Origin of the sequence: Methylobacterium haplocladii (genome assembly GCF_007992175.1) — a bacterium.
GTDB lineage: Bacteria > Pseudomonadota > Alphaproteobacteria > Rhizobiales > Beijerinckiaceae > Methylobacterium > Methylobacterium haplocladii.
Genome location: NZ_BJZT01000039.1, coordinates 1 through 54,977, shown reverse-complemented (window position 1 = coordinate 54,977; position 54,977 = coordinate 1). Strand labels below are relative to the sequence as shown.

The following is a 54,977-nucleotide window of genomic DNA, read 5'->3' as shown; positions in this document are numbered from 1 at the left end:
TGCTCGGCGGGTTCCTCCCGTCGTCCGAGATCGTCACGAACCCGGCCGCCCTCTACATCGCCATCGGCATCATCGGCGCCACCGTGATGCCGCACAACCTCTACCTCCACTCCTCGATCGTGCAGACCCGCGCCTATCCGCGCACCGTCGAGGGCAAGCGCGAGGCCGTGCGCTTCGCGGTGGCCGACTCCACCATCGCGCTGATGCTCGCGCTCTTCGTCAACGCCTCGATCCTGATCATGGCGGCCTCCGTGTTCCATGCCGGCGGGCGCACCGAGGTGCAGGAGATCGAGCAGGCCTACGAGCTGCTCTCGCCCTTGCTCGGCGTCGGCATCGCCTCGACGCTGTTCGCCGCGGCGCTCCTCGCCTCGGGGCTGAACTCCACGGTGACCGCGACCCTCGCCGGCCAGATCGTGATGGAGGGCTTTCTCCACCTCAAGATCCCGGATTGGGCGCGCCGGCTGATCACCCGCGCCATCGCCATCGTGCCGGTGGTGATCGTCACGGCGCTCTACGGCGACCGGGGCACGGCGAAGCTCCTGGTGCTGAGCCAGGTCGTGCTCTCGATGCAGCTGCCCTTTGCGGTGATCCCGCTGGTGCAGTTCGTGTCGGATCGCTCCAAGATGGGCGCGCTGGTGATCCCGGGCTGGCTCAAGCTGTTGGCCTGGGGGATCGCGGCGGTGATCGTGGCGCTGAACGTGAAGCTGTTGTTCGAGACGATTTTCGGCTGAGAGAAGCCACAACAGCCGGCGCCCACCGATCTGGCACCCCCAACGCCCCTCACCTGAGGTGCTCGCGATGCGAACCTCGAAGGCCCCCGGACCGGTTCTCCCGGCACCCGCGCGGCGAACGGGATCAGCGGGGTCGGGTGCTTCGAGGCCTCCGCTCCGCTACGGCGCCTCAGCATGAGGGGCGGGGAGGGTGCCGGCGCGCTCGGCACTCGCTCAGCTCGGCAGTTCGCGCAAATGGGCCACGAAGTCCTGCGCGAACGGCGCCAGCGCATCGAGATCGCGAACCACGAGGGCGAGGTCGCGCGCCGCCCACGCATCCTGCAATTCCACCACGGCGATGCCGAGGCCACGGGCGGCGCGGCGGGCGGTGGTCTCCGGCACGATGCCGAGGCCGATGCCCGATTCGACGAGGCGGCAGACCGCGTCGAAGCTGCGGAGCTGGACCCGCAGCCGCATCGGCTTGCCGATCGGCGCGGCCTTGCCCGAGAGGAAGCGGGTGAGGGCGCTCGAGCGGTCGAGGCCGACGAGGTCGTGGTCGAGCACCTCGGCGAAGGCGAGGTCTTTTCGCGCACTGAGGGCATGGTTCGACGCCACCACCGCCACGAAGCGGTCGTGCCGGAACGGAAAGGTCTGCAGCGTGCCGGTGTCGACGGTGCCGGCGACGATGCCGAGATCGGCCGTGCCTTCCGCCACCAGCCCGACGATCTCGTCCGAGGTGCGCTCCTCGATGTCGACGCTGACGCCCGTGTGGAGCGCGAGATAGGCCGAGAGGGCTTCCGGCAGGAATTCGGTGAGCGCATTGGTGTTCGACAGCACCCGGATCTGCCCGACGGCGCCGCCGGCAAACACGGACAGGTCGCCCTGTAGGCGGTCGATCTCGGCGAGCAGCGTGCGGGCATGGGCGAGCAGCGTGCGCCCGGCCGGCGTCGGCACCACGCCTTGGCGGCCGCGCACCAGCAGCGCCGCCCCGAGCGACACCTCCATCGCCTTGATCCGGGCCGAGGCCGCAGCCAGCGCCAGATGCGCCCGCTCCGCCCCATGCGTGATCGAGCCGGCCTCCACGACGTGGCGGAACAGGCCGAGATCGACGATATCGAAGCGCATCATGATGAGAACCGCGGGCTGCGCGCATCCCCTCGCCCCGCAGGCTGGGAGGGGGGGATGCGCGGTGACGTTGCGACAGATCTCATCGCCCGCTCGCTCTTCGTTGATCGCGAACCCGAGCATAGCGCATTCGACACATCCTAGGCGAGCAGTCGCCGATATCCTTCGCCATTCGCGAAGGATACCACCCGAAAATCCGAATTGCGAACCGTTCCAATTTGCGGTTTGACGCGCGGTGATGAGCGCGGCGCTAACAGGGATGTGGGAGACGCACGACACGGTCGTCCTGACCGGCGGTCTGCTCGTGCTGTGCATGGGGCTGTGGGCGACCGGGCTCGTCGCCGAGATCGTCACGGCGCTGCTGTTCTTCGCCCTGGCGATGCTGCTGAAGCTCGCGCCGGCCACCACGGTGTTCTCCGGGTTCAGCTCCTCGGCGTTCTGGCTGGTGACGAGCGGCATGGTGGTGGGGCTGGCGATGAACCGGACCGGACTCGGCGCCCGGCTCGCCCGCGCGCTCAGCGACCGGCTGCCGGATTCCTATCCGGGCTTCATCGCCGGGCTGGTGGCGTTTTCGTTCCTGCTCGCCTTCGTGATGCCGTCGAATCTCGGGCGGATCGCGCTGATGATCCCGGTGGTGATGGCGATCTGCGACGCCTACGGGCTGGCGCCGGGCCGCCCGGGCCGGACCGGCGCGCTGCTCGCCTTCGGCATCGCGACGCCGATGCTCTCTGCAGCGATCCTGCCGGCGAACGTGCCGAACCTCGTCATGGCCGGCACCGCCGAGACGCTGTTCGGTATCCATCTCGCCTACCTGCCGTATCTCTGGCTGCACGCGCCGGTGCTGGCCGTGGTCAAGGGCGCGATCCTCACCCTCTGCACCGTGCTGATCTTTCCCGACCGGATCCCGGGTGGACACGCGGTGCCCGAGCCGTTGCCGCCGCTCTCGGGCCCGGAACGCCGGCTCGGCGTGATCCTGTTCGGCATGCTGGCTTTGTGGATGTCGGACGGGCTGCACCACATCCCGCCGGCCTGGATCGGGCTCGCGGCGGCGGTGATCGTGATGCTGCCGCGGGTCGGCGTCCTGCCGGCCGACGCATTCGGGCAGGTGCCGTTGAAGACCTGCTTCTACGTGGCGGCCCTGTTCGGGCTGACGGCGGTGGTCAACGAGACCGGGCTCGGCCGCGACATCGGCCACGCGCTCCTCGCCGTCGCGCCCCTGGAGCCGGGCCATCTCGCAAAGAACCTCGCGACGCTGACCGGCATCGCCGTCGGCTTCCTGTTCGCGGCCACCGCCAACGGCGCGCCGGCGCTCTACACGGCGCTCGCCGGCGAACTCGCGCAGGCGAGCGGGCTCGACCTGATGACCGTGGTGATGGCGCAGGTGGTGGGCTACTCGACGATCCTGCTGCCCTATCAGGCACCGCCGATCATCATGTCGATGGAGCTCGGCCGCGTCTCCCTCGCCGACGCCACGCGGCTGACGCTGGCCAGCGGCTTCGTCTCCCTCGTGATCGCCGCGCCGCTCGCCTTCCTGTGGTGGCGGCTGATCGGGAGGTTGCCGTGATCGGCCAAAGGTACGGAGCCGCAGGGCGGGGCGTCGTCTTGCCGCTTGCCGCGCCGCACACTACGCCCTCTCTTTAGACACACTCCAGATCCGCGCATCTCGAGGACCCAACATGGCGCCCCCCGCCCGCCCGATCGTCGCCCCGCCGCTCTCGCCCCATCTCCAGATCTACCGCTGGACCTGGACCATGGCGATGTCGGTGTTCCACCGCATCACCGGCACCGCGCTCTACGGCGGCACGGCGCTCGTCGCGATCTGGCTGGTGGCGCTCGCCTCCGGTCCGCGCGCCTACGACGCGGTGGCGTGGTTCTTCGGCTCGTGGATCGGGCTCGCGATCCTGTTCGCCTATACCTGGGTGCTGCTGCACCACATGCTCGGGGGGCTCCGCCACTTCGTCTGGGACACGGGCTACGGCTACGACAAGAGCCAGCGCCTGGGGCTCGCCCGCCTGACGCTGATCGGCTCGGTGGCGCTCACCATCGTCGTCTGGGCGCTCGCCCTCCTGCTGCACTGAGGCGCGCCATGGCCGACCTGAAGCAAACCTCGATCCGCACGCCGCGCGCCAAGGTCAAAGGCCTCGGTGCCTCGGGGCACGGTGCCGAACATTTCTGGATGCAGCGCCTCACCGGTGCGGCCAACGCCGTACTGTTGATCGCCTTCGTGGTGATCATCGCGAAGATGTGGGGCCGGCCCTATCCGGAGGCCGTCGCGCTGGTGGCGAACCCGATCGTCGCGATCGTCCTGCTCCTCGCCGTGGTGTCCGTCGCGATCCACATGCGGCTCGGCATGCAGACCGTGATCGAGGACTACGTCCACGACACCGGGCTCAAGTTCGCGGCGCTCACCGCCAACACCTTCTACGCGGTCGTGGTGGCCGCCGCCTGCCTCTACGCGATTCTTCGCGTGGGGCTCGGCGGCCTCGCCGCCTGACGTCTGACATCACGGGGATTCCGATGGCTGCCAACGGATCGAACGGGAGCGCCGCTCCCGCCTACACCATCATCGACCACAGCTTCGATGTGGTGATCGTCGGCGCCGGCGGCGCGGGCCTGCGCGCCACGGTGGGCTGTAGCCAGGCGGGCCTGCGCACGGCCTGCATCTCCAAGGTGTTTCCGACGCGTTCGCACACGGTGGCGGCGCAGGGCGGTATCTCGGCCTCGCTCGGCAACATGGGGCCGGACGACTGGCGCTGGCACATGTACGACACCGTGAAGGGATCGGACTGGCTCGGCGACCAGGACGCCATCGAATACCTCGTCCGCAATGCCCCCGCCGCCGTCTACGAGCTCGAGCACTGGGGCGTACCCTTCTCCCGAACGGAAGAAGGCAAGATCTACCAGCGGCCGTTCGGCGGCATGACCACCGATTACGGCAAGGGCACCGCGCAACGCACCTGCGCCGCCGCCGACCGCACCGGCCACGCCATGCTCCACACGCTCTACGGGCAGGCGGTGAAGAACCAGACCGAGTTCTTCATCGAGTACTTCGCCCTCGACCTGATCATGGACGAGGACGGCCGCTGCCGCGGCGTCATCGCGCTGGATCAGGCCACCGGCGAGATCCACCGCTTCCGCGCCTCGATGGTGATCCTCGCCACCGGCGGCTACGGCCGCGCCTATTTCTCGGCGACCTCCGCCCACACCTGCACCGGCGACGGCAACGCCATGGTGCTGCGCGCCGGCCTGCCGCTGCAGGACATGGAGTTCGTGCAGTTCCATCCCACCGGCATCTACGGCGCCGGCTGCCTCATCACCGAGGGCTCACGCGGCGAGGGCGGCTATCTCACCAATTCCGAGGGCGAACGCTTCATGGAGCGCTATGCGCCCTCCGCGAAGGACCTCGCCTCGCGCGACGTGGTCTCGCGCTCGATGACGCTGGAGATCCGCGAGGGCCGAGGCGTCGGCCGGGAGAAGGACCACATCTTCCTCCACCTCGACCATCTCGACCCGAAGATCCTGCACGAGCGTCTGCCCGGCATCTCCGAGAGCGCGCGGATCTTCGCCGGCGTCGACGTCACCCGGGAGCCGATCCCGGTGCTGCCGACGGTGCATTACAACATGGGCGGCATCCCCACGAACTACCACGGCGAGGTGCTGACCCTGAAGAACGGCAACCCGGACACGGTGGTGCCGGGCCTGATGGCGCTCGGCGAAGCGGCCTGCGTCTCGGTGCACGGTGCCAACCGGCTCGGCTCCAACTCGCTGATCGACCTCGTGGTGTTCGGCCGTGCCGCCGGCCTGCGCTGCGCCGAGATTGTCGAGAAGGGCGCGCGTCAGCCGGAACTGCCGAAGGGCTCCGCCGACAAGGCGCTCGCCCGGCTCGACCGCTTCCGCCACGCCGATGGCGGCACGCCGACGGCGAAGCTCCGCGACGAGATGCAGCGTACGATGCAGAACAATTGCGCCGTGTTCCGCACCGGCGAGGTGCTGGAGGAGGGCCGGGGCCTGATCGGCAAGGTCTTCAAGAACGTCGCCGACATCGGCATCACCGACCGCTCGCTGATCTGGAACACCGACCTCTTGGAGACGCTCGAATTCGACAACCTGATCGGGCAGGCCGTCGTCACCATGGAATCGGCGGCCAACCGCACCGAATCCCGTGGTGCCCATGCCCGCGAGGATTATGCCGACCGCAACGACAAGGATTGGATGAAGCACACCCTGTCGTGGCTCGACGAAACCTCGGGCAAGGTCTCGATCGACTACCGGCCGGTGCATGCCTACACGATGTCGAACGAGATTCAGTATATCGAGCCGAAAGCTCGGGTGTATTGATCGAATTTTTGCAATGAATTCCTTTATACTTCATCCATACCGTCGAATGAGAGCCGTCTGAGTCATGGCCCAATTCACTCTTCCCAAGAACTCGCAGATCAGCGAAGGCAAGACCTGGCCCGCGCCGCAGGGCGCAAAAAATCTCCAGGTCTTCCGGATCTATCGCTGGAATCCCGACGACGGGCAGAACCCGCGCATCGACACCTATCATGTCGACCGCGACGATTGCGGGCCGATGGTCCTCGACGCGCTGTTGTGGATCAAGAACAAGGTCGACGCGACGCTGGTCTTCCGCCGCTCCTGCCGCGAGGGCATCTGCGGCTCCTGCGCCATGAACATCGAGGGTCAGAACGCGCTCGCCTGCACCATCGGCATCGACGAGTGCCGCAAGCCGGACAACGCCCTGCCGCTGCTCACCCGCAAGGACAAGGACGGCGCGGTGCGGATCTACCCGCTGCCGCACATGCCGGTGATCAAGGACCTCGTGCCGGACCTCACCAACTTCTACGCGCAGCACGCCTCGATCGAGCCCTGGCTCCAGACCGAGACGCTCGCCCCCGAGAAGGAGTGGCGGCAGACCCCGGAGGACCGGACCAAGCTCGACGGGCTCTACGAGTGCATCCTGTGTGCCTGCTGCACCACGTCCTGCCCCAGCTACTGGTGGAACGGTGACAAGTTCCTGGGACCGGCAGCCCTGCTCCAGGCCTATCGCTGGCTGATCGACAGCCGCGACGAGAACACCGGCGAGCGCCTCGACGGCCTGCACGACCCGTTCCGGCTCTACCGCTGCCACACGATCATGAACTGCGCCAACACCTGCCCGAAGAACCTCAACCCGGCCAAGGCCATCGCCGAGATCAAGAAGATGATGGTCGAGCGCGCGGTTTGAGTGTGTGGCCCTCGACGCTGATGCGCCGAGGGCCGTCCGCCGCATGAGCGGCGGCGCGCAGTCGCGCTTGCCGACGGCCGGTGGCCGTCGGTTGGGCGGGCCGGGTCGTAATGCGGCAGCCGCGCCACACCGAGGGGAAAAGGCCGGGGCTCCCGGCTATTCACAGGTGCGCCTGAGCGGTCTGCCTTGCGGCAAGCGCAATTGGCGGCGACGCAACGGTCCAACCTCGGCCGTATGGGAATCGTGTATCGATGCCGCGTCAGCTCCTGTCGACTGCCGCACTTCTCGCGCTCGCCTTGGGACTTGGAGCCTGCGGCTCGGGGCGCTTCGACGGGCCGTCCGCCCGCACGCCCCGGCTCCAGCCTTCACCCGAGCCCTATGCGGCTGCGCCCTCCGGCGCCGTGACGAGCGCGCCGCTGGCGCCGCCGCCCGGCGCCACGGCCGAGCCGCTCGGTGCCGGCATCGTCGCGTCGGCCGCGCCGCCCGTCGTCTCGGAGCCCGTATTGCCGCCGACGCCTCCGCCCGTCGTCGCCACCGGCCGCTCCTCCGTGGTCGGCGGCTGGAACGCCACCGACGCGAACGGCAGCTGCCGGGTCTCGCTGTCGAGCACGCCGGCCCTCGACCTCTACCGGGCCACCACCTCGGGCTGCGCCAACAAGGACCTCGCCAAGGTCTCGGCCTGGGATTTTCGCGATGGCGAAGTCTATCTCTACCAGCCCGGCGGCACCGTCGCCGCCCGCCTGAAGCAGGCTTCGGGCTCGCTGGACGGCGCTCTCTCGAAGTCGGGCGCGGCGCTGACATTGGCGCGCTGAAGGGGAGGCCCTCGCTCATGAGCGAGGGCACCCTCACGGGTTGATGCGCATCCCGAGCAGGAAAATGTTGTCGTTGAAGCTCGAGCTGGCCACGCTGCTGGTGATCTGCTGGTAGACGTAGCTGCCGCGGAGCGTCAGCCAGCGGTTGAAGCGATAGTCGACCCGGGCGAGGGCCGAGAAACCGCGCTCCCTGATCGAGACGCCCTGATAGTTGCTGCTGAGATAGGCCCCCCCAACGGTGATCGCGAGGTTGCGCAGCAGGTCGTGCTGCACTTCCAGCGTCGCGGCATCGGTGAAGACGCCGCTGGAGCCGGGTACCGAGGTCTCGATCACGCCGGTCTGCTGGCTGAAGCGCACGGTTGTCAGCGGGCTGGCCTGCCAGATGAGCGCTGCGTTGAGGATCGGCGCCGTGATCGAGCGCAGGGCCCGGTCGACGTAGTCGCGGCGCTGCAGGCCGGCCGAGACCTCGGCCGAGACGAAGCGCGTCAGGTTGATCGCGGCACCGGCGCTGAAGCCGGCGCCGTCCGAATCCCGGCGGTAGCCGGATTGGTCGACCGGCGTGTCGTAGATGCGCGTGTCGAGCAGCACCTCGACGAAAGGCGTGATCACCGGCGAGATCTCGTAGCCGGCGCGCAGGCGCACGCCGTATTGGTTGGCGTTGCGGTCGCTCTGGATCAGCGTGGTGCCGTTCTGGAGCTGCGCGTCGTCGAAGACCTGGCGGTCGATCGAGCCGCGCAGCGTCAGCTGGAGGCGGTTGAAGGATTCCGTGACGCCGGCGGAGGCGCCATAGGTGGCGAAGATCGGGCGGCTCGTGGCCGCCGCGCCGACATCGGGGCTGCCGGTGCGCTGCGTGTCGACGAGGAAGCGGGTTTCCAGGTCGATGCGGGTGTCGCGGCTGACGTCGACGCGCATCCGCGTGATGCCGGAGGCGTTCGGCCGGCTCGCCATGTCGTTGTCGGGAAACGCGCTGTAGCCCGCGCGGAGCTCGCCCGAGAGCTCGCTCGACGACCAGTCGCTGCGGAAGCCGAGTTCGGCATCGCTGCGGAGCGCCAGCGAGCCCTTGGCGGCGTTGGCCGTGGTCTGGTCGGGGTTGCTGTCGTAGCCGATGCCCTGGGTGAAGGCCGGCAGGAAGGTCATGGTGCCGAGCTTGATCCCGAGCGGCGCATAGGCCGGATCGGCCTCGTCGGGCCGCCGGAAACCGGTCGCGCCGAGAAGCAGCCGGCCGGGACTGCTCAAGCCCAGCAGGGGGATCGCCGTCGGCAGCGGCACCGAGAGCGGCAAGGGCACGCCGGAGACGGTGGGCTGGATCACGGGGCTGAGACGCAGATCGGTGACGAAGCCCTGCGTGCGGGTGCGGGTCAGGATCCGGGTCGGGACGCCATAGCGGCGCGGCGGGGCCGCGCGCTGGCGCAGCAGGCTCGGCGGCGCACCGGCACCGCGTGTCCCGGTGAGGCCGGAGACCGGCGACCCGGCGGTGCGGAAGCGCGGCAGCCGGGCCACGCTCTGGTCGTCCGAGATGCCACCGGCGGCCTCGCCCGAGCCCGGGCTTCCCCCAAGCAGGGACGCGTTGCCCAGGCTGCCGTTCCGGAGCGCAGGCAATCCGTTCTGGGCGTTGTCGAGGCCGAAGCGGTCGGAGGCGCGCTTCTTCGCGAGCGGGCTACCCGCCTCGAAGGCGGGCGCGCCCGTGTCCTGGTCGGTCGACTGCGCGCGGGCCGCTCCACCGAGCAGGCCGGTGAGGGCCGTGCCGGCGAGGAGAAGCGCGAGCCGCCGCTTCGCGACCTGCCGTCTCCGCGCTCCTGCGATGGGCCGCTCGCCTGTCACGGGTGGACGTCGCTCCGTCGGCCTGAAGGGCAGGGCGGTTCGAGGCGGGCGGCCCCTGCCGCCGGCCCTTCGGCGAACCGTGGTTAACGGAGCTAAACCGAACGTAGTTAATGGCCGGTCAACGGGTGCCCCGGAGCGCCGCCGGCCCCGGCCAGCCTGGCGCGCGAAAGTCGCTTGGTTCCAATTGGATCGTGCGCGCGTTAGGTTTGCCGGAGCACGGTCCTTGCTCCCGAGAGGCGGGACGCCGTCCCCCCCGCATTGGAGCCAGACCCCGCCGATCATGCCGCTGACCGTCACCTACGATATCCTCGACCAGACCGACGGGCGCTTCGGCGTCGTCGCCACGATGGCGCCCGACAGGATCTACCGCCGCGACGATCTGGCGACGCTGGCCGAGGTTGAGGAGTGGATCGAGGGCCTGCGCGCTCTGATGGCCGCCTGCGGAGCCCCTGTGGTGCGCGCCGTTGCCGAACCTTCGAAAACCGCACCGGCCGGCCTCGGCCGCACGCATCCGCGCTCCTTTTCGAAGTAAGCCATCGCACCCGCGGAGCCGCCGCGTGCGGTCTTGCCGGAAGGTCCCGAGTACTGTGCCGAAATAGCCCGAGCCCCTCCGCCTGCGTTCATCGTCCGCTCAGAATGTTACGGGCATTCACTTGAGGTGGCACAAGAGCAAGGGCTTTTCGCGATCGTGACAGCAACCGCCATCCGCGCCCCGCAGATCTTATCCGAGGTCGAACCTCAGGTAAGAGTTCCCGTCCCCGCGACGATCCGCGAACATCTGCGCGTGCCACTGCAGGATTACTTCGCGCTGCCGCGGGACGAGGGGATGCCGGCGCGGCTCGCCGGGCTGCTCTCGGCCTTCGAGACGGCGCTCGCTTCGCGCGGCGAGTCGGTGACGGACGAGTTCCGCGACGGGCTGATGCGGGCGCTGCCGGCGCTGCGCACCTTCGCGCTCTCGCTGACGGGCGACGCCACCCGGGCCGACGACCTCGTTCAGGAAACGATGCTGAAGGCCTGGATGAACCACCACCGCTTCGAGCCGGGCACGCGGCTGATCGCGTGGCTGTTCACCATCCAGCGCAACCTGTTCTATTCCGAGATCCGCAAGCGCAAGCGCGAGGTCGAGGATGCCGACGGTGTCCACGCCGCCGGATTGACGGCGCTCGCCGTCCAGGACGACGCGATTGCGCTGAAGAGCCTCTACGGCAAGCTCGAGCGTTTGCCCGCGACCCAGCGCGACGCGCTACTCCTCGTCGGCGCCGAGGGCTTCACCTACGAGGAGGCCGCCGCGATCCTGAACTGCCGGGTCGGCACGGTGAAAAGCCGGGTCAGCCGGGCGCGGACCCAGCTCGCCGACCTCATGGGCGAGAGCCGCTACGACGAAGAAGCCATGGCGTCGTAAGGCGAGGCCAGACGGCGCTCACTCCCCGTCGAGGCCTTCCGTCTCCAGGAAGCCTTCGAGCCAGTGGATGTCGTAGAGGCCGTTCTGGACGTCGGCGTTGCGCACCAGGGTGCGGAACAGCGGCAGGGTGGTGTCGACGCCGTCGACCACGAACTCGTCCAGCGCCCGGCGCAGGCGCATCAGGCACTCGTTGCGGGTGCGGCCGTGGACGATCAGCTTGCCGATCAGCGAGTCGTAGTGCGGCGGGATGCGGTAGCCCTGGAAGACCGCGGAATCGACGCGGACGCCCAGGCCGCCCGGCGGGTGGAAATAGGTGATCAGGCCGGGCGACGGCCGGAAGGTCGAGGGATGCTCGGCGTTGATCCGGCATTCGATGGCGTGGCCGTTCACGTGGATGTCGGACTGAGCCACCGAGAGCGCGCTGCCCGCGGCGACCCGGATCTGCTCGTTCACGAGGTCGATGCCGGTGATCATCTCGGTGACCGGATGCTCGACCTGGATCCGGGTGTTCATCTCGATGAAGTAGAAGCGGCCGTCCTCGTAGAGGAACTCGATGGTGCCGGCGCCGAGATAGCTCAGCTCCTGCATGGCCCTGGCGCAGATGCCGCCGATCTCGGCGCGCATCTCGGCGTTGAGCGCGGGCGACCCGCCCTCTTCCCAGACCTTCTGGTGGCGGCGCTGCAGGGAGCAGTCGCGCTCGGCGAGATGCACGGCGTTGCCGCGGCCGTCGCCGAGGATCTGAACCTCGATGTGGCGCGGGTTCGTGAGGTACTTTTCGAGATAGACGGCGTCGTCGCCGAAGGCGGCCTTGGCCTCAGTGCGGGCCATGTCGAGGGCCTGTTCGAGGTCGGCCTCGGTGCGGGCGACCTTCATGCCGCGACCGCCGCCGCCCGACGCCGCCTTGACCAGCACCGGATAGCCGATCTCGGCGGCGACGCGCTTCGCCTCGTCGGTGTCGGTGACGCCGCCCTCGGAGCCCGGCACGCAGGGGATGCCGAGGCGCTTGGCCGTGCGCTTCGCCTCGATCTTGTCGCCCATAGTGCGGATGTGCTCGGCCTTGGGGCCGATGAAGCCGATGTTGTGGTGCCCGAGCACCTCGGCGAAGCGGGCGTTCTCCGAGAGGAAACCGTAGCCCGGATGCACGGCGTCCGCCCCCGTGATCTCGCAGGCGGCGATGATCGAGGGGATGTTGAGGTAGCTGTCGCGCGCGGCCGGCGGCCCGATGCAGACGCTCTCGTCGGCGAGCCGCACGTGCATCGCGTCGGCGTCGGCCGTCGAGTGGACCGCGACGGTGGCGATCCCGAGCTCCTTGGCCGCCCGCAGGATGCGCAGTGCGATCTCGCCGCGGTTGGCGATCAGGATCTTGTCGAACATGTTTTCCGGCTTACTCGATCACAAGAAGGGCTTCGCCGAATTCCACCGGCGTGCCGTCTTCCACGAAGATCGCCGTGACGGTGCCGGCGCGGGGCGCCACGATGTCGTTGAAGGTCTTCATCGCCTCGATGAGCAGCACCCGGTCGCCGGCGGCGACCTTGGAGCCGACATCGATGAAGGGCTTGGCCTCGGGCGACGGACGCAGATAGGCGGTGCCGACCATCGGCGAGGGCACGGCGCCGGGATGGGCCGCGCTCTTGGCGGGAGTCGCGGGCGTACCGGGGGCCGAGGCGGCGACCGCCACGGGCGGCGGAGCGGCGGCGGCGAGGGGGGCGGGCGCCACCTGCACGGCGATCTGCTCGATCTTGCGGGCGACGCGGATGCGCAGGTCGCCCTTCTCGACCTCGATCTCGGTGAGATCCGTCTCGGCGACCATCTTGGCGAGTTCGCGCACGAGGTCGGGATCGAAGGGTTCGTTCTTGGCCATCGCCTGCCGTCTTATGCGTCGGGGGAGGGGGGCTGACGCCCCGATAAGAGATGCGCCAGCGCGTCGAGCCCGGCGCGGTAGCTGTAGGCGCCGAAGCCGCAGATCACCCCGGCACAGACCGGCGCGATGAGCGAGACATGGCGGAAATCTTCACGGGCATGCACGTTCGAGAGGTGGATCTCGACCGCCGTGACCCCCGCGCCCACGATCGCGTCGCGAAGCGCGATCGAGCTGTGGGTGTAGGCGGCCGCATTGATCAGCACGCCCGCCCCCGCCGCCCCGGCTTCCTGGACGAACGTCACCAGCTCGCCCTCGTGGTTGGTCTGCCGGAAGGTCAGCGACACCCCAAGCTCCCCGGCGCGCGCCAGGGAATCCCGCTCGATCTCGGCGAGCGTCGCCGAGCCGTAGATGCCCGGCTCGCGGCGGCCGAGCAGGTTCAGGTTCGGCCCGTTGAGGACGTGGATCGCGCGCATGGACCTCAGGCTAAGGCAACCGGCCTCGAGCCGGCCGGGACGGGGCCGGTCTTAAACGACCGGCGAAGGCTGCGACAAGGGGACACGCGACCGTGCCCCCGGTCACGCTCAGCAACTGGCGTGGCCGCACTGGCGCACGTCGCTGATCGTCTTCTTCATCGGCTCGACGCCGACGGCGCCGGGCAGGATCTCGTCGCCGATGATGAAGGCCGGCGTGCCCGACAGGCTGAGCTTGTCGCCCAGCGCCATGTTTTCGGCGAGCGCCGCCTTCACCTCGGGGCCGGCGGCGTCCTTCTTCAGCTTCTCGAGATCGAGGCCGAACTCCTTGGCGACGGCCATGGCGCGCTCCGCGTTGATGCGGCCCTTGCTCTCCAGCAGCTTCACGTGGAAGTCGAACATCTTGTCGCCCTTGAGCTGCTGCTTGGCGGCGAGCGCGATCTTGCTGGCCTCGACCGACTCGTTGCCGAGGACGGGGAAGTCCTTGAGCACGACCTTCAGCTTCGGGTCGGCCTTCATCAGCGTCTGGACGTCGGTCAGCGCCTTGCGGCAATAGCCGCAATTGTAGTCGAAGAACTCGACCAAGGTGACGTCGCCCGCCGGGTTGCCGGCCGTGACGCTGTGCGGGGAATCGATCAGCGTGCCGGTGGCCTCCTTGAGGGCGGCGGCCTGTGCGAGCTTCTGGGTCTCCTGCTGGCGGCGCTCGCCCTCGGCGACGGCCTCCTGCAGCACCTCGGGGTTCTTCACGAGGTAGTCCTTGACGATGGCCTCGATGCCCTTGCGCTGCGCGTCGGTGAACGGCGCGGCCTCCTCGGCCGACACGGACGAGGCGGCGCCGAGGGCCACGGCGAGGGTGAGGGCAAGCGCGGAGACGGAGCGGAGCAGGGGCATCGATGTCCTCGAAGCGTTCGGGGGCGGGCCTCGCAACGGGCGGGGAGGCGGCGCGCTCTGAAGCGTGCGGTAACCACGGGGTTAGGCGTTTTCGCGGCGTGTGGTCAAATCCCGGACGCGTCTGCGGATTCGCCGCCGTCGGAGGCCCGTTGCGATGTCCGAAGCTTCGATCGAACGCCTGCGCCGGATCTGCCTCGCCTTGCCGGAGGCGACGGAGAAGCCGGCCTGGGATGCCCCGACCTTCCGCGTGCGCGACCGGATCTTCGCGATGCCGCGCGACCGCGACGGCCGGCCCTCGGTCTGGATGAAGGCCCCGCCGCACGCCCAGGAGATCCTGATCGGCGCGGACCCGGAGCGCTTCTTCGCCCCGCCCTATGTCGGCCCCAAGGGCTGGGTCGGCATGCGGCTCGACGCGGGGCCGGACTGGGAGGAGGTGAGGGCGCTGGTGACCCGGAGCTATCGGCTGATCGCGCCGAAGCGGTTGGCGGCGAGGGTGACGGAGGTGGACGGCGCCGACATCTCGGCGACATCCGGATCGAACCGCTGATGCGGCTGTCGTTCCGGGGCTCGCCGAAGGCGAGAACCCGGAATCCAGAACCGCCGCCAGCCCCGAATGTGGGATTCCGGCGCTTCGTATAGCAATCGTCGGCGGTTCTGGATCCCGGGTTCGCCTTCGGCGCCCCGGGATGACGAACAGACGTGAACCCTTGCCACCACGGCCATTCCGCCCGATCGAGACCGGATGACCGACTCCCAAAAAATCTCACGCCGGGCACAGGCGGTGGCGCCGTTCCTGGCGATGGACGTGATGGCGGCGGCGGCGGCCAAGGCGCGGGCGGGCGACAGCGTGATCCGCATGGAGGTCGGCCAGCCCTCGGCCCCTGCCCCGCGGGCGGTGATCGCGGCGGCGCAAGCGGCGCTGGCCGACGGCCGGGTGCCGTACACGGAGGCGCTCGGCATGCCGGCTTTGCGCGCGCGCATCGCCCGTCACTACGCCGAGACCTACGGCGTCGCGGTGCCGCCGGAGCGGGTCGTCGTGACCACGGGCTCGTCGGCCGGTTTCGTGCTCGCCTTCCTGGCGCTGTTCGATGCCGGGGCGCGGGTGGCGGTGCCGCAGCCGGGCTATCCGGCCTATCGGAGCATCCTGCATGCCCTCGACCTCGTGCCGGTGCCGCTGGTGTTGCGTCGGGCCGACCGCTTCGCGCCGACGAGCGCCCTGATCCGCGAGGCTGGCGACCTCGACGGCGTGCTGGTGATGAGCCCGGCCAACCCCTCCGGAACGGTGATCGCGCCGGACCGCCTCGCCGATCTCTGCGCCACCACGAAGGCGCTCGGCCTGCCCTTCGTCTCCGACGAGATCTATCACGGGCTCAGCTACGGCGTGCCCACCGCCACCGCCCTGCAGTTCGACGCGGACGCGGTCGTCATCAACTCGTTCTCGAAGTTCTACTGCATGACCGGCTGGCGCGTCGGCTGGATGGTGGTGCCCGAGGCGCTCGTCCGCCCGATCGAGCGGTTGGCCCAGAACCTCTACATCTCGGCGCCCTACCTCTCGCAGGTGGCGGCGCTCGCCGCCTTCGACACACTCGACGCCATGGGCGCGATCCGCGACGGCTATGCCGAAAACCGAAACATTCTGCTCGACGCGCTGCCGGGCCTCGGTCTCGGCGAGACCCATCCCGCGGACGGCGCCTTCTATCTCTATGCCGATGTCGGCCGTTTCACGGACGACGCCACGGCCTTCTGCAGACGGATGCTCGACGAGGCGGGGGTGGCGGCGACGCCGGGGCTCGATTTCGATCCGGCGGAAGGCCACCACCACGTGCGGTTCTCGTTCGCCGGGTCGAAGGGCGACTGCGTCGAGGCGGTGCGGCGGCTGCGGGCTTGGCTGGGCTGACGGTCACTCGGACGGACGTCCGCCCGCGATCCGCGCCCTCGCCTCGCCTGGAAGAGCCGCGATCCAGGCCTCCTCGTCGCCCGGTTCAGGCAGGACATGGCCGAATTCGGCCATGCAGCGGGCGGGCAGTTCGGCGATGTAGATCCAGATGGCGTGACGCGGCAGCCCCGACGCCTCGGCCGCGTCCGCGATCAGCCGAGCCACCAGCCTGTCCCGTTCGCGGGCGCTGCGGCCGGCGCGGATCTCGCCGCGGATGAAGAGCGTCGACCCGTCGAGCGGACGGCCGCCGACGAAGAACCCGCCCACGGCGACGTCGCAGAATACGACTTGGGCGAAGCCCGCCGCAGCGCCGGTCACCTCGGAATGGGCGAGGGTGATCGCCGCCGCGAGACCCGCTCGACGGTCGGGGTCGAGGCCACCGGCGGGGGAGGTGCAGGTATAGGTCGGCATGAAGGCTCTCCGGCGGGCTCTCCCGGAGAGATGGACCGGTGAACGGCCGGGGTCGAGACCCCGGCCGTGCCGGCTCAGGCAGCCAAGCGGCGCGTCGCGCCATCGCCGCTGATCCGGACGGCTTCGGTGCAGGCGGCGTCGAAGGCGGTGAAGGCGGCAGAGGCGGCTTCCCAGTCCGAGGCGCGCACGCGCTCCAGGAAGACCCGGGCCTGCCGTCCGGCCTCGTCGAGGTTGTTGCGAAGGGCGCCGTCGAGCCCGGATTCTACGGTGATGTCGGAACCGGGGCGGATGGCGGACGCGGCGTCGGGCGGCGCGAGGCCGACGAGGATGGCGGCGAGGCCGCGCTTCCAGGCGGCGAGGTCGGCGGGCAGGCGGGCGACGAGCGTGCCGGCCTTGTCCGCTTCGTCACCGATCAGCAGGGTGCGGCTCGTCGTCTCCAGGTCGACGAGGCGAGCGATCGCGGCAGCGATCTCGGTACGGGCCTTGGCGGTGCCGGTGGCGATGCGCTCGACGCTCGACGAGATCTCGCCGGTGGCCTGCTGCTGCTGGTCCATGACGTCGGCGAGCGCGCGCATCTCGGCTGCGGCCTCGGCCACGGCGCCGCTCTCGGATTCCACGCGGAGATTGGCGCGCTGCACGGCGCCGGCGCCGGCGGCGACGGCTTCGCGGGTATGGGCGACGGTGTCGCGCATGGTCGCGAGTTCGCCGCGCAGGCCGTCGAGGCGGGTGCGGATCTCTTCGGTCGCCTTGGCGGTCTGGCCGGACAGGGCCTTCACCTCGCCGGCGACCACGGCGAAGCCGCGGCCGGCTTCGCCCGCGCGGGCCGCCTCGATGGTGGCGTTGAGCGCCAGCAGGTTGGTCTGGGCGGAGATGCTGGCGATGGCGGTGGCCATCTCCTCGATCTGAGAGGCCGCGCGCTCGAAGGCGGTGAGGCAGCCGGCGATCTTGGCCGAATGGGTCTCGATGGCGCCCATGCGGGCGCCGGCCTGTCCGATATCGCTGGCGCAGTCACCGATCCCGGCACGGGCGCGTTCGGCGGTGGCGGCAGCCCTCTGCGAGCGTGCTGCGATCTCTGCGGTCGAGACAGCGACCTCCTCGCTCGCGGCGGCGATGGTGCGAGCCTGATCGGCGATCTGGGCGGCGTCGTGGGTGATCCAGCCGATCGCGGTGCCGGCCTCGGAGGCGTCGGCGGCGATGCAGGCCTGGCGGCGCAGGAGGTCCAAGTCCACGGCCGGTACGGGCTCCGCGACCACCGCCGGCTCGGCGGGCGACACGACCGCAGAGGCAGTTACGGCGTCCATGCTGACGCGAGGTTTGCGGAATCGTCCGAGCATGATTCTGGCGTCTCCCGTCGGCCGGAGAAACCAGCTCGACAGCGCCTATCGTTAAACCACAGATGCAAAGCGCTGGTTAACGCAACTTGCTTGGAAGCCTCCGGCAATAGCCGGCGCGTGTTGCGTCGCGAAAGCAATGCCGGGAGCCAAGTTCATGCATATGCATGAGGCTCCAGTGCAGAGGGCGGTCCGATACTTGTGCGACGGGATGCCGGCGATCAAACGAAGCCGGCGAACCGAATGTCTCGGTGCGACGGCTTCCAAGTCTCCCATGTCCTGATGCCGAACCGGGATCCGGTTCGGCAGGAGGGCTTACTCGCCGGTGAGGGCGGCCTTGGTGCGCGACCACCAGCCAGCCCGCTTCGGACGGTCCGGATCGATCGGCGTCAGGACCACGGCGACCGGCTCGGGCGCGGGCTGAGGTGCGAAGGCCGGCTGCGGCTCGGCCTCCGGAGCGGCTGGGGCGGGATCGACCGGCAGATCGACGGCATCCTGGATCGGAGCGTCGGCCTTGGCGGCCGGTTCTGCGGCGGCTTCGTGGGCCGCAGGCTCCCGAGCCACCGGATCCTGGGCAGCCTCGGCGGACACGGCCATGACCGTCTCGGCACTGACCGGCTCCTCGGCGGAGACGGCGACATCGCCGGACTCGGATTCTTCCGATCCGCTCTCGTCGCCCCGGTCGGAGCGGCCACGTCCGCCGCGCTCGCGCTCGCGGCCACGACCACCCCGGCGGCCACGGCGGCGGCGGCGTCCCGCGCCGTCGCCATCACCGTCGGCCGAGGCGGTCTCGTCGCCCTCGGCCTGCGCCGCGACCTCGGAATCGCCACCCTCGTCGGAACCGGCCTCGGCCCCGGCCTCGTCGGAGGATTCGCCGGACTCGTCCGATTCGTCGCCCTCGCGGCCGTTCTCCTCGTCCGTGCCGGTGCGTCCGCCACGACGGCGACGGCGACGGCGGCGGCGACGGCCGTTCTCGTCGGTCGATTCATCACTGGCTTCGCGGGTCTCCGGGCCGTCCTTCGCCTCGGTCTCGACCTCGATCTCCTCGACGGCCTCGTCCTCGATCTCGTCCTCCTCGGCCTCGTAGACCGGGGAGATGGCGGTCGCGCGCACGCCCGTCACCGGCCCCGCCGCCTTCACGGCGAGTTCGCCGCGCTCCAGCTGGTAGGGCGAGCTCGCCACGAGACGATCGTCGGCGGCGATGGTGACGGTGACGCCGAAGCGCGTCTCCAGTTCGTGCAGGTGGGCTCGCTTCTGGTTGAGGATGTAGAGGCAGGCCTCCGTGCGGGTGCGCAGCACGAGGTTGTGGGTCGCGCTCTTGACCAGCGCCTCCTCGATCGAGCGCAGGGTGTGCAGCGCCACAGAGGAGGTGGCGCGCACGTAGCCCGAGCCGCCGCAATGCGGGCACTGGATCGACGAGGATTCCAGCACGCCGGTGCGGATGCGCTGCCGGCTCATCTCGAGCAGGCCGAAGGGCGAGATCCGGCCAACCTGGATGCGGGCGCGGTCGTCCTTGAGGGCTTCGTTGAGGCGCTTCTCGACGGCGCGGTTGTTGCGCTTCTCCTCCATGTCGATGAAGTCGATCACGACGAGCCCGGCGAGATCGCGCAGGCGCACCTGACGGGCGACTTCGTCGGCGGCCTCGAGGTTCGTCTTGAGCGCGGTGTCCTCGATGTCGTGCTCGCGGGTGGCGCGCCCGGAATTCACGTCCACCGAGACCAGCGCCTCGGTCGGGTTGATCACCAGGTAGCCGCCCGAGCGCAGGGTGACGTGGGTCGAGAACATCGCGTCGAGCTGCTGCTCGATGCCGTAGCGGGTGAAGATCGGCGTCGCCTCGGTGTAGGGCTTCACCACCTTCGAGGAGGCGGGCATCAGCATCCGCATGAAATCCTTGGCCTCGCGGTAGGCGTCGGCGCCCGCGACCAGGACCTCCTCGAGCTCCTTGTTGTAGAGATCGCGGATCGCCCGCTTGATCAGCGAGCCCTCCTCGTAGACCAGCGCCGGCGCGGTCGAGGACAGGGTCAGCGCGCGCACGCTCTCCCAGAGCCGCATCAGGTACTCGAAGTCGCGCTTGATCTCGGGCTTGGTGCGCGAGGCGCCGGCCGTGCGCAGGATGATGCCCATGCCCTCGGGCACGTCGAGATCGGCCACGACCTCCTTGAGGCGCTTGCGGTCGGCCGCCGAGGTGATCTTTCGCGAGATGCCGCCGCCGCGGCCGGTATTCGGCATCAAGACGGAGTAGCGGCCGGCGAGGGAGAGGTAGGTGGTGAGCGCCGCGCCCTTGGTGCCGCGCTCTTCCTTGACGACCTGGACCAGGATGATCTGGCGGCGCTTGATCACCTCCTGGATCTTGTAGTGGCGGCGATAGGCGCGGGGACGCTCGGGCAGTTCAGCCATCGCGTCGCCGGCGCCGCCGGTCTGCGCGACGCGGGGCTCGCCGTCCTCGTCAACGGCGTCGTCATCCTCGTCCGAATCGTCGTCGTCTTCGTCGTCCTCCAAATCCTCGTCGGAATCGTCCTCCTCGTCCTCATCCGCGTCGTCGTCGTGCTCGTCCTCCTCAGAGGACTCTGCGTCGGCGACGTGCGCGTCGGACGCGGCTTCGGCCGGCGCCGTGGCGACGACGGGCTCGCCCTCGGATTCGACCGGATGCGGAGCCTCGGAGATCGCGGCGACGTCCGCCGGCTCCGACGACGTCTCGGCAGCTTTCGTCTCGGCGGGCGAGTCCTCGGTGCGGTCGGCAGCGTCGAGGACGCCGGGCGGCAGTTCCGACGCGTCGTCACTGACGGAAGGCTCCTGCGCCGTCGCCTCGGGACCTACCTCGGCGATGTCATGCTCCCCGGAGGCCGACGCGTGCTCGTCCTCGGCGCTGACCGACTCGTCGGTCTTGGCGGAGGCGGCCTCGGCGCGGCGACCGCGCGGACGACGACCCCGCGAGCGGCGCTCCTCGCGCTCGTGGTGCTCTTCCTCCTCCTGACGCTCCGCCTCGATCAGGGCGAGGCGGTCGGCCATCGGGATCTGATAATAGTCGGGATGGATCTCGCTGAAGGCGAGGAAGCCGTGGCGGTTGCCGCCGTATTCGACGAAGGCGGCCTGGAGCGAGGGCTCCACCCGCGTCACCTTGGCGAGGTAGATGTTGCCGCGTAAGGGGCGGCGACTGGCGGACTCGAAATCGAACTCTTCGACCCTAGACCCGTGGACCGTGACGACCCGGGTCTCCTCCGGGTGCATCGCGTCGATAAGCATCTTGTTGGTGTTGGCCATGACGAACTTTCGGCATGGCGGCAGACGGAGCACACCTCGGACCTTGCCGTCCCGGCGGTGCCTTCCGCGGCCGTGAGGCCGGAACGGGGAGGGCGCCTGTCGGGCTCGTCGCCGTGGCCTGGAGGCTCTGGGGCGAGAGGCATCGGGGAAGGGGTTTGCCGTCAACCGCCGCTCGGCGCCGATGATCGGCGCCCCTGGGGTTGAACATGGCCGGCGGGAGGGAGGAGACGGCGCGACGCGACGGGCGTGCGCGGGCGGCACGAGCAACGGCAACCGGTGCTGTGTGTCCCCCCATCCCTTCCGGCCTCACGAAGATTCTTGACCGGTCATCCCGGCCGCATGTCACGCGAAAACAGGTGCGGCGGGAGAAATCCCCGTCGCGCTTGCCGACACCGATCCGGCCTCGAAACATGTCCGAATATCACCACGAGGAGCCGGCCGCGAAAGGCACGCGAGGGGGCTTTCCGCGTCCGAAGGCCGCAAGAATGACCTTCGGGACCGGATGGGGTCAGTTTCATTAGCGTTTGTCACGCGCGTTTGGCAAGAGTCTGTTTGGATGACAGGTTTTCACGATGGTCGCAGGCGTGCCACGAAAGTCTCGCGCCCCGTTTCCCGAATGTCGCCGGCGGGCAACGCCCGGCCGTCGATCGTGCTTGGGGCGGCAAGGAACGATTAACCACGATCGCCCTATGTCCTAAAGAAAGGCCCCGGGAAAAAAGACGCCCGCCGATGCCGACACCTGCCCGCCCGATCCTGTCCGTCCTGCTCGCCCTGACGCTCGCCGCGGCTGCGCCCGCATCTGCGCAGGACACCGACAAGGCGCGCATGAGCGCGGTGGCGATCGGGGCCGAGCTCGCCACGCAGGGCACGGCCACCACCCTCACCCTGATCCTGTCCAAACCCGTCGAGGCCCGCGCCTTCGTGATGGAGCGGCCGGACCGGGCGGTGATCGACCTGCCGGAGGTCAACTTCCAGATCGGGACCGAGGCCGGCCTCAAGCGGGAGGGGGTGGTCACCTCCTACCGCTACGGGCTGTTCGCGCCGGGGCGCTCGCGCATCGTCGTCGATCTCGCCGGCCCGGCCGTGGTCGACGGGATCGAGACGAAGACGCGGCGCGACGGCGCGACGCTCCTCTCCATCGCCTTCAGGCGCGCCGAGCGCGAGGTGTTTCGCAAGGCGGCCGTCGCCAGCGATCCCTCGCCGTCGCTCCGAAAGACTCTGCCGGCCGAGCCCGTCGACAGCCGGCCCCTCGTCGTGGTCGATGCGGGCCATGGCGGCACCGATCCCGGCGCCATCGCCAGGACCGGCGTGCTCGAGAAGGACATCGTGTTCGGCTTCGCGCGCTCGCTCGTCGAGCGCCTGAAGGCGGGAGGCCGCTACCGCGTGACCATGACCCGCGACCGCGACGTGTTCGTGCCGCTGGCCGAGCGCGTCCGCATCGCCCGCGACGCCAAGGCCGACCTGTTCATCTCGATCCATGCCGATTCGATCTCGGCGGCGCCGCAGGTGAAGGGCGCCACGATCTATACCGGCTCGGAGAAGGCGACCGACGCCGAATCCGCCAAGCTCGCCGAGCGCGAGAACAAAGCGGATTCCGCTGCCGGCACCGATTCGGCGATCGGCCCGGCGGATGTTTCCGACATCCTGGCGGAGCTGACCCTGCGCGAGACCCGCGGCTTCTCATCCGGCTTCGCCACCCGGCTGATGGGCCAGCTCTCGCCGGTGATGGAGATGAGCGGCAAGCCCCATCGCGAGGCCGGCTTCATGGTGCTGCGCTCGCCCGACGTGCCCTCGGTGCTGGTCGAACTCGGCTACCTGTCGAGCAAGAGCGACCTCGAGAAGCTGCAATCGGAGGAGTGGCGCACCAACGTCACCGGTTCGATGGCCAAGGCCGTCGACCTGTTCTTCGCCGGCCGCGCCACCTCGGCCCATCCGATCGGGGCGCCGCCGAGCAGCACCGGCTCGGTTCCGGGTGGCAAGGGAGCGGCCTTCAAGGGTTTGGGCGTGACGATGCCGCGGCTGTCGGTGCCGCGCTAGGCCGTCGCCCCCGCCGCAGTTTCACCATAGAACCGGTGTCGATACGGGCTCGATCAAGCCCGGTCGGGCCGACGCCGTGAAGCGGCTCGCGGCCGCGCCGACGCACAGCCTTTGGGGCCGCATCCACCACCGGCCGGCTCCGCGGGGCCGTCGGCGGGCGGCGAAAGCGACGGAACGGACATCCGGATGCGATTCATCCTGCGGTTCTTCGGGATCCTGTTCTCGGCCGGTGCCGTGCTCTTCTGCATCGCGGCGGCGGTCGGCGCGTTCTTCTACTGGAAGTACAGCCAGGACCTGCCGGACCACGCCGCGCTCGCCAATTACGAGCCGCCGGTGATGACCCGCGTCCATGCCTCGGACGGCTCGATGCTGGCGGAATACGCCCACGAGCGGCGCCTCTACCTGCCGATCCAGGCGATGCCGAAAGTCATCGTCGCGGCCTTCCTCTCGGCCGAGGACAAGAACTTCTACAAGCACGGCGGCATCGATCCCGAGGGCATCGTGCGCGCCATCGTCACCAACGCGCAGTCCGGCAAGAAACAGGGCGCCTCGACCATCACGCAGCAGGTCGCCAAGAACTTCCTGCTCTCCGCCGAGCAGACCTACGACCGCAAGATCAAGGAGGCGCTGATCGCGCTCCGGATCGAGTCGGCCTATTCGAAGGACAAGATCCTCGAACTCTACCTCAACGAGATCTTCCTCGGCACCATCGTGCCGGGCCGTAACCTGCACGGCGTCGCCGCGGCCTCGCTCGATTACTTCGGCAAATCGGTCCACGAGCTGACCATCAACGAGGCGGCCTATCTCGCCGCCCTGCCGAAGGGCCCGAACAACTACCATCCCTATCGCCGCACCCAGCAGGCGCTGGCGCGCCGCAACGAGATCATCGGCCTGATGGCCCAGAACGGCTACATCACGGTCCAGGAGGCGGACGAGGCCAAGAAGAAGCCGCTCGGCATCAACCCGCGCGTCGCCTTCCCGAACGCCGCCGTGTCGAACTACTTCACCGAAGAGGTCCGCCGCGAGATCGCCGAGCGCTACGGCCAGACCAAGCTCTACGAGGGCGGCCTCTCGGTGCGCGCTACCGTCGACCCGAAGATGCAGGCCTGGGCCCGCAAGGCTCTGGTCGACGGCCTCGTGCGCTACGACCAGTCGCACGGCTGGCGCGGCGCCGAGCACAAGGTCGACCTGACCGGCCGCGACTGGGGGCTTGCCGTCTCCGAGGTGCCGGTACTCGGCGATATCGCCCCCTGGCGCGTCGCGGTGGTGTTGAACACGCAGGGCGGCAGCGCGCAGATCGGCCTGCAGCCGCGCCGCGAGGGCGGCGGCACCGTCGCCAAGGACCGCGAGACCGGCACGATCGGCCCCGACGGCGTGAAATGGACGGGCCGCAGCGTCGCCGCGGCGCTGACCTCCGGCGACATCGTCTATGTCGAGGCGATCGAGGGCGGCGGCAACCGCTACCGGCTGCGCCAGAAGCCGGAGATCTCCGGCGCCATCGTCGCGATGGACCCCTATACCGGCCGCGTCCACGCCATGGTCGGCGGCTTCTCCTACGACGAATCCGAATTCAACCGCGCCACCCAGGCGATGCGCCAGCCCGGCTCGTCGTTCAAGCCGATCGTCTACTCGGCGGCGCTGGACAACGGCTACACCCCGTCCTCGATCGTGCAGGATTCGCCGATCACCATCGAGGCCGGCCCGGGCCAGGAGGCCTGGAGCCCGTCGAACTACGACGGCAAATCCGGCGGCCCGCATACGCTCCGCTACGGCATCGAGCACTCGAAGAACCTGATGACGGTGCGCCTCGCCAAGGACGTCGGCATGCCGCTGATCGCGGAGTATGCCCGCCGCTTCGGCGTCTACGACGACCTTCTCCCCGTGCTTCCGATGTCGCTCGGCGCCGGCGAGACCACGGTGCTCCGCATGGTCACGGCCTATTCGATGCTCGCCAATGGCGGCCGCCGCATTCGGCCGACCCTGATCGATCGCATCCAGGACCGCACAGGCGAGACCATCTACCGCCACGACAACCGCAAATGCGTCGGCTGCGACGCGGAGAAGTGGTCGGGCCAGGACGAGCCGAAGCTCGTGGACGAATCCGAGCAGGTGCTCGACCCGCTGACCGCCTACCAGATGGTCTCGATCATGGAGGGCGTGGTCCAGCGCGGCACCGCGACGATCCTCAAGCAGATCGGCAAGCCGCTCGCCGGCAAGACCGGCACCACCAACGACGCCAAGGATGCGTGGTTCGTGGGCTTCTCGCCGGACCTCGCCGTCGGCGTCTATCTCGGCTTCGACAAGCCGAAATCGCTCGGCGACCGGGCCACCGGCGGCGGGCTGGCGGCGCCCATCGCCCTCGACTTCCTCAAGGTCGCCCTCAAGGACAAGCCGCCGACCCCGTTCCGGGTGCCTCCGGGCATCAAGCTGATCCGCGTCTCGGCCGGCTCCGGCACTCGCGCCGGCTCCGGTGAGGGGGCGGGCACCATCCTGGAGGCGTTCAAGCCGGGCACGGCCCCGCCCGACGCCTACGTCGCCCAGCCCGACGCCCCGACCGTGGTGCCCGAGGGCGCCGGTGCTGCCGCACAGACCGGCGGTGTCTACTGACCGGCGGACCTCGATCCGACTGCCGAAAGGGCCTGCGGGGCATCCCCGCAGGCCCTTTTGTTTCCGGCGCGCGGCGGCGCATCCTGCCCCTTATCATTTGTCGGGAACCCGACGAAGGCGTATCATGACCGCTATCGCTTGGCGGCATCCGTGGGCGCCGGCGACCGAGAGTGACGCGTGCTCCCGCTTCCCTCGCGCGGAGCTTGGGCCATGACCCGATACTTCTTCAACGTCTATGACGGCGTAAGCCCGATCGACACCGACGGCACCGAGCTGTCCGACGGGCAGCAGGCCCGCCGCGAAGCGATCCGGATGGCTGGCCTCATCCTGATGAACGAGGGCGACAGGCTGCAGGCTGGCCGAGGCTGGCGACTGGAGGTCACCGACGACACCGGCCTCGTGCTGTTCCAGCTCGACGTACAGTTCACGGAGATGCCGGGAATCGTCACGCTTGCCTCCGATCGCGCCCGCGCCGCGTCGCCGCGCCGCTGAAGACGGGATCCGGGTTCGGCACTATCCCGTCCGGTCCCTTTGAAGGCGTGCGCGAATCCCGCTCACGCGTCCGCCTTGCGCGCCAGGGCAAGGCGGGCCAGCGATTCGATCCGCATGTTGGAGACCGGGAGATCGATCATGAAGCGCTCGGCGATCTCACTGATCACGAAGTCGGGCCGGATCTCGGCGAGGTAGTCCCAGTCCAGGCTCGTCGACCACAGGAAGTGGACCTCGCGGAAGGTGTCGGCGAGGAACGGCGTCAGCGACGCCGTCGCGTTCATGGCGCGGTGCTGCGCATAGGAATCGCCGAAGAGCACGAGGCGGCGCGGATCGGCGGCGGGATCGTCGTTGCGGAAGACCGCGTGCGCGCCGATATGCGCGTCCAGCGGTCGCCCGAGCGCCTCGAAATGCGTCAGCAGGCCGTTGGCGTGTATGCGCCGCGCCCGGCTGTCGAAGCGGCAGGCCTCGGCGGTTTCCACCGGCATCGGCGCGAGCTTGGTGCCGAGGTCTCCGGTGAACGGCAGCGCCTCGCCCTGCCGGCGGCCGGCGATGTCGTCGCGAGGGGCGACGCCGAGGCCGGCGAGGAGGGTCCGGTAAGCGAGCTCGCCGCCCGCGAAGGTCCAGTGCGAGTCGGTGCGTCGGTAGAGCGGGGCCTTCCAACGCGCCGCCCGCATCGGGCCGACGAGGTCGACCGAAGCCCGCGCCCCGGTCGAGCCGCGCAGCCAGCGCCGCAACCTCAGGGCCGGCGCCCGCTGTGGATCGAAGGCGAGCCCGTCGACGGCGTCGTAGTAGATCGTCAGCTTTTCGGGCGCGACGACGTGCAGATAGGCCGCCCCGAGGCGTGCGCTCCGCCGCACCCGCTCGGCGAGATGGCACCGCCACTGCCACAGCGCCTTTCGCGAGAAGCCCGGCCTACCGTACTGCTCCAGCACCCGGTTGCGGCCGCCGGTGAGGAACAGCCAGCCGTCGCGCCCGACATGAACGTCGCCGCTGGCCGCGGGCGGCTTTTCGGCGGTGTCCTGCTGGTCCTCTGAGAGCATCCGCTCCGTCTAGCCGCGGCTGCGCGCCGACGCCAAGGGTCGACGCCAAGGGTCGCATGCACTCTTGCGACGAGCCGGCATCCCCTTCCGTCGGATTGCAATCTAGAACGATGCCCTGACCCCGCCGAACACGCTGCGCCCGTTGCCCGGATAGAACGCCACCGGCCCCCCGGTGACGGTCGCCGCGTTGGTCACCACCGAGATGTCGGAGATGTAGCGCTCGTCGGTGAGGTTGCGGGCATCGAGGAACAGCGAGATGCCGTTGGCAAAGTCGATGCCTGTGCGCACGTTGAACAGCGCATAACCCGGCGCCTTCAGCGTGTTGGCGTGGTCGGCGAAGGCGCCCTGCGGCACCCAGTCGATCGAGGGGGCGAGGTAGAACCCGCTCGGATGCGTGTAGGTCAGGATCGTGCGCAGCACGTCCTGCGGGATGCCGGCGATGCGGTTGTTGCCGAAGACCGGGTCGTTCACGAAGCGGAAGTCGTTATGCGTCCAGACCTGCGCGATGGTGAGCATATCGCCCAAGCCCGTCAGGTCGCGTAGCACCTCCACCGAGACGGCCGCCTCGACGCCCTGATGCACCGAGCGCGGCGCGTTGAAGGTCGCCGCCGGTATGCCGAGGCCGGGATTGATCGAGAAATTGATCAGCTCGTCGCGGATGTCGGCCCGGTACAGCGTGATGTCCCAGGTCAGCCGGTCGATGCGCCCGCGGGTGCCGGCCTCGTAGGTCCAGGCGCGCTGCGCCTGGAGCGGGACGAAGGTCACGCCGAGGGTGTTCGTCTGGGCGAGGTCGGAGAAGTCGGGCACGTCGCGCGAGCGGGTGACGTCCCCGAAGACCTGGATGTCCGGCAGCGGCTGCCAGAGCAGGCCGGCCTTCGGATTGATGCCCTCGTAGGTCACGTTGCCGAAGCGGGCGCTCGGGCTCGCCGGCAGGCCGCCCTTGTTCGAGAAGGTGCGGTTCGAGGAGAAGGCCTTCAGCCCGGTCATCAGCGCCACGTCCGGCAGGAACCAGAACCTGTTCTCGCCATAGGCCTCGTAGTTCGAGGCGCTCTGAAGTGCGTTGACGGTCTGCGCGCCGCGCCGTCCGGCGACGTTCACGAATTGGTCGGCTTCGTTGACGCCGGCGAACGCGCGCAATCCCACGATCGTGTCGTTGCGGAAGCCCGCGATGTCGAAGGTGCCGGACCAGTGCGGCGAGACGCCGTAGGTCAGGCCGTCCTGGTCGATCACCTGGAAGATCGGGTGGTAGAGGTTCTTGTGGATCACCCAGGAATCGACGTCGAGGCGGCCGACGTCGAGTTCGAACGAGGTGCGGTTGGCGAGCCGTTCGGTCTCGACTTTTCGCGATTGGTTGCCGGTGATGGCGCTGGGGTTGGCGAGCCGCGGATCGTTCAGAGCGTTGAACAGGCTGAGCGTGCCCGGCAGCTTCTGGTCGGTGAGATAGACGCCCGCATAGAACCGCGTCTCGATGCCGGGCGCGATCTTGTAGCCGACATTGGCGTTGAAGTTCTGGGTACGCTGGGTCTCGTGATCGCGGTATCCGTCGGAATTGGTGATGGTCGCGTTGATGAGCGCGTCGACCGGGCCGTCGATCCGCGACATCTGCACGTTCTCGCGGATCGTGCCGAAACTGCCACCGTCGACGCGAACGATGTTCGGCGCGAAGGCCGTGTAGGCGGTGGGCGTCACGAAGTTGACCGCGCCGCCGAGGGTGGTGGCGCCGAAGGTGAGCGCATTGCCCCCCTTGTAGACCTCGGCCGAGCGCAAGCTCAGCGGATCGACCTGATAGAAGTCGCCGCTGCCGTCGGCGAAGTTCAGCGGGATGCCGTCCTGCAGCAGCTCGATGCCGCGCAGGTGGAAGCCCCGGGCGATGCCCGAGCCGCGGATCGAGAGGCGCAACTCCTGCCCGTAGCGCTCCTGCACGAAGACGCCGGGGGTGTCCTTGAGGACGTCGCGCAGGGTGTTGGCGTAGCTGTTCCTGAAATCCTCCGCGTCGACGAAGGCGACGGAGCCGACGGTGGCGTTCACCGCCCTGCGCTGCTCGGCGACGCCCGGAACGGTGAGCGAGCCGGCTTTCGGAGAGCCCCCGCCCTCGACGCTGAGCTCGGGCAGGGTGGTGGCGGTCTCGACCGGAGCGGCGAGGGCGGTGGTGGTCAGCAGGCAGAAGGCGAGCGCGCAGGCTCCACCGTGATGGTGGGGGAACGGCATGGGGCAGGCTCCACGCCCGCGCCGCGCCCGCCACGAGAGGCGAGGGGCTGCGGGTCGTCGAAAGAGGGAGATGAGGGAAGGGTCGTCGCGCCCGGCGCCGAAGGCCGGGCGCACCGCCAAACGGTCAATGCTGGTGCTCGGCGGCGGCCGAGGCCGTGCCCTGGCCACCCGGTGCCTGCGCCGCAGGCGACTGGGCGCCGATCGGCGCGACGCCGAAGGTCACGGGCACCGTGCCCGCCCGCTCGAAGACGAGCGCGCCCTGGACGGTCGCGCCGGCCTTGAGCCCCGCCGTGAGGTCGAGGAACATCAGGTGCAGGCCACCAGGCTTGAGCGCGATGCTGCCGCCCGGTGCGATGATGAGGCCGCCTTCGACCGGTGCCATCTTCATCACGCCGCCCTCGGTCGACATGGCGTGGATCTCGCCGCGTCCCGCCTGGGGAATCGTGGCGCCGATCAACGTATCGGGCTGGGCTCCGGCATTGCTCACGGAGACGTAGCCGCCGGCGACCTTGGCGCCGCCGGGCGTGGCGCGCAGCCACGGCGTCTCGATCGTGAGATCGCCCGCCTTCACCGGGGCCGTCGGCGCATCGCCCTTCGCGGCGAGCTTCTCGATGGTCTTGGCGGCGACGATCTTCACGCCCGGCGCCGGGGTCTTGAGATCGTGCGCGTCCTGGCCCGCCTGCGGGATCTGCGTCCAGGCGATGCCGCCCTTGTCGCCGCCACCGGCGCATTCCTGCTCGACGGGGAAGTAGACGGTCGCACCCGGGGCGAACTCGTCGGTGATGCGGGCGAAGAAGGTGAACTCGTCGACCTCGTCGTCGCCGAGGCTGCCGCCGCTCCAGGTGATCGCGGTGACGCCCTCCGCGATCTTGCCGTGGAAGGACTGGTAGGCCTTGGCATAGGCGCCCTTGGTGGTGCCGAGCTGCCAGCCGGGCTTCGGCATCGGCTTGGCGCCGATCACACCCTCGGGGATCGTCACGGTGACGCGGGTGGTCGCCGCACCCTCGCAGCCGTGCATGATCTGCACGACGCCGCGATAGGCTGCGTTCGGGGTCGCTTCCTTGCGCTCGAGCACGGCGTGACCGAGTGCGGCGGAGGTGGTGAGGCCCAACGGGAGGGCGGCGAGCAGGGCGGCCCGGAGATAACGGTTCGACATGAGGAAAATCCGGCGTCTGAAGGATCTGAAGCGCGAAGGCGGAACGATCGTTTCAGGCGACGGGAGGCGCTCGGGCGCTGGCGAGGGTGAAGGGGGGAGCGCGGGCGGAAGCGACGCCCTCCATCCGCCAGATCACGGGCACGACGATGGGCTGCGGCCAGACGACCGACGTCATGACGGGCAGCGGCGGCGGCGTGCCTGCGGAGGGAGATGCGGCCGTGCAGCAGCAGGTGTGGTGGTGGGCCGGGGCCTGCGGCGCCGACGGATCCACCCGCTCGGAGCCATCGGCCTTGTCGAGGCAATGCACGTCGAAGGGCAGGGCGAACGGGGAGGCGGCGGCCGAAGCCGCGATCCCGCCGAGGAAGGCCTGCATCACGAGGGCGTAGAGCGCCACGACGGCCGTCAGCGCGCGCAACGCGCGCACGATTTCGCCATATCGGGTACCGGCCATCGTCATCGCCGTCCCTTTAGAGCGCGCGCCGCCGGAGTGGCAACCGGTTCGGCGTAAGCGTGCGCGGCAGAACTACACGATCGAGCCGCGCAGACTTGCAAAGCGATCAGGCACGGCGCTCACCGGCCTCCACCACACTGCCAGATCTCGCACGAAGCGGTTCGCGATGCTGTTGCTTGCCCGCCGCAATCCACGCGAGCGTGCGGCTGCGCACGGCCAAGCTGTTCGACGCCATATTATAGCCCGGAGATCATGTGTTCTTAACGCCAGCCCGACATCACAGGCGGTAGACGATTTCCGGCGCGTATCGGGTCAGGCCGGATCCGTATCTCCGCCCCCTTCCGGATCAGAGCATTGGATCGATGCTGAATCAGGCCTCCACCACCCGTCCCGTCTCCCGCCTCGGCCTCGCGCTGCTGGCCGGCTCCGCGCTTCTGGCGCTTCCGCTCGCGGCCTCGGCGCGCGATTCCGGCGACGGTGCCCAGGCCGAGTGGGCTCAGGACTACGCCTCGCCCGCGACGATGCAGGTGCGCCGCTCCTCGACCCCGATCCTGTCGCCCCAGACCGTCGAGGCGACCGAGCAGGTCATCGAGAAGTATCGCGGCATCGTCTCCCGCGGCGGCTGGCAGCCGGTCTCCGGCGCCGCCGGCCTGCGGGTCGGCTCGCGCGGCCCCGCGGTCGGCGCGGTGCGCCAGCGTCTGATCGTCACGGGCGACCTCGATGCCCAGGCCGGCGGCGGCGGCATCTACGATTCCTACGTCGCGGCCGGCGTGAAGCGCTTCCAGGCCCGCCATGGCCTCAGCCAGACCGGCCAGATGAGCCCGGCGACGCAGGCCGCCATGAATGTCGGCGCCGACATCCGGCTTCGCCAGCTCGAGACCAACCTGATCCGCCTGCGCTCCTACTCGGGCGATCTCGGCCGGCGCTTCGTCATCACCAACATCCCCGCGGCCCTCGTCCAGACGGTCGAGAACGGTCAGGTCGTGACGCTGCACGCCGCCGGCGTCGGCAAGATCGACCGCCAGTCTCCGATCATGAACACCAAGGCGGTCGAGATCAATTTCAACCCGACCTGGACGGTCCCGGCTTCCATCGTGAAGAAGGACCTCATCCCGAAGATGCAGAAGGACCCGAACTACCTCACCGACAACAAGATCCACATCTACGCCGGCAACGGCTCCGAGGTGTCGGTGCGTTCGGTGAACTGGAATTCGGACGAGGGCACCCGCTACACCTACCGCCAGGAATCGGGCGCCGACTTCAACTCGATGGGCGTCGTGCGCATCAACATCCCGAACCCCTACGGCGTGTTCATGCACGACACGAACTCGCGCGGCGTGTTCGGCGACGACTTCCGCTTCATCTCCTCGGGCTGCGTCCGTCTGCAGAACGTGCGCGAGTACATTACCTGGCTGCTCAAGGACACGCCGGGCTGGGACCGTGCCCATGTGGAGCAGGCCGTCGAGAGCGGCCAGCGCATCGACGCGCGCCTGACGCAGCCGGTGCCGGTCTACTGGACCTACATCACCGCCTGGTCGACGCCGGACGGCACGGTGCAGTTCCGCGACGACATCTACAAGCGCGACGGCGTCAACGTGCCCTCGACCATCGAGGCGCCGACTCCGGTCGCCAGCGCCGCGGCCACCGCCCCGCAGCGCTTCGAGCAGTTCGAGGGCGGCGACGAAGAGAACTGAGTCTTTTGCGAGTTCGCCGGGGTCTCCGACCCCGGCGGCTGCGGTTTTGAAAGGCCCGCGCTTCCGTCTAGGCGGCGCGGGTCTTTTTTTGTCGGCCTCCGAGAAAGCAACCGATCTTGGCCCACGTCCTCTCGCTCGGCTTGTACCTCGTGGCGCTGCTCGGTGGCGTCGCCTTCGTGTTGCAGCAGACGGTCAATGCGAGCCTGAGGGGCACGCTCGGCACGCCGTTCTGGGCCGCGTTCACGAACTTCGCCGTCGGCGCGATCGCCCTCGGCGCTCTGCTGCTCGCCCTGCGCGAGCCGATCCCGTCGCTCCAGACCGTGTCCCGCGTACCCTGGTACGGCTGGTTGGGCGGCCTCCTCGGCGCCCTCTACATCGTCGGCTCGATCCTGCTGGTGCCGCGGCTCGGCGCAGCGACCTTCGTCGGCCTGTTCATCGTCGGGCAGATCCTGAGCTCACTCGCCTTCGACCAGTTCGGGCTGCTCGGCGTGCCAGTGCGGGAGGTCGGGGCCGCACGTTTGCTCGGGGCCGGGCTGATGGTCGTGGGCGTCGGGCTGGTCTGCGCGTTCTGATGCGCGCTCGGCCCGTTGGGGGCGCGCCGTTCCTTGGCCGAGGCTCTGCGGCGTAGTCGTCGGCGCGAGGGCCCGCTTAGCCCCGCTCTTTCATCGCCGCAAACCTCGCCTCGATGTCCGGAATTGAAGCAGCCGTGTCGCGGGCGTACGAGACTGCTTCGGCCGGGTCCAGGACGACGCTTTCCTGCGGATCGAACAGGACGCCACCCGTCGCGTGCGTCAGGGCCGCCGCGGCCATCAATGCGCCGGCGCAGCCGGGGAGCGTTCCCCAGTTGAAGGCCATCGCATGACGCCAGGCGCCTTTCAGGTCGATGTCGTCGTAGATGTGGGACAGTTCGCCTGCGTCGCAAAGCCCGCACTCGAAACCGGCCTCCCGTCCGTTCCACCAAGCCGGAAGATGGCCTTGGAGCGCCTTCAGAGCCTTCTCCGATGCAAGAGACAAAGGAAATCCAAGTTCGTCGAGCCCTCGCTGCCAATCGGAGATGGCGGCGATTTCACGATCGAAGAGCACATAGGCCTCAAGCGACATGCCAGCCCCCAAGCCATAGATACGAAAGCTGCCCCTCATGCGTGGGACCGGCCGCCTTCACCCTGATGCCTTTGATGACGTGCAGCTCGATGACAGGACTGTCGTCGCCGATATTCAATTCGGATCGAATTTGCCTGACACGCGTCGGAGTCAGTCTGGCACCACCGGTCTTGATATCCCACACCGCCATGATCGGTGCAGTCGGACCTCGCCCGTTCCTCTTGACGAAATCCGTTCTGACGCTGTCTGCCAGTCCATATCTGACGAGACCGCCGAGACTGAAGCTCTGCTCCACGCCATGCTTGCCGATCCCGGGAAGATCAAGCGCACGGACTGCCTCTGCCGAACCGAGATGAACGGCAGTACCGAATGCGGCGCCCTTCAGGTGCAGCAGGCTGTTTGCGACATGAGACACGATATCGGCGAGTTCGTCCGAGGTCGCATCGATCTTGGGATTGCCGGTCTTGTATCTTTGCGATTGGCGAGCCTCGCCGCCGCCGACATCAGTCCAGCGTCCGTCCTCGTCACGCGGTTGCGCCGGGTCAAAACCGGCCTTGATCCCGAGTCGGAGCCGAAATAACGCGACACTGAGGCGCAGACCCGCGAGACGATGACGTAGGCGCGGTAGATAGGACAGATCAACCATGGCGCCCTTTCGCTGCAACCGGCGTGATGTTCTACTTTTATTTCAGATAATTATCAATAAATTCCTGGGTTTGGCGGCATGCCGCCGCGCGCTGAAGGAAGGCGCAGGATAATTTTTTTGACCCTTGCGGCAAAAACCCCTGCGGTTGGCGGCCCCCGCGCCCCCGTGTACTAAATGCAATCCGAAAAACGCCCCCCGTGCACGCCCACGGGACGACGGGTGCGCGACACCCATAACCAACAATGAGGCCATCCATGAGTGCCGGTACCGCCGCCGCCAACGATTCCATCAGCCAGTTCTTCTCCGCCCCGGTCACCGAGACCGATCCGGAGCTCGCCAAGGCGCTCAGCCAGGAACTCGGCCGCCAGCAGCACGAGATCGAGCTGATCGCCTCGGAGAACATCGTCTCCCGTGCGGTGCTCGACGCGCAGGGCTCGGTGCTCACCAACAAGTATGCCGAGGGCTATCCGGGCCGTCGCTATTACGGCGGCTGTCAGTACGTCGACGTCGCCGAGACGCTGGCGATTGAGCGCGCCAAGCGCCTGTTCAATTGCGGCTTCGCCAACGTGCAGCCGAATTCCGGTTCGCAGGCGAACCAGGGCGTGTTCATGGCCCTCATGCAGCCGGGCGACACCTTCCTCGGGCTCGACCTCGCAGCCGGAGGCCACCTGACGCACGGCGCCCCGCCGAACGTCTCGGGCAAGTGGTTCAAGCCGGTCTCCTACGGCGTGCGCCGCGAGGACCAGCGCATCGACATGGACGAGGTCGCGCGGCTTGCCGAGGAGCATAAGCCGAAGGTGATCATCGCCGGCGGTTCGGGCTATCCCCGCCACTGGGACTTCGCGAAGTTCCGTGAGATCGCCGATTCCGTCGGCGCCTACTTCTTCGTCGACATGGCCCACTTCGCGGGTCTCGTTGCCGCGGGCGTCCACCCGTCGCCGTTCCCGCACGCGCACGTCGCCACCACGACGACCCACAAGACCCTGCGCGGCCCCCGCGGCGGCATGATCCTCACGAACGACGAGGCGCTCGCCAAGAAGTTCAACTCGGCGATCTTCCCCGGCCTGCAGGGCGGCCCGCTCATGCACGTGATCGCGGCGAAGGCCGTGGCCTTCGGTGAGGCGCTCAAGCCCGAGTTCAAGCTCTACGCCAAGCAGGTGATCGAGAACGCCAAGGCGCTCGCCGACACCCTAATCACCGGCGGCTACGACATCACCTCCGGCGGCACCGACAACCACCTGATGCTGGTCGACCTGCAGAAGAAGGGCCTCACCGGCAAGGCCGCCGAGGCCGCGCTCTCGCGGGCCGACATCACCTGCAACAAGAACGGCGTGCCGTTCGACCCGGCCAAGCCCACCATCACCTCGGGCATCCGCCTCGGCACCCCGGCCTCGACCTCGCGCGGTTTCGGCGTCGCCGAGTTCAAGCAGATCGGCGGCTTCATCGTCGAGGTGCTCGACGGCCTCGTCGAGAAGGGCGAGGGCGGCGATGCGGCGATCGAGGCCGCGGTCAAGGAAAAGGTTCACGCCCTGACCGCACGCTTCCCGATCTACCAGTAGTCGCGGACGCCCTTTCGGCGTCCTCTCCACCACGCTAGAAACGGCCGCGGATCGTTCGTCCGCGGCCGTTTCGTTTTCGCCTTTGAGGTTGCCGGCCCGATGCGGTGTCCCTATTGCGGCGGCCCCGATACCCAGGTGAAGGACTCGCGCCCGAGCGAGGATGCCTCCGCCATCCGCCGCCGGCGCGTCTGTCCGGATTGCGGCGGCCGCTTCACCACCTTCGAGCGGGTGCAGCTGCGCGAACTCACCGTGCTCAAGCGCTCCGGCAAGCGCGTGCCCTTCGACCGCGACAAGCTGCAGCGCTCCATCGACGTGGCGCTGCGCAAGCGCTCCGCCGACCCCGAGCGCGTCGAACGGCTCGTCTCCGGCATCACCCGGCGGCTCGAGAGCGGCGGCGAGGGCGAGGTGACGAGCGAGGCCATCGGCGAGGCGGTGATGGAGGGGCTGAAAGGCCTCGACGACGTCGCCTATGTGCGCTTCGCCTCGGTCTACAAGAACTTTCGCGAGGCGCAGGACTTCAAGGACCTGCTCGGCACGCTCGGCGAAGACGGCACGCTGCCCTTCGGCGACGTGCCCGAGCCCGACGCTCCCCGCCCGCGCAGCCGCCCGGCCCGGTCGCGCGCGTGAATTTTTCGGGGTCTGCGGACGATCTCCGCTACATGCGGCTCACCCTGGCGCTGGGCCGGCGCAACCTGGGCCGGACCTGGCCCAACCCGTCGGTCGGCGCTGTCATTGTCTCGAACAGCAAAATAATCGGGCAGGCGGTGACGGCGCCGGGCGGGCGCCCGCACGGCGAGCCGACGGCGCTCGCCATGGCCGGCGGGCTTGCCCGCGGCGCGACGCTCTATGTCGGTCTCGAGCCCTGCTCGCATCACGGCCGCACCCCGCCCTGCACCGATGCGATCATCGCCGCTGGCATCGTTCGCGTCGTCTCGGCGATGGAGGATCCCGACCCGCGCGTTGCCGGGCGCGGCCACGCGCTGCTGCGCGAGGCCGGCATCGCGGTCGAGACCGACCTGCTGCGGGACGAGGCCGTGCGCGACCATCGCGGCCATGTCAGCCGGGTGACGCGGGGCCGCCCGAGCCTCCACCTCAAGCTCGCCCGCACCCGCGACGGCTTCGCCGCGCATGCCCATGACGAGCGCCTGCGCATCACCGGCCAGATCGCCGACGGCGCAGTGCATCTCTGGCGGGCCCATGCCGACGCGATCCTCGTCGGGATCGGCACGGTCCGCGCGGACGATCCGGCGCTCACCGTGCGGCTGCCGGGGCTCGCCGCGTGCTCGCCCCTGCGGGTCGTCCTCGATTCGCGCCTGCGGCTCAACCCGGCCTCGCGGCTGGTGTGCGGCGCCAGGGAAGTGCCGACCCTGGTGCTCACCACGCGCTCCGCGCCGGTCCACGCCAAGCGCATGCTCGCCTCGCTCGGTGTCGAGGTCGTCGCCGTCGCCGCCGACGCGGCCGGCCGGGTCGACCTGCATGCGGCCCTCGCCGCCTTGGCCGAGCGCGGCATCACCCGCCTCTGCAGCGAGGGCGGCCCGCATCTCGCGGATGCGCTCAGTGCCGCCGACCTCGTCGACGTGCTGACGCTGTTCACCGGTCCCGAGGCGCTCGGCCTCGCCGGCGGCTTGCCGGCCGTCGGGCCGCATCTCGACGCAGCGATCCGCGATGGCCACTTGGCGGAGAGCGCGGCCCGCATGCTCGGGCCGGATCACGCCGTCACCTACGAGCGGAGAATCTGACAAACATGTTCACCGGCCTGATCAGCGACGTCGGCCATGTGGTGTCCATCGCGGGCGACGACCGGTTGCGGCGCGTCGTCATCGAGTCAGCTTACGACCCGGCCGGCATCGCGCTCGGCGCTTCGATCGCCTGCTCCGGCCCTTGCCTGACCGCCGTTGCGGTGGAGCCGCGTGACAAGGGCTGCCGCTTCTCCGTCGACGCTGCTGCCGAGACGCTCGCCCGCACCACGCTCGGCGCGTGGGAGGAGGGGACCCGGATCAACCTGGAGCGCTCCCTGAGGATCGGCGACGAACTCGGCGGCCACCTCGTCACCGGCCATGTCGACGGTGTTGCCGAGATCGTTTCGCGGGACGAGGTCACCGAGACCGACAGCCCTTGGGGGGCCAGCACCCGCTTCACCCTACGCGCGCCTGCGGAAATTGCCCGCTTCATCGCCGAAAAGGGCTCGGTCTGCCTCGACGGCACCTCGCTCACCGTCAACACCGTCGCGGACGACCTGTTCTCGGTGCTGCTGATCCCGCATTCGCTCTCCGTCACGACCTGGGGCGAGCGCCGCGCCGGAGACCGGGTCAACCTCGAGGTCGACCTCATCGCCCGCTACGCTGCGCGGCTGACGGAGGCGCGGGGCCTGACCGGGGCCGGTTAAGCGGTTTGGGAGGTGCGCATTCCCTCGCCCCGCTTGCGGGGAGAGGGGGGATGCGCACCTCCCGCTCGTCACCTGCAACCGGCCTCAGACATCCGCAAAATCGGACATCTCGTAGAGCGGCCGGATCTCGATTTCGCTCGGGCCGGGCATCGGGTTGGGGCAGCGCTTGACCCAGGCCACCGCCTCGTCGAGGTCCTTGACCTCCCACAGCCAGAAGCCGGCGACGAGTTCGGACGTCGCCGAGAAGGGGCCGTCACGCACGCTGCGGCCGGTGCCGTCGAAGGCGACGCGCTTGCCCGCCGAGGTGGGCTTGAGGCCGGCGGCTTCGAGCAGGATGCCCGCGGCGGCGAGCTCTTCGTTGAACCGGCCCATCTCCGCGAGAATCTCGGCGGCGGGCATATCGCCGGCTTCGCTTTCCGCCGTCGCCTTGACCAGAACCATCACGCGCATCGCCGTGTCTCCGCAGGAGGAGAGGCCACGCCGGCCTCGCTGTGAAGACGCAGCGCCACGCACCGAGCCGACACGCGAGCCGAAACTTTCTCACGGACGAGCCTCGGACTTGACCGCGCGCGTCGGCGCGACGGAGGCTCTGCCCGAACGAGGACGGGGCCACCGATGATCACGCTCTACACCTTCGGCCCGCAATTCGGCCTGCCCGACCCGAGCCCGTTCGTGATGAAGGCGCAGGTGCTGCTCACCATGTCGGGCCTCCCCTTCACCACCGACACCCGCGGCTTCCGCAAGGCGCCGAAGGGCAAGCTGCCGTATCTGCGCGACGGCGAGACCGTGGTGGCCGATTCGACCCTGATCCGCTGGCACCTGGAGAGGGCGCACGGCATCGATTTCGATGCCGGCTACGGACCGGCCGAGACCGCCATCGGCTGGGCCGTGGAGAAGATGCTGGAGGACCACCTCTACTGGGCGATCGTCCATGCCCGCTGGGTCGACGACGCCAACTTCGCCCGCGGTCCGGCGAATTTCTTCAAGGCGGTGCCCGCCCCGGTCCGGCCGCTCGTCGAGGCGATCATCCGCCGCAAGGTCCGCGGCAACCTGCATGCGCACGGCCTGGGCCGGCACGACCGGCCGACGATCGAAGCGCTCGGTCTCCGCTCGATCGCGGCGCTTGGCGACATCCTCGGCGACCGGCCGCATCTCCTCGGCCGGAGCCCCTCGGGGGCCGACGCCACGGCTTACGCCTTCGTCGCCGCCACGCTGTGCCCGGTGTTCGAGACCCCGCTACGCGAGGCCGTCGCGGGCTTGCCGAACCTTGTCGCCTACGAGGCGCGGATGCGGGAGCGGTATTTCGCGGGGTCCGCAGCGGCGTGAGCGCTGCACGACTGCGCAAAACACACCCCTCGCATATGCGGCGAAGCAGGGACGTCCGCTCTCTCGCAGCATGAGCCCGTCACGCCGAGCCCAGCCTACCCGGCGGAGGGCACGCCGGATGGGTTCATGCACGGGATCGAACGTCCGATTGCCTCGCTCGACAGGCATTTCGGTTCGCCTACGATGAGTGGCTCGGCCGCGTCGAGGGACGGGGCCGTTCCGAGCAGATCGACACCGAACCATCCCTCGTGCCGCCGGATCACGGCGGCCATCGCCTCGCGCGAGTCCCGCGACAGCACGGCATAGGTGTGGCGTGCATCACGGGCGGGATGATCGGCCAGATCGACGACTCCGACGAGATAGATCTGCATCGGTCCGCAGCGCATCAGGCCGGCATGCGGCTGAGGCGCCCGTCGGCGAAGCCGAGGGAATGCGCCAGAACCGTGCGGCCGCGGCTGACCCGGCTCTTCACGGTGCCGACCTGGCAGCCGATCAGTTCGGCCGCGTCCTCGTAGGTCATGCCCTGGGCGCCCACGAGCAGGAGGGCCTCGCGCTGGGCCGTGGGAAGCGCCCTGAGCTTCGCCCAGACCTGTCGCAGTTCCAGGCCGTCCTCCTGGTCCGGCAGGGCCTCCAGGCGGCCGGCCTGGACCCCGTCGGCATCTTCCACCTCGCGCCGACGCTTGCGTCGCTCGCTGTAGAAGTGGTTGCGCAGGATCGTGAACAGCCACGCCTTGAGGTTGGTGCCGGGACGATAGCTGGTCTGGTTCTGCCACGCCTTCAGCAGCGTCTCCTGCACGAGGTCGTCCGCCTGCGCGGTCCCGCCGGCGAGACTCAGGGCGAAGGCCCTCAAGCCCGGCAGGGCGCCCAGAAGATCGTCGCGAAACGCGGCGTAGGACGGCGCCTCGGGCGGCGACAGGCGGTCGAGGCGAGCGATCAGGTCGAGAAGTTCCGGCGGCTGCTGCGCCGCCGACAGCGTCTCGTAGAGCTCCCTGAGTTGGGATCCGAGATAGGTCCGGATCTCGTCAGACAGGATAGGGCTCCCCGGAAGACGTTCGCTACGCTCCCGCGGCCCGTTCCGACGCGTCATCGACACCATGGACACTTCTTGAGTTCGCTTTGCCAAATCGTTGTCCAGATTCGCGTAGGGCTTATTCAGCTATAGAATAGCAATCCAAATATGAATACAGAATTAAGGCAAAACCGGCCCAAGAAATTTCGACCCGCATGCAGCATTCTCCCGCGAAAGAAATCAGAAAATCTTCGGCGCAGCCGTCCGTGACGAATGCCGACAGCCTTCCGGCTCCGAACGGCACTCCGGCGAACCCTTCGAGCGGACGATGGCGAACGCAGCCTTTGCGCGCGTTGCTAAATGTTAATCGGTCTGCGGCCGCGCCACTAAATTCGCGTTTAAGGTTCGGTTCGGCCACGACCTGAGGATCGGTCTGTCGTCATAGTCGATGGGATGTGACGGCCAATGGACGGCGCTGCGGAAAAAGGTGCAGACGACGGAATGGGACGGCTTCTGCTCATCGAAGACGATGCCGAGACTGCGGAGGACGTCCTCGGCGACCTTCGCGGGCGCGGCCATCAGGTCGACTGGGCCGCGACCGGGCCGGAGGGCCGGGAGGCGGCGCTCGCGGGGGGCTGGCACGTGATCGTCCTCGATCGGATGCTGCCGGGTTGCGACGGGCTCGCGGTGCTGCGGGCCCTGCGTCAGGGCGGCGACAGGACGCCGGCCCTGCTGCTCAGCGCCTTGAGCGACGTCGACGAGCGCATCCGCGGCCTGCGCGCCGGCGGCGACGACTACCTCACGAAACCCTTCGCGCTCGGTGAACTCGCCGCCCGGATCGAGGCCTTGCTGCGCCGGCCCGTGGAAGCGCCGGAGACGCTGCTGCGCGTCGGCACGCTCGAACTCGACCTCATCACCGGGACTGGCCGTCGCGGCCAGCGCGGCCTCGACCTTTTGCCGCGCGAATGGAAGCTCCTCGACTACCTGATGCGACGCCCGGGTCAGGTCGTGACCCGGGCGATGCTGTTCGAGGAGGTCTGGAACTACCGGTTCGTTCCGAAATCGAACCTGATCGACGTCCATGTCGGCCGTCTGCGACGCAAGCTCGAAGCGGGTGGCGAACCGCCCCTGATCCACAGCGTCAGGGGGCTCGGTTTTTCGCTGGTGGCCGATGACTAGGCTTCTCTCCACGACGGCGTTCCGCTGGTCCTTCGCCATCGCGCTATGGTCGGCCCTGCTCTCGCTGATCCTGTTTGCCTTCATCTTCTGGCAGACGACGACGCTCGAACTCGCCGAGAACGACGATGTCATCGAGAAGCAGCTCGCCTACGTCGCGGCCGAGCCGGATCAAGCCAAAAGCCGGATCGAAGGATGGCTCGGAGGCGGGATCCAGAGCGATCGCTTCGCCGGCTACTTCGCGCCCGACGGCGCCTGGCTCGCCGGCAACATCACAGAGCTGCCCAAGGCCTTGCCGCGGGATGGGTCGGTTCACGTCCTCGACTCGGCCGTTGCGGTCGCTGGAGGTGAAACGCGCAGCGATCTGCGCTCCGCCGCCCTGCGGCACGCGGACGGCCACGTCATCGTTGTTGCGATCAGTCCGGAGGACATCGAACGTGCCGAGGCCGTGATCCTTCAGACGCTGGGCCTCGCCTTGATCCCGATGACCATCCTGTCCGTCATCGGCGGCCTGCTGCTGGCGGCTCGCGCCCGCAGGAAGCTCGTCGCCACCGAGGGCGCGGTGGCGGCCGTGATGCAGGGGGACCTGCGTCAACGCCTTCCCGTCGGGACAGGCCGCGACGAGTTCGACCGGCTGACGATTGACGTGAACACCATGCTCGACCGGATCGAGGTCTTGGTCGACGAGGTGCGCAGCGTCGGCGATGCCATCGCGCACGACCTGCGCACGCCGCTGACGCGGCTGCGGGCGCGCCTGGAGCGCAGCCGCGACGAGGCCCGCACTGTCGCGGACATGCAGCAGGCGATCGACCGCAGCCTCGTCTGGCTCGACCAGTGCCTCGCGCTGATCACCGCCATCCTGCGGATTGGCGAGATCGAGCACGGCCGCCGCCGCGCCGCCTTCGGGCCGGTCGACCTCGCCCACAGCATCGCCGAGGTGGCCGAGGTCTACGATCCGCTGGCCGAGGAGAAGGGTGTGCGGATCGTCCGGGCGATCGAGCCGGACCTGCCGCCGGTGACGGGCGACCGGGAATTGCTGTTCGAAGCGATCGCCAACCTCGTCGACAACGCCGTGAAGTTCACGCCGCAGGGCGGTCGGGTCCGCCTCTCCCTGCGCCGGCAGGGGCAGGAACTCGTGCTCGGTCTCGAGGATAGCGGCCCCGGCATCGCACCGGGCGAGCGCGCCCGCGTCTTCCAGCGCTTCTATCGGGCCGAGCCGGCCCGCCACAGCGTCGGCAACGGGCTCGGCCTCAGCCTCGTCGCCGCGATCGTCACCCTGCACGATTTCCGCATCGCGGTGTCGGACGCCGTTCCGACGGGCTGCCGCATCACGCTGACCTGCCCGACCATCATCCCGGCACGGCCGGAGCTGCTGGATCGCGCCCGCGAATTACCGCAGGCCCGCATCTCCACCGACGTCCCCTCCTGAGCTCGCTGCATCGGCGCGCAACGGCAGCCGGTCGCCGCGGCCCGAGCCAACCCGCGAGCCGCCCCAACCGCCATGCATCCCCCGCCTTGCCGCTCCGGTCCGTTCCGGGCTAACGCTCGCCCACGCCACACCGCCGCGCCACGACGAAGCCGGCGACGGCTCGCGAGGATGCGCCGCTTCTCTACGGATTTTTGGACTCAATGGTCTCACACAGCCGGGATGCGGCCGCGCCGATCGATGCCGCCGGCGCGCGCGTCCTCGTCATCGAGGCACGCTTCTACGACGACGTCGCCGATGCCCTGCTCGACGGGGCGCGCCGCGCGCTGAGCGCGGCCGGGGCCGAGGCGTCGCTCGTCACCGTGCCGGGCGCGCTGGAGCTGCCGGCCGCCATCGCCATCCTGCTCGACGACGCCCGGGCGGCCGGCCGGCCATACGACGCCGTCGTGGCGCTCGGCTGCGTCATCCGCGGCGAGACCAGCCACTACGACACCGTCGCCAACGAGAGCGCGCGCGGCCTGATGGATCTCTCGGTCAGGGAGCGTCTGCCGCTCGGCAACGGCATCCTCACCGTCGAGAACCACGAACAGGCCATGGCCCGCGCCCGGGCCGACGACATGGACAAGGGCGGCGGCGCGGCCCGCGCCGCGCTCACGATTCTTGCGCTGAAGCGCGATGCGGAGCGCGCCCGATGAGCAAAAATTCTCAGACCAAATCGGAGCGCAGCGGCGCCCGACTCGCCGTCGTCCAGGCCCTCTACGAGATGGAAATCTCGGGCAAGGGCACGATCGAGGCGCTCGCTGAGTTCGAGGCCTTCTGGATCGGCAGCGAGGTCGAGGGCATCCAGCACCCCCCCGCCGACGCCGCCTTCTTCCGCGACCTCCTGCGCGGCACCGTCGACGAGCAGCGGGCCATCGACCCGGTGCTCGACAAGGCGCTGGTGAAGGGCTGGCCGCTGAAGCGCATCGAGGCGGTGCTGCGCGCGATCCTGCGCGCCGGTGCCTACGAGCTGCTGTTCCGTCGCGACGTGCCGGCCCGCTCCGCCATCTCAGAATACGTCGACGTCGCCCACAGCTTCTACGAGGGCGACGAGCCCGGCCTCGTCAACGGCGTCCTCGACCGCGTCGCCCGCGACGTGCGCGCCGAGGAACTGGCCCTGCCGGCCGCCGGCCGCCAGGGGTGAGTGGGGGGCGTCTCAGCGAAGAGGCGCTGATCGCGCGCTACTTCGCGCCGCTCGCCGGCCCCGGGGCCGAGGGGCTGCGCGACGATGCGGCGTCCCTCACGCCGACGCCGGGCCAAGACCTCGTCGTCACCGCCGACGCCATCGTCGCGGGCATCCACTACTTCCCCGACGACCCGCCGGCCGCGATCGCACGCAAGGCGCTCGGCGTGAACCTTTCGGATGTCGCCGCCAAAGGCGCGACGCCGCGTGGGTTTCTGCTGACGTTGGCGCTGCCCGCCGACTGGACCGAGGACTGGCTCGCCGGCTTCGCGGGCGGTCTCGGCGCGGCAAGTCGGGACTTCGGTTGTCCGCTGCTCGGCGGCGACACGGTGCGCGCCAACGGTGCGGCCCTGATCGGCGTCACAGCCTTCGGCGAGGTACCCACCGGCGCTATGGTGAAGCGCCAGGGCGCCCGCCCCGGCGACCGGATCTGCGTGTCCGGCACGATCGGCGACGCGGCGCTCGGGTTGCGGCTTCATCCCTCGAACGCCCAGGGCTGGACGGGATTGGTCGAGGACACCGACAGGGCGTTCCTCATCGATCGGTATCGGCAGCCGCAGCCGCGATCGGCGTTGGCTCCGGTCCTGAGCCGGCACGCCCGCGCGGCGATGGATGTGTCGGACGGGCTCGCCGGGGATCTCGCCAAGATGCTGACGGGCGTGACCGCGCGGGTGATCGTAGCCGATGTACCGCTCTCGAATGCGGCCCGGCGGGCCATCGCGGCCGACCCGGCCTTGCTCGAAACCGCGCTGACCGGTGGCGACGACTACGAAATTCTCTGCGCCGTACCGCCGGACGCGCTCGACGAATTTCTGGCGGAGTGTCGGTCGGTCGGTGTGCCGATGACGGCGATCGGAGCGTTCGAAGCCGGGGAGGGGCCGCCGGTGTTTTTAAATGGGAACGGCACCGCGTTGGTGTTTGCGACGGCGTCGTTCAGCCACTTCTGATGATCCACGCCGTCGGCATTCCGGGGCCGCGCAGCGGAACCCGGAACCCACGACGGGGCACTGTGTGTCGGGTAGGCTCCGGGTTCTCGCCCGCGGCGACCCCCGGAATGACGGTTCACAACGAAGCCGCAGCCCGCTCGATCGCGTAGTGGATCGGCTTGAAGCTGCCGTTGTTCGATTGCAGCGCCGAGCAGGCGGTGAGCCCGATGATCAGGTCGGTCTCGGCCTCGAACACGATGCGGTCGCCGGCCCGGCTCAGGGGCGGGGCGACGGTGATCGCGCCGGTCGCCGCATCGATCGGAACGTTCATGAAGCAGTTGAACGCCACCGGGATCGCATCCGGCCCGATGCCGTAGAGCTCCAAAGCCGCGGCGAGGTTGCCGAAGCAGCCGCGATGCGGGTCGGTGTCGCCGTAGATGATGCGAAACGTGTCGGCGGAGCAGGGCGTCAGCAGGAAGTCGTGCCGCCCGACCGTGTCCTCGACGATGCGCAGCAGGACGTTGGAGCGGTTGGAATAGAGCGGGTCGCCCGTCGTCAGGTAGATCCGGCTGGCATAATCGAGGGTGCGGCCGGACGAGATCACCTCGCCGATGTCGTCGCGATTGTAGGCGACGAGGTCCGCCACCTGCTCCCCGCGCGGGTCGATCACCGTCAGGCGGTCGCCCCTGTCGAGGGTGAAGGCCGTACCGGAGCGCGGTGCGATCTCGTGGTGGCAACACTCAGCGGCCATCGAAGACGGCCTCCTTCGCGCGGCCCTGGAACGGACACTCCCAGGAGGCGTCGACGGCGCGGCCGCTGTACTGGCGCGCCTCGGAAGAATCGCCGTGGCGGGCGAGCATCGGGTTGATCGAGCCGGCCAGGGCCTCGTCGCGCTTGAGGATCGAACTGCGCAGGGTCTCGTAGCGGCCCTCCGCGCGCAGCTGCTCGAACTGCGCATGCAGGTTGAAGACGAGGACCGGCGACGAGAACCGCCGCGCCGGCCGGCTCGCCCGCGGATGCAGGCCGACGATGAAGAAGCCCTCGCCGCCGAAGCTCAGGGAGAAATGCGGGTTCCCGGGATCGTCGTTGACCCGGCCGTCGAGGGGCTGGCCCAGCCAGGAATCCTTGTCCGAGAGGGATTGCGCGCGGGTCCAGAGATGATGCTCGAACTGCTCTTCGGAGAGATCGCCCGGCCCCTCGAACACGACCGCGAAGCTCTGGAAGATTGCCGGATCGCGCCGATAACGGGCGATGAAGGCGAGCAGCGCGGGGTAGATCCGCATGTCGTCCCAGCCCGAGGTGATGTCGCGGGCCACCACGATCTTCATGCGCCCCTTGGCGACGGCGGATTTTGCGCCGACGCAGGGAAAGGGTCGGCTGCCGATGAAGTCGCGAAACGCCTGGGCACGCACGTGGTCGTGGTCGTCACGGGGAAAAAGCATCATGGTCCGTAGCTGCAACACACGCATCGGACGACGTCTCTCGTCCGCGGAGTCGAGCAACAGGACGCGGCAAGCGGTGTTCCGAGGGCAGGCTGCGGCATTCGCGGTTATCCACGGTCCGATCGACCTACCCACAGAAGGCCGGTCGGGGTCGCACGCGGCTTTGTCCCGAGCCCGCCGCAGCTATTTCGGGCTGTCGGCCAGCCCGAGCTGACGCAGACTCGCCTCCCAGACCCGCTCCTGCAGGGCGCGGTCGTGGCTCAGCGCGGAGGAGGCCGTCTCGCGGCTCCTTGCGAAGTAGCGGCCGGTGACGCCGTCGAGTTCCGGCGCCGCGGCGACGTGAAGTGAGGTCCTCGCGCCGTCCTCCGTCGAGATCAGGAACGGGCGGATCAGGCTCCAGAAGAAGCCGAGGCCGCCGCCGGTATTCGTCGCGAAGCCGCTCGAGACCACGCCGGGATGCACCGCGTTCACGGTGACGCCGCTGCCCTCCAGCCGCCGGGCGAGGGCGTAGGTGAAGAGAACATTGCCGAGCTTTGCCTGCGAATAGGTCTTCATGCCGCCGAAGGAGCGCGCGGCATCGAGATCGTCGAGGACGATCCGCCCGCGGGTGTGGGCGGCGGAGGACAGGTTGACGATCCGGGCCGGCGCACTGGCCTTGAGACGGTCGAGCAACGCCAGGGTCAGCTGCACGTAGGCGAGGTGGTCGAGCGCCCAGGTGCGCTCGCGCCCGTCGACCGTCAGGGTGCGCTTGTCGAAGATCGCACCGGCGTTGTTCACCAGCACGTCGAGATGGGGATAGAGCGCCAGCACCTCGGCAGCGAGGCGGCGGATCTCGGCTTGGGACGAGAGGTCGGCGACGAAGACGTCGACCGCGCCGCCCGTCTCCGCACGGATGCCCGCGGCGCCGGCTTCCGTCCGGGAGCGGTCGCGCCCGACGAGGCCGACCCGGGCGCCGAGGCGGGACAGACCGAGCGCCGTCGCGGCACCGATGCCCGAGGAGGCACCGGTGACGAGACAGGTCTTGCCTCGCAGGGAGACGGGCGTGCTCAGAACACCGCCTTGCCGATGAGCACGGCGACGATCACGATCACGATGGCGATGGCGAGGAAGATGCCGAACAGGATCTTCGAGATCGAGCGGGCGCCGGAGGCGATGCCGGTGAAGCCGAGGCCTCCGGCGATGATCGAGATCACGAAGGCGATCAGGGCCCATCGCAGCAGCTTCATCGGGTTCACTCCAGACAACGAAACGAGGGAAAAAAGCGGGGCATCAACCCGGCTTGGCGACGCCGCGTTCCCCATTGGGCGCGGCGCTCGCGGAAAAACCCTCGCAGGCCGGCTCGGCCTTGGCAACGAGCGCCTCGGCGAGAGCGTGGTAGATGCCCTCCTTGCACACAAGCTTGGACACGGCATCGGCAATGACGGCCGCGATCATCAGCGGGATCATCATGGCGTGGTCCTGGGTCATCTCGGTGACGATGACGAAGGAGGTGATCGGCGCCTGCAGCACGCCGGTGAGGTAGGAGACCATGCCGATCAGCACGAGCGCACCGATCGGCGCCTCGGCGAAGAGCGTCCGCGCCTCCGCGCCGAGCCCCGCGCCGACGGCGAGCGAGGGTGCGAACAGGCCGCCGGGAATCGCGCTGATCGAGGAGAACACCGTCGCCGCGAACTTCAGCGGGGCGAAGCCGCGGTCGACGGCGTCCTCGCCGTGCAGGATCGCGCGGGCTTCCTCGTAGCCGGTGCCGTAGACCGTCCCGCCTGCGACGAGCCCGCAGACCGAGACGCCGAGGCCGCAGGCGACCGCGAACGCGACGGGGTGAGCCGCGATCCAGGCCCCGGCCCGGCCCGGCAGCCCCGTCCCGAACAGGATCACGATGCGGCTAAACAGGCCACCCATGAGGCCGCCGGCCGCGCCGAGCAGCGGCACCGCCAGCCAGTTCGCCGAGAACGGTAGAGTGGCCGACGTCGTGCCGAAATAGGTGTAGTCTCCGAGGATCGCGAGGGAGGTCAGGCCGGCTGCGATCACCGCGGCGACGATCAGCCCGCTTGCCCGGCTGTCATAGGCCCGGCCGAGTTCCTCGATGCCGAAGACGATGCCGGCGAGCGGCGTGTTGAAGGCGGCCGCGACCCCCGCCGAACCGCCGGCGAGCAGCAGGCCGGACAAGCGGGCGGGCGAGAACCGGCCGAACGCCGCCATGATCGCCGCACCGACCTGCACGGTCGGCCCCTCGCGCCCGACGGAGGCGCCGCCGAGCAGCCCGAGCGTCATCACCACGATCTTCCCGGCGGCGACCTTGAGCGAGACCAATGCGTGCCGGGCCTTCGCGTCGCCGATGGCGCGGGCGGCGATGACCTGCGGAATCCCCGAGCCCTGCGCATTCGGAAAGACGGTGCGCGCGAGGAAGGCGGCGATGCCGAAGGCCGCGGGCGTCACGACCAGCGTCAGCCAGGGCGAGAACGCGAGCCCCTGCTTGAACAGCGCCTGCGCCCCGTCGGCGAGCTTCGCCATGACCACCGCGGCGAGGCCGACGCAGAGGCCCCCGACGAGGAACAGCAGCCGGCGCCGCCAGACCTCCCAGCTGTCGAGGGAAGCGCCGCGCAGGCGCAGCAGCGTGCGTCGGATCTGCCGGGGGCGTAGCTGCATGGTCTCGGGAGATGGGTGAACGGGGAGGGCGCGTGATCGCACCATCCGTCGCGCGGACGCGAAAGCCAATTCCGGGCCGTTTCAGCCTTCCGCGGCGCAGAGCGTCTCCACCGTCTTCAGATAGGCCTTGGCATCGAACTTCTTGAGCGAGTTCTCGCTCTGGTAGCGCACGGTCCCGAAGATCTTGCGGCGCTGCCAGGGCCGGTCGTGCAGGCCGAACACCCAGGCGACGTTGGTGAAGGAGTTCGCGTCGCGCCCGTCGAGGAAGTAGCGGTTGTTGAGCCTGAGCGTGCGCGCAAAGGCCTCCTCGGGCGAGGGCGACCATTCGAGGATCTTCTTGCCCCAGTACATGCGTAGCTGGTTGTGCATGTAGCCGGTCTCGCGCATCTCGCGCATCGCTGCGTTCCAATAGGGCTCGTGCGTCTCGCCGGCCGCGAGTTGCGCTTCGCTGTACTGGTGAGGCCGCGCGTCCCCGGCCTGCTCAGCGAGCGTTTTCTTCGCCCAGTCGGGCAGGGCGGTCTCGTAGCGGTCGTAGCCCTCCGTGTAGAAGACGTGGTTCATCGCGAGCTCGCGCCGGACGATGAGTTCTTCCAGGTAGGTCTGCCGATCCTCCTGGCTGCCCGGCTTCGCCTCACGCACGGCGAGCGCGATCTCGACCGGCGAGATCTGGCCGAAATGCAGGTAGGGGCTCATATGGGAGGCGGCGTCCGCCTCCGGCTTGTTACGGTCGGCGCCGTAGCCCGCGAACGGCCCGGCGAGGTAGGCCTTCAGACGGCGCTTCGCCTCGGTATGGCCGCCGGTGAAGCGCTTCACCGGGGCCACCGAGGTGTCGAGGCTCATGCCGGCGAGCACTTTGTCGGGGTTCGAGACGTCGATCTCGCTTTTCAGCGTCAGGCCGTCGGCCTTGTGCTTCACCGTGCGGGCCTGGAGCGGCTCCAGATAGTCGTCCCAGAGCTTGTGGAGCTTCGGCCGCAGCGTGCGTGCGGCGTATTCGTGCTTGCCCGAGGCGGCCTCGACCGGAACGACCACGTCGCCCTCGACCTGCACGATCCGCGTCTCGACGGCCTCGGTGATCTCCGCGTACCAGCGCTTCTGGATCGCGAGATAGCCGCGGTCGAGCACCAGCAGCTTCGCGTCCTTGGCCAGGTCGATGGCGATCTCGGCGGGCGAGGCCTTGCGCATGACGAAGCCGACACCCCGCTTGGACAAGCGTTCGCGGCAATCGGCGAGCCCCTGCAGCAGGAAGGCGTAGTGACGGGCATTGGCTTCCGGAAAGCCGCTCTTGCCATCGAGCAGCCCGAAGCAGGCGACCACGGGGCAGCCGAGGCGGTTCGCCTCCTCGATCGCGAACTCGAGGGCCGGATTGAAATCGGCGCGATTCGCCTGCTGCAGCAGATAGAGGACGTAGCCGCCATCCGCGTTCGGCGCGCCTTCGGCGAGGACCCTGAGGCGCTGCGATGGAATCGCCATGCCGACCGAACCTCTCCATTCCGATGAGCGCTGGCGCCGAGGACCGGAAGATCCGTGACCTTGGCCGCCCCGACGTCCGGGGATGGCCCCGCCGTCGAATGACGCGGGACCGATCGCGCCGGTAACATCTGCATTCACAGACGCTTAAGCGTGGCTATAGTGCCGGTGATCTCATGACAATTGCGCCCAAAGGCCGCGCAAAGCCTGCGACATTTCGGTGACATCTCCGGTCAATGTGCGCGACGGCACGCCAAACGCAGTCCAATGGGATGGGGCGGACTTGCATTTCGTCGCCGAAGGATCAGATTGTGCATCGCGGGATCGATGGCGTTTCGCTCCCGCTGCCCTCCTTGGGCGTTTCCTCCCTAGACTACGGGCCGCTCTCACGAGCGGCTTTTTTTTGTCGGAAACCGGCCTCTCGGCTCATCCTCGCGCCCGCGCGCGGATCATGAAGTTGTCGTAGGTGTATTCGGCGACCTGGAACCAGAGGTATTCCTCGTTCCGGAAGCCTTTCATCGCCTCGTAGATGCGCTTGAAGTCCGGGTTCTTGGCGGACAGCTCGCCGTAGAGGTCGTTGGACGCCTTCAGCGCCGCCTCGATCACCTCCTGCGGGAAGGGGCGCAGCTGGGCGCCGCCGGCGACCAGGCGGCGCAGTGCCTGCGGGTTGCGCGCATCGTATTTCGCCTGGACCTCGGCGGCGACCTGAGCCGCGGCGGCCTGCAGCACGGCCTTGTAGGTCTTCGGCAGGGCTTTCCACTTCTCGGCGTTGAACCAGAACAGCACCATCGCGCCGCCCTCCCAGAATCCGGGGAAGTGGTAGACCGGTGCGACCTTCTGCAGGCCGAGCTTCTCGTCGTCATGCGGGCCGATCCACTCGGCCGCGTCGAGTGCCTTCGATTCGAGGGCGGCGTAGAGGTCCGGCCCCGCCGTCGTCTGGGGCGAGACGCCGAGCTTGGCCAGCACCTGCCCGCCGAGGCCGGCGACGCGGAACTTCAGGCCCTGCAGGTCGGTCGGGTTCTTGATCTCCTTGCGGAACCAGCCGCCCATCTGCGCGCCGGTATTGCCGCCGGGCAGCGCCGTCAGCCCGTGCTTGGCGAAGATCTCGGCGAACAGTTCGGCTGCCCCGCCCTGCAGCCACCACGCGCTCTGCCCGCGGGCGTTCAGGCCGAATGGCGTCGCCGTCGCCAGCGCGAGGACCGGATCCTTCGCCACCGCCGCGGAGGCCGAGGCATGTCCGATCTCGATCTTGCCCGACCCGACCGCATCGAGCAGGCCTTCGGCCGGCACGATCTCGCCCGCCGCCGCGGGCTGGATCCTGAAGCGGCCGTCGGTCGCCTCGCCGACGATCCGTGCGAAGCTCTCGCTGGCGCCGAACAGGATGTCGAGATTCTTGGGAAAGCCGGACCCGAGCCGCCAGGTCAGCTCGGGCGCGGTTTCCGCGCGGGCAGGCGCTGCCAACGGCGCGGCAGCGGTCGCGAGGCCCGCGGAGAGGAGAGCCCGTCGCGGCAGCGTGTTCGGCATCTGTGGTCGCTCGTCTCCGGTTCCGCTCGGCGCGGCATACACGCTCCACGGCACGAAGTCGCGCCGGGTTCGAGCCTCCGCCCGTCGCGTGCTAGCAGCGGCCGCGTGAAAACCACACGCCTCACCCTTCACACCGTCTGCGGCCTCGAGGAGATCCCCGGGCACGGCGCCCGCGGCGTCAGCCACGTGCTGTCGATCCTCGATCCCGGCTGGCCCGATCCGGATTTCAGCGGCTACGGCGTCTATCGGCGGACGACGTTGCGCTTTCACGACGCCATCGCGCCGGGGCCGGGCCGCGTCCTGCCGGAGCGCGCGGACGTCGCGGCGATCCTCGCCTTCGGGCGCGCGGTTTCGGAGGAGACGGCCGACGAGGCTCACATCCTCGTCCATTGCCATCTCGGCCTCTCACGCTCGACCGCGGCTCTGGCGAGCCTGTTCGCGCAGGCCGAGCCCGAAACCCCTGCGGGCGAACTGGTCGCACGGCTCCATGCCCTGCGGGACGGGGCTTGGCCGAACGCACGGATGATCGGCTTCGCGGACGAGGCACTCGGCCGGAACGGCACGCTCGTCGAGGCCGTGCGCCGCCTGCACGGCCTCCAGCTCGCGAAAAACCCGAGCCTCGATCCGCTGATGCGCCGCCTCGACCGCGCCGCGGAGGTCGAGGCAGCAATCATGAACTGAGATCGGTGGCCCCTTGCGGCTGGCGCCTTCAGGGCCGTCCGCCGCACGAGTGGCGACGCGCATTCGCGCTTGCCGAGGGCCATCGAGGAATCGAACCGGAGGAAACGGCCGTTCGTCTCGATTCTCTCAGTTCGCCTTGGCGTAATTGAAGTTCCCGTCCCGCCAGATGTAGAGCACGTAGCCCTGGGCGGTGACGTCGCCCTTGGCGTCGAAGCCGACGGGGCCGAGGACGAGGTCGAAGCGCTCGGCATGCAGCGCCTTGGCGATGGCCCGCGGATCGGTGCTGCGGGCGAAGTTGCCGGCCTCGACCAGCGCCTGGAGCGCCGCGTAGCCGTAGATCAGCGAGCCGTCGGGATCGCCGCCCTGCGCCTTCACCGCGCTCACCACGGCTTGCGCGTCCGGCTTGCGGCTCGGGTCGAGGTAGAATGTCATCAGGACGCCATTGCTGGCCGAGCCGGCGATCTTGGCGAATTCCGGCGTCGCGATCGACGAGGTGCCGAACCATTGCGGCCGAAAGCCCCGATCGGCCGCGATCTTGACCAGCCGGCCCATCTCCTGGGCGCCCCCGCCGTAATAGACCACATCGATCCCGAGTCCCTTGAGGCGGTCGGCGAGCGCCGCGTCGTCGGTGTCGCCGGGCTGAAAGGCCGCGAACAGCGCCTCGTTCACGCCGATCCGGTTGAGGTTGTCCTTGGTCGAGGCGGCGAGCGCCCGCGAGGGCGGCGAGGGATCGTAGAGGATCGCGATCTTGCGGTCGCGGAACCGCTCGGCGAGGACGGCGGCCGAGAGCTTGGCCTGGTCGTCGTCGCGCCCGCAGACCCGGAAGATCGTCGGCAGGCCGCGGTCGGTGAGCTTGGCCGCGACCGAAGCCGCGGTGATCATCACGATGCCGTTGGCGGCGTAGATGTCGGAGGCGGTCAGCGAGGCGTTCGAGCAGACATGCCCGACGACGAGGCGCACGTTCGCCTGGACGTAGTGGTTGGCCACCGCCGTCGCCTGGTTGGAGTCGCAGGCATCGTCCTGCACGTCGAGAACGATCGTCTCGCCGTCGAGCCCGCCCTTGGCGTTGGCGTCTTTCGCCGCGGCCTGGACGCCGCGCAGGACCTGCTCGCCGATGGCGACGTAGGGGCCGGAGCGCGGCACCGCGACGCCGACCACCACGTCGGCGCGGGCGGGACAGGATGCGATTGCGAGGAGGGCGGATCCCAGGAGTATCCGCGGCAGCGATCCGGCGAGGCGCCCGCCGGGCGAAAGAAGGCGTCCGATCGTCATCCCGCCCCTTCTAACGCTCTTGTTCTGTCAGCCAAACCATGCCGGTGGGAGGCCGCGCCGGGGTCGGGCATGAGGGCGTGAAGGCGAAGCCCGCGCATGGGCAGCGCCGGCCGCCATGGAACGATGCGATCGGAGCTTTTGGCAAGACGCGATTGCTACGAAGCGTCCCGATGCGAACCGATTTTCGCGAGAACGGTCGCCGTCGGCGACCGCTGATGCCCTGCG

Annotated in this window: 54 protein-coding genes (1 of these 54 running past the window's edge); 27 read left to right on the top strand and 27 right to left on the bottom strand. The window is 69.1% G+C overall.

The genetic code is table 11. The features are described 5' to 3' along the window. Positions 1-731: the 3' portion of an Nramp family divalent metal transporter gene (locus tag MHA02_RS17825; protein WP_147081201.1), read on the top strand. Its footprint begins 625 nt before the window's first position; only the last 731 of its 1,356 coding nucleotides appear in the window; its start codon lies beyond the left edge, outside the window; it ends in the stop codon at positions 729-731. 213 nt (positions 732-944) lie between these two features. Here the strand turns inward: MHA02_RS17825 and MHA02_RS17820 are convergent, their stop codons facing one another. After that, positions 945-1,835, bottom strand: coding sequence for a LysR family transcriptional regulator (locus MHA02_RS17820; protein WP_147081257.1), 891 nt, complete (start codon positions 1,833-1,835; stop codon positions 945-947). 238 nt (positions 1,836-2,073) lie between these two features. Here MHA02_RS17820 and MHA02_RS17815 point away from each other — a divergent pair, with 238 nt between their 5' ends. The 6 genes from MHA02_RS17815 to MHA02_RS17790 all read left to right on the top strand — a co-directional run bounded on the left by MHA02_RS17815 (position 2,074) and on the right by MHA02_RS17790 (position 7,874). After that, the gene (locus MHA02_RS17815; protein WP_147081200.1) at positions 2,074-3,399 is read left to right on the top strand and encodes an SLC13 family permease; all 1,326 of its coding nucleotides are present in this window, start codon (positions 2,074-2,076) and stop codon (positions 3,397-3,399) included. Between the two features lie 112 nt (positions 3,400-3,511). After that, complete coding sequence (sdhC, locus tag MHA02_RS17810) at positions 3,512-3,913, top strand: succinate dehydrogenase, cytochrome b556 subunit (RefSeq protein WP_147081198.1); 402 nt, start codon at positions 3,512-3,514, stop codon at positions 3,911-3,913. A gap of 8 nt (positions 3,914-3,921) precedes the next feature. Beyond that, the gene (sdhD, locus tag MHA02_RS17805) at positions 3,922-4,329 is read left to right on the top strand and encodes a succinate dehydrogenase, hydrophobic membrane anchor protein (protein WP_147081196.1); all 408 of its coding nucleotides are present in this window, start codon (positions 3,922-3,924) and stop codon (positions 4,327-4,329) included. Positions 4,330-4,352: 23 nt separating this feature from the next. Further along, a complete protein-coding gene (sdhA, locus tag MHA02_RS17800) occupies positions 4,353-6,173 on the top strand; it encodes a succinate dehydrogenase flavoprotein subunit (protein WP_147081194.1) in 1,821 nt (606 codons plus the stop codon). A 64-nt stretch (positions 6,174-6,237) separates the two neighbouring features. Then, entirely contained in the window at positions 6,238-7,062 is an 825-nt protein-coding gene (locus MHA02_RS17795; protein WP_147081192.1) for a succinate dehydrogenase iron-sulfur subunit, read from the top strand. 251 nt (positions 7,063-7,313) lie between these two features. Then, positions 7,314-7,874 (top strand): AprI/Inh family metalloprotease inhibitor, encoded by a 561-nt coding sequence (locus tag MHA02_RS17790; protein WP_147081190.1) that lies wholly within the window; start codon positions 7,314-7,316, stop codon positions 7,872-7,874. A gap of 33 nt (positions 7,875-7,907) precedes the next feature. On the opposite strand, the gene MHA02_RS17785 is transcribed toward MHA02_RS17790, so the two are convergent. After that, the gene (locus MHA02_RS17785; RefSeq protein ID WP_238180201.1) at positions 7,908-9,695 is read right to left on the bottom strand and encodes an outer membrane beta-barrel protein; all 1,788 of its coding nucleotides are present in this window, start codon (positions 9,693-9,695) and stop codon (positions 7,908-7,910) included. Positions 9,696-9,918: 223 nt separating this feature from the next. Here MHA02_RS17785 and MHA02_RS17780 point away from each other — a divergent pair, with 223 nt between their 5' ends. Further along, positions 9,919-10,227, top strand: a complete 309-nt coding sequence (locus MHA02_RS17780; protein WP_238180202.1) for a hypothetical protein — start codon at positions 9,919-9,921, stop codon at positions 10,225-10,227. Positions 10,228-10,383: 156 nt separating this feature from the next. Further along, the gene (locus MHA02_RS17775) at positions 10,384-11,097 is read left to right on the top strand and encodes a sigma-70 family RNA polymerase sigma factor (protein ID WP_373318340.1); all 714 of its coding nucleotides are present in this window, start codon (positions 10,384-10,386) and stop codon (positions 11,095-11,097) included. Between the two features lie 18 nt (positions 11,098-11,115). On the opposite strand, the gene accC is transcribed toward MHA02_RS17775, so the two are convergent. The 4 genes from accC to MHA02_RS17755 all read right to left on the bottom strand — a co-directional run bounded on the left by accC (position 11,116) and on the right by MHA02_RS17755 (position 14,319). After that, positions 11,116-12,471 carry an acetyl-CoA carboxylase biotin carboxylase subunit gene (gene accC / locus MHA02_RS17770; protein WP_147081187.1) on the bottom strand — a complete coding sequence of 452 codons (1,356 nt, stop codon included), beginning with the start codon at positions 12,469-12,471 and terminating at the stop codon, positions 11,116-11,118. Between the two features lie 10 nt (positions 12,472-12,481). Beyond that, entirely contained in the window at positions 12,482-12,958 is a 477-nt protein-coding gene (accB, locus tag MHA02_RS17765; RefSeq protein WP_147081185.1) for an acetyl-CoA carboxylase biotin carboxyl carrier protein, read from the bottom strand. 11 nt (positions 12,959-12,969) lie between these two features. Next, entirely contained in the window at positions 12,970-13,431 is a 462-nt protein-coding gene (aroQ, locus tag MHA02_RS17760; RefSeq protein WP_147081183.1) for a type II 3-dehydroquinate dehydratase, read from the bottom strand. Between the two features lie 108 nt (positions 13,432-13,539). Further along, a complete protein-coding gene (locus tag MHA02_RS17755) occupies positions 13,540-14,319 on the bottom strand; it encodes a DsbA family protein (RefSeq protein ID WP_147081181.1) in 780 nt (259 codons plus the stop codon). 154 nt (positions 14,320-14,473) lie between these two features. Between MHA02_RS17755 and MHA02_RS17750 the strand changes: the two genes are divergently transcribed. Together MHA02_RS17750 and MHA02_RS17745 are read left to right on the top strand one after the other, a co-directional pair. Then, positions 14,474-14,866 (top strand): MmcQ/YjbR family DNA-binding protein, encoded by a 393-nt coding sequence (locus tag MHA02_RS17750; protein WP_147081179.1) that lies wholly within the window; start codon positions 14,474-14,476, stop codon positions 14,864-14,866. 195 nt (positions 14,867-15,061) lie between these two features. Continuing rightward, positions 15,062-16,216, top strand: coding sequence for an aminotransferase class I/II-fold pyridoxal phosphate-dependent enzyme (locus MHA02_RS17745; RefSeq protein ID WP_147081177.1), 1,155 nt, complete (start codon positions 15,062-15,064; stop codon positions 16,214-16,216). A 3-nt stretch (positions 16,217-16,219) separates the two neighbouring features. On the opposite strand, the gene MHA02_RS17740 is transcribed toward MHA02_RS17745, so the two are convergent. The 3 genes from MHA02_RS17740 to MHA02_RS17730 all read right to left on the bottom strand — a co-directional run bounded on the left by MHA02_RS17740 (position 16,220) and on the right by MHA02_RS17730 (position 21,258). Beyond that, positions 16,220-16,666, bottom strand: coding sequence for a tautomerase family protein (locus MHA02_RS17740; RefSeq protein WP_147081175.1), 447 nt, complete (start codon positions 16,664-16,666; stop codon positions 16,220-16,222). A gap of 74 nt (positions 16,667-16,740) precedes the next feature. Next, complete coding sequence (locus tag MHA02_RS17735; RefSeq protein ID WP_147081173.1) at positions 16,741-18,000, bottom strand: methyl-accepting chemotaxis protein; 1,260 nt, start codon at positions 17,998-18,000, stop codon at positions 16,741-16,743. A gap of 312 nt (positions 18,001-18,312) precedes the next feature. Further along, positions 18,313-21,258 carry an Rne/Rng family ribonuclease gene (locus MHA02_RS17730; protein ID WP_147081171.1) on the bottom strand — a complete coding sequence of 982 codons (2,946 nt, stop codon included), beginning with the start codon at positions 21,256-21,258 and terminating at the stop codon, positions 18,313-18,315. Positions 21,259-21,987: 729 nt separating this feature from the next. On the opposite strand from MHA02_RS17730, the gene MHA02_RS17725 reads away from it, so the two are divergent. The 3 genes from MHA02_RS17725 (at position 21,988) to MHA02_RS17715 (ending at position 26,394) form a co-directional block, all read left to right on the top strand. After that, a complete protein-coding gene (locus tag MHA02_RS17725) occupies positions 21,988-23,295 on the top strand; it encodes an N-acetylmuramoyl-L-alanine amidase (protein ID WP_147081169.1) in 1,308 nt (435 codons plus the stop codon). Positions 23,296-23,481: 186 nt separating this feature from the next. Further along, the gene (locus MHA02_RS17720; RefSeq protein ID WP_147081167.1) at positions 23,482-25,902 is read left to right on the top strand and encodes a penicillin-binding protein 1A; all 2,421 of its coding nucleotides are present in this window, start codon (positions 23,482-23,484) and stop codon (positions 25,900-25,902) included. A gap of 210 nt (positions 25,903-26,112) precedes the next feature. Beyond that, on the top strand, positions 26,113-26,394 hold the full coding sequence (locus MHA02_RS17715) for a DUF6894 family protein (RefSeq protein ID WP_147081165.1): 282 nt from the start codon (positions 26,113-26,115) through the stop codon (positions 26,392-26,394). 62 nt (positions 26,395-26,456) lie between these two features. Here MHA02_RS17715 and MHA02_RS17710 read toward each other — a convergent pair whose 3' ends face one another. The 4 genes from MHA02_RS17710 to MHA02_RS17695 form a co-directional block, all read right to left on the bottom strand. Then, entirely contained in the window at positions 26,457-27,434 is a 978-nt protein-coding gene (locus MHA02_RS17710; RefSeq protein ID WP_147081163.1) for an alginate O-acetyltransferase AlgX-related protein, read from the bottom strand. A 102-nt stretch (positions 27,435-27,536) separates the two neighbouring features. Beyond that, positions 27,537-29,642, bottom strand: coding sequence for a TonB-dependent receptor family protein (locus MHA02_RS17705; RefSeq protein ID WP_147081161.1), 2,106 nt, complete (start codon positions 29,640-29,642; stop codon positions 27,537-27,539). A 124-nt stretch (positions 29,643-29,766) separates the two neighbouring features. Further along, a complete protein-coding gene (locus tag MHA02_RS17700; protein WP_147081158.1) occupies positions 29,767-30,798 on the bottom strand; it encodes a DUF1775 domain-containing protein in 1,032 nt (343 codons plus the stop codon). 52 nt (positions 30,799-30,850) lie between these two features. Next, positions 30,851-31,249: a hypothetical protein gene (locus tag MHA02_RS17695; RefSeq protein WP_147081156.1), complete on the bottom strand. Its 399-nt coding sequence runs from the start codon at positions 31,247-31,249 to the stop codon at positions 30,851-30,853. Between the two features lie 362 nt (positions 31,250-31,611). Here MHA02_RS17695 and MHA02_RS17690 point away from each other — a divergent pair, with 362 nt between their 5' ends. Together MHA02_RS17690 and MHA02_RS17685 are read left to right on the top strand one after the other, a co-directional pair. After that, on the top strand, positions 31,612-32,943 hold the full coding sequence (locus tag MHA02_RS17690) for a L,D-transpeptidase family protein (RefSeq protein WP_147081154.1): 1,332 nt from the start codon (positions 31,612-31,614) through the stop codon (positions 32,941-32,943). Positions 32,944-33,059: 116 nt separating this feature from the next. Continuing rightward, positions 33,060-33,515 carry a DMT family transporter gene (locus MHA02_RS17685; protein ID WP_147081153.1) on the top strand — a complete coding sequence of 152 codons (456 nt, stop codon included), beginning with the start codon at positions 33,060-33,062 and terminating at the stop codon, positions 33,513-33,515. 76 nt (positions 33,516-33,591) lie between these two features. Here MHA02_RS17685 and MHA02_RS17680 read toward each other — a convergent pair whose 3' ends face one another. Further along, positions 33,592-34,044 carry a hypothetical protein gene (locus tag MHA02_RS17680; protein WP_147081151.1) on the bottom strand — a complete coding sequence of 151 codons (453 nt, stop codon included), beginning with the start codon at positions 34,042-34,044 and terminating at the stop codon, positions 33,592-33,594. After that, entirely contained in the window at positions 34,034-34,690 is a 657-nt protein-coding gene (locus MHA02_RS17675; RefSeq protein WP_147081149.1) for a hypothetical protein, read from the bottom strand. The genes MHA02_RS17680 and MHA02_RS17675 overlap by 11 nt, the downstream gene beginning before the upstream one ends. 254 nt (positions 34,691-34,944) lie before the next feature. Between MHA02_RS17675 and glyA the strand changes: the two genes are divergently transcribed. From glyA to MHA02_RS17655, 4 genes are all read left to right on the top strand, one after another. Then, complete coding sequence (gene glyA / locus MHA02_RS17670; RefSeq protein WP_147081147.1) at positions 34,945-36,249, top strand: serine hydroxymethyltransferase; 1,305 nt, start codon at positions 34,945-34,947, stop codon at positions 36,247-36,249. Positions 36,250-36,348: 99 nt separating this feature from the next. Then, the gene (nrdR, locus tag MHA02_RS17665; protein WP_147081145.1) at positions 36,349-36,876 is read left to right on the top strand and encodes a transcriptional regulator NrdR; all 528 of its coding nucleotides are present in this window, start codon (positions 36,349-36,351) and stop codon (positions 36,874-36,876) included. Between the two features lie 32 nt (positions 36,877-36,908). Beyond that, a complete protein-coding gene (ribD, locus tag MHA02_RS17660; protein WP_147081143.1) occupies positions 36,909-37,988 on the top strand; it encodes a bifunctional diaminohydroxyphosphoribosylaminopyrimidine deaminase/5-amino-6-(5-phosphoribosylamino)uracil reductase RibD in 1,080 nt (359 codons plus the stop codon). Between the two features lie 5 nt (positions 37,989-37,993). Next, positions 37,994-38,635 (top strand): riboflavin synthase, encoded by a 642-nt coding sequence (locus MHA02_RS17655; RefSeq protein WP_147081141.1) that lies wholly within the window; start codon positions 37,994-37,996, stop codon positions 38,633-38,635. A gap of 84 nt (positions 38,636-38,719) precedes the next feature. Here the strand turns inward: MHA02_RS17655 and MHA02_RS17650 are convergent, their stop codons facing one another. Next, entirely contained in the window at positions 38,720-39,085 is a 366-nt protein-coding gene (locus MHA02_RS17650; RefSeq protein WP_147081139.1) for a YciI family protein, read from the bottom strand. A 165-nt stretch (positions 39,086-39,250) separates the two neighbouring features. Between MHA02_RS17650 and MHA02_RS17645 the strand changes: the two genes are divergently transcribed. Continuing rightward, positions 39,251-39,961, top strand: coding sequence for a glutathione S-transferase family protein (locus MHA02_RS17645; protein ID WP_147081137.1), 711 nt, complete (start codon positions 39,251-39,253; stop codon positions 39,959-39,961). A 95-nt stretch (positions 39,962-40,056) separates the two neighbouring features. Here MHA02_RS17645 and MHA02_RS17640 read toward each other — a convergent pair whose 3' ends face one another. From MHA02_RS17640 to MHA02_RS17630, 3 genes are read right to left on the bottom strand one after another with little or no spacing between them, the layout of a single operon-like run. Beyond that, positions 40,057-40,347 carry a hypothetical protein gene (locus MHA02_RS17640; RefSeq protein ID WP_210245086.1) on the bottom strand — a complete coding sequence of 97 codons (291 nt, stop codon included), beginning with the start codon at positions 40,345-40,347 and terminating at the stop codon, positions 40,057-40,059. After that, positions 40,347-41,057, bottom strand: coding sequence for a sigma-70 family RNA polymerase sigma factor (locus MHA02_RS17635; RefSeq protein WP_170249334.1), 711 nt, complete (start codon positions 41,055-41,057; stop codon positions 40,347-40,349). Before MHA02_RS17635 ends, MHA02_RS17640 begins: the two co-directional genes overlap by 1 nt. Positions 41,058-41,109: 52 nt before the next feature. Then, positions 41,110-41,388, bottom strand: a complete 279-nt coding sequence (locus MHA02_RS17630; RefSeq protein ID WP_147081131.1) for a hypothetical protein — start codon at positions 41,386-41,388, stop codon at positions 41,110-41,112. An 83-nt stretch (positions 41,389-41,471) separates the two neighbouring features. Here MHA02_RS17630 and MHA02_RS17625 point away from each other — a divergent pair, with 83 nt between their 5' ends. From MHA02_RS17625 to thiL, 5 genes are all read left to right on the top strand, one after another. Beyond that, on the top strand, positions 41,472-42,149 hold the full coding sequence (locus MHA02_RS17625) for a response regulator transcription factor (RefSeq protein WP_147081129.1): 678 nt from the start codon (positions 41,472-41,474) through the stop codon (positions 42,147-42,149). Further along, on the top strand, positions 42,142-43,575 hold the full coding sequence (locus tag MHA02_RS17620) for a sensor histidine kinase (protein WP_147081126.1): 1,434 nt from the start codon (positions 42,142-42,144) through the stop codon (positions 43,573-43,575). The genes MHA02_RS17625 and MHA02_RS17620 overlap by 8 nt, the downstream gene beginning before the upstream one ends. 200 nt (positions 43,576-43,775) lie before the next feature. Further along, positions 43,776-44,267, top strand: coding sequence for a 6,7-dimethyl-8-ribityllumazine synthase (gene ribH / locus MHA02_RS17615; protein ID WP_147081124.1), 492 nt, complete (start codon positions 43,776-43,778; stop codon positions 44,265-44,267). Further along, positions 44,264-44,755 (top strand): transcription antitermination factor NusB, encoded by a 492-nt coding sequence (nusB, locus tag MHA02_RS17610; protein WP_147081121.1) that lies wholly within the window; start codon positions 44,264-44,266, stop codon positions 44,753-44,755. The genes ribH and nusB overlap by 4 nt, the downstream gene beginning before the upstream one ends. Beyond that, positions 44,752-45,741 (top strand): thiamine-phosphate kinase, encoded by a 990-nt coding sequence (thiL, locus tag MHA02_RS17605; protein WP_147081118.1) that lies wholly within the window; start codon positions 44,752-44,754, stop codon positions 45,739-45,741. The genes nusB and thiL overlap by 4 nt, the downstream gene beginning before the upstream one ends. A 115-nt stretch (positions 45,742-45,856) precedes the next feature. Here the strand turns inward: thiL and MHA02_RS17600 are convergent, their stop codons facing one another. The 7 genes from MHA02_RS17600 to MHA02_RS17570 all read right to left on the bottom strand — a co-directional run bounded on the left by MHA02_RS17600 (position 45,857) and on the right by MHA02_RS17570 (position 52,799). Continuing rightward, entirely contained in the window at positions 45,857-46,471 is a 615-nt protein-coding gene (locus MHA02_RS17600) for a DUF1989 domain-containing protein (protein ID WP_147081115.1), read from the bottom strand. Then, positions 46,461-47,162: a guanitoxin biosynthesis heme-dependent pre-guanitoxin N-hydroxylase GntA gene (gene gntA, locus MHA02_RS17595; protein ID WP_147081251.1), complete on the bottom strand. Its 702-nt coding sequence runs from the start codon at positions 47,160-47,162 to the stop codon at positions 46,461-46,463. The genes MHA02_RS17600 and gntA overlap by 11 nt, the downstream gene beginning before the upstream one ends. A gap of 183 nt (positions 47,163-47,345) precedes the next feature. Continuing rightward, positions 47,346-48,194, bottom strand: coding sequence for an SDR family oxidoreductase (locus MHA02_RS17590; RefSeq protein ID WP_147081250.1), 849 nt, complete (start codon positions 48,192-48,194; stop codon positions 47,346-47,348). 14 nt (positions 48,195-48,208) lie between these two features. Then, positions 48,209-48,388, bottom strand: coding sequence for a DUF1328 domain-containing protein (locus tag MHA02_RS17585; protein ID WP_147081113.1), 180 nt, complete (start codon positions 48,386-48,388; stop codon positions 48,209-48,211). A 43-nt stretch (positions 48,389-48,431) separates the two neighbouring features. After that, a complete protein-coding gene (locus tag MHA02_RS17580; RefSeq protein ID WP_147081110.1) occupies positions 48,432-49,808 on the bottom strand; it encodes a chloride channel protein in 1,377 nt (458 codons plus the stop codon). Positions 49,809-49,889: 81 nt separating this feature from the next. Further along, on the bottom strand, positions 49,890-51,278 hold the full coding sequence (locus MHA02_RS17575) for a deoxyribodipyrimidine photo-lyase (protein ID WP_147081107.1): 1,389 nt from the start codon (positions 51,276-51,278) through the stop codon (positions 49,890-49,892). Positions 51,279-51,701: 423 nt separating this feature from the next. Next, a complete protein-coding gene (locus MHA02_RS17570) occupies positions 51,702-52,799 on the bottom strand; it encodes a TRAP transporter substrate-binding protein (RefSeq protein WP_147081105.1) in 1,098 nt (365 codons plus the stop codon). Positions 52,800-52,904: 105 nt separating this feature from the next. Here MHA02_RS17570 and MHA02_RS17565 point away from each other — a divergent pair, with 105 nt between their 5' ends. Then, the gene (locus MHA02_RS17565; RefSeq protein WP_147081102.1) at positions 52,905-53,480 is read left to right on the top strand and encodes a tyrosine phosphatase family protein; all 576 of its coding nucleotides are present in this window, start codon (positions 52,905-52,907) and stop codon (positions 53,478-53,480) included. Positions 53,481-53,606: 126 nt separating this feature from the next. Here the strand turns inward: MHA02_RS17565 and MHA02_RS17560 are convergent, their stop codons facing one another. Next, a complete protein-coding gene (locus MHA02_RS17560) occupies positions 53,607-54,752 on the bottom strand; it encodes a branched-chain amino acid ABC transporter substrate-binding protein (RefSeq protein ID WP_147081100.1) in 1,146 nt (381 codons plus the stop codon). Positions 54,753-54,977: the final 225 nt, after the last annotated feature.

What these genes read in the sequence shown, in the direction of transcription:
- MHA02_RS17820 (WP_147081257.1), bottom strand. Translation starts at nt 1,835, where the DNA reads ATGCGCTTCGATATCGTCGATCTCGGCCTGTTCCGCCACGTCGTGGAG.
- MHA02_RS17815 (WP_147081200.1), top strand. Translation starts at nt 2,074, where the DNA reads ATGAGCGCGGCGCTAACAGGGATGTGGGAGACGCACGACACGGTCGTC.
- sdhC (WP_147081198.1), top strand. Translation starts at nt 3,512, where the DNA reads ATGGCGCCCCCCGCCCGCCCGATCGTCGCCCCGCCGCTCTCGCCCCAT.
- sdhD (WP_147081196.1), top strand. Translation starts at nt 3,922, where the DNA reads ATGGCCGACCTGAAGCAAACCTCGATCCGCACGCCGCGCGCCAAGGTC.
- sdhA (WP_147081194.1), top strand. Translation starts at nt 4,353, where the DNA reads ATGGCTGCCAACGGATCGAACGGGAGCGCCGCTCCCGCCTACACCATC.
- MHA02_RS17795 (WP_147081192.1), top strand. Translation starts at nt 6,238, where the DNA reads ATGGCCCAATTCACTCTTCCCAAGAACTCGCAGATCAGCGAAGGCAAG.
- MHA02_RS17790 (WP_147081190.1), top strand. Translation starts at nt 7,314, where the DNA reads ATGCCGCGTCAGCTCCTGTCGACTGCCGCACTTCTCGCGCTCGCCTTG.
- accC (WP_147081187.1), bottom strand. Translation starts at nt 12,471, where the DNA reads ATGTTCGACAAGATCCTGATCGCCAACCGCGGCGAGATCGCACTGCGC.
- accB (WP_147081185.1), bottom strand. Translation starts at nt 12,958, where the DNA reads ATGGCCAAGAACGAACCCTTCGATCCCGACCTCGTGCGCGAACTCGCC.
- aroQ (WP_147081183.1), bottom strand. Translation starts at nt 13,431, where the DNA reads ATGCGCGCGATCCACGTCCTCAACGGGCCGAACCTGAACCTGCTCGGC.
- MHA02_RS17755 (WP_147081181.1), bottom strand. Translation starts at nt 14,319, where the DNA reads ATGCCCCTGCTCCGCTCCGTCTCCGCGCTTGCCCTCACCCTCGCCGTG.
- MHA02_RS17750 (WP_147081179.1), top strand. Translation starts at nt 14,474, where the DNA reads ATGTCCGAAGCTTCGATCGAACGCCTGCGCCGGATCTGCCTCGCCTTG.
- MHA02_RS17745 (WP_147081177.1), top strand. Translation starts at nt 15,062, where the DNA reads ATGACCGACTCCCAAAAAATCTCACGCCGGGCACAGGCGGTGGCGCCG.
- MHA02_RS17740 (WP_147081175.1), bottom strand. Translation starts at nt 16,666, where the DNA reads ATGCCGACCTATACCTGCACCTCCCCCGCCGGTGGCCTCGACCCCGAC.
- MHA02_RS17735 (WP_147081173.1), bottom strand. Translation starts at nt 18,000, where the DNA reads ATGCTCGGACGATTCCGCAAACCTCGCGTCAGCATGGACGCCGTAACT.
- MHA02_RS17730 (WP_147081171.1), bottom strand. Translation starts at nt 21,258, where the DNA reads ATGGCCAACACCAACAAGATGCTTATCGACGCGATGCACCCGGAGGAG.
- MHA02_RS17725 (WP_147081169.1), top strand. Translation starts at nt 21,988, where the DNA reads ATGCCGACACCTGCCCGCCCGATCCTGTCCGTCCTGCTCGCCCTGACG.
- MHA02_RS17720 (WP_147081167.1), top strand. Translation starts at nt 23,482, where the DNA reads ATGCGATTCATCCTGCGGTTCTTCGGGATCCTGTTCTCGGCCGGTGCC.
- MHA02_RS17715 (WP_147081165.1), top strand. Translation starts at nt 26,113, where the DNA reads ATGACCCGATACTTCTTCAACGTCTATGACGGCGTAAGCCCGATCGAC.
- MHA02_RS17710 (WP_147081163.1), bottom strand. Translation starts at nt 27,434, where the DNA reads ATGCTCTCAGAGGACCAGCAGGACACCGCCGAAAAGCCGCCCGCGGCC.
- MHA02_RS17705 (WP_147081161.1), bottom strand. Translation starts at nt 29,642, where the DNA reads ATGCCGTTCCCCCACCATCACGGTGGAGCCTGCGCGCTCGCCTTCTGC.
- MHA02_RS17700 (WP_147081158.1), bottom strand. Translation starts at nt 30,798, where the DNA reads ATGTCGAACCGTTATCTCCGGGCCGCCCTGCTCGCCGCCCTCCCGTTG.
- MHA02_RS17695 (WP_147081156.1), bottom strand. Translation starts at nt 31,249, where the DNA reads ATGGCCGGTACCCGATATGGCGAAATCGTGCGCGCGTTGCGCGCGCTG.
- MHA02_RS17690 (WP_147081154.1), top strand. Translation starts at nt 31,612, where the DNA reads ATGCTGAATCAGGCCTCCACCACCCGTCCCGTCTCCCGCCTCGGCCTC.
- MHA02_RS17680 (WP_147081151.1), bottom strand. Translation starts at nt 34,044, where the DNA reads ATGTCGCTTGAGGCCTATGTGCTCTTCGATCGTGAAATCGCCGCCATC.
- MHA02_RS17675 (WP_147081149.1), bottom strand. Translation starts at nt 34,690, where the DNA reads ATGGTTGATCTGTCCTATCTACCGCGCCTACGTCATCGTCTCGCGGGT.
- glyA (WP_147081147.1), top strand. Translation starts at nt 34,945, where the DNA reads ATGAGTGCCGGTACCGCCGCCGCCAACGATTCCATCAGCCAGTTCTTC.
- nrdR (WP_147081145.1), top strand. Translation starts at nt 36,349, where the DNA reads ATGCGGTGTCCCTATTGCGGCGGCCCCGATACCCAGGTGAAGGACTCG.
- ribD (WP_147081143.1), top strand. Translation starts at nt 36,909, where the DNA reads ATGCGGCTCACCCTGGCGCTGGGCCGGCGCAACCTGGGCCGGACCTGG.
- MHA02_RS17655 (WP_147081141.1), top strand. Translation starts at nt 37,994, where the DNA reads ATGTTCACCGGCCTGATCAGCGACGTCGGCCATGTGGTGTCCATCGCG.
- MHA02_RS17650 (WP_147081139.1), bottom strand. Translation starts at nt 39,085, where the DNA reads ATGCGCGTGATGGTTCTGGTCAAGGCGACGGCGGAAAGCGAAGCCGGC.
- MHA02_RS17645 (WP_147081137.1), top strand. Translation starts at nt 39,251, where the DNA reads ATGATCACGCTCTACACCTTCGGCCCGCAATTCGGCCTGCCCGACCCG.
- MHA02_RS17640 (WP_210245086.1), bottom strand. Translation starts at nt 40,347, where the DNA reads ATGCGCTGCGGACCGATGCAGATCTATCTCGTCGGAGTCGTCGATCTG.
- MHA02_RS17635 (WP_170249334.1), bottom strand. Translation starts at nt 41,057, where the DNA reads ATGGTGTCGATGACGCGTCGGAACGGGCCGCGGGAGCGTAGCGAACGT.
- MHA02_RS17625 (WP_147081129.1), top strand. Translation starts at nt 41,472, where the DNA reads ATGGGACGGCTTCTGCTCATCGAAGACGATGCCGAGACTGCGGAGGAC.
- MHA02_RS17620 (WP_147081126.1), top strand. Translation starts at nt 42,142, where the DNA reads ATGACTAGGCTTCTCTCCACGACGGCGTTCCGCTGGTCCTTCGCCATC.
- ribH (WP_147081124.1), top strand. Translation starts at nt 43,776, where the DNA reads ATGGTCTCACACAGCCGGGATGCGGCCGCGCCGATCGATGCCGCCGGC.
- nusB (WP_147081121.1), top strand. Translation starts at nt 44,264, where the DNA reads ATGAGCAAAAATTCTCAGACCAAATCGGAGCGCAGCGGCGCCCGACTC.
- MHA02_RS17600 (WP_147081115.1), bottom strand. Translation starts at nt 46,471, where the DNA reads ATGGCCGCTGAGTGTTGCCACCACGAGATCGCACCGCGCTCCGGTACG.
- gntA (WP_147081251.1), bottom strand. Translation starts at nt 47,162, where the DNA reads ATGCTTTTTCCCCGTGACGACCACGACCACGTGCGTGCCCAGGCGTTT.
- MHA02_RS17585 (WP_147081113.1), bottom strand. Translation starts at nt 48,388, where the DNA reads ATGAAGCTGCTGCGATGGGCCCTGATCGCCTTCGTGATCTCGATCATC.
- MHA02_RS17580 (WP_147081110.1), bottom strand. Translation starts at nt 49,808, where the DNA reads ATGCAGCTACGCCCCCGGCAGATCCGACGCACGCTGCTGCGCCTGCGC.
- MHA02_RS17575 (WP_147081107.1), bottom strand. Translation starts at nt 51,278, where the DNA reads ATGGCGATTCCATCGCAGCGCCTCAGGGTCCTCGCCGAAGGCGCGCCG.
- MHA02_RS17570 (WP_147081105.1), bottom strand. Translation starts at nt 52,799, where the DNA reads ATGCCGAACACGCTGCCGCGACGGGCTCTCCTCTCCGCGGGCCTCGCG.
- MHA02_RS17560 (WP_147081100.1), bottom strand. Translation starts at nt 54,752, where the DNA reads ATGACGATCGGACGCCTTCTTTCGCCCGGCGGGCGCCTCGCCGGATCG.